This window comes from Catellatospora sp. NPDC049133 (assembly GCF_040648455.1).
GTDB classification, from domain to species: domain Bacteria; phylum Actinomycetota; class Actinomycetes; order Mycobacteriales; family Micromonosporaceae; genus Catellatospora; species Catellatospora aurea.
Genome location: NZ_JBEZDT010000018.1, coordinates 1 through 57,217, shown reverse-complemented (window position 1 = coordinate 57,217; position 57,217 = coordinate 1). Strand labels below are relative to the sequence as shown.

The 57,217-nt window shown below is 72.3% G+C and carries 51 protein-coding genes (1 of these 51 cut by a window edge); 28 read left to right on the top strand and 23 right to left on the bottom strand.

The window, feature by feature from the left end; genetic code table 11:
• The 3 genes from AB0B35_RS21215 to AB0B35_RS21205 form a co-directional block, all read right to left on the bottom strand.
• Positions 1–2,255 carry the 5' portion of a glycosyl hydrolase gene (locus AB0B35_RS21215; RefSeq protein ID WP_361048035.1) on the bottom strand. It extends 1,105 nt beyond the left edge of the window, so only the first 2,255 of its 3,360 coding nucleotides appear in the window; its start codon is at positions 2,253–2,255; its stop codon lies off the left edge, out of view.
• A 267-nt stretch (positions 2,256–2,522) separates the two neighbouring features.
• Entirely contained in the window at positions 2,523–3,257 is a 735-nt protein-coding gene (locus AB0B35_RS21210; protein WP_361048032.1) for a dienelactone hydrolase family protein, read from the bottom strand.
• Positions 3,244–4,026, bottom strand: a complete 783-nt coding sequence (locus AB0B35_RS21205; RefSeq protein WP_361048029.1) for a hypothetical protein — start codon at positions 4,024–4,026, stop codon at positions 3,244–3,246. The genes AB0B35_RS21210 and AB0B35_RS21205 overlap by 14 nt, the downstream gene beginning before the upstream one ends.
• A gap of 430 nt (positions 4,027–4,456) precedes the next feature.
• On the opposite strand from AB0B35_RS21205, the gene AB0B35_RS21200 reads away from it, so the two are divergent.
• The 11 genes from AB0B35_RS21200 (at position 4,457) to AB0B35_RS21150 (ending at position 16,078) form a co-directional block, all read left to right on the top strand.
• Positions 4,457–4,660: a hypothetical protein gene (locus AB0B35_RS21200; RefSeq protein ID WP_360535056.1), complete on the top strand. Its 204-nt coding sequence runs from the start codon at positions 4,457–4,459 to the stop codon at positions 4,658–4,660.
• Positions 4,661–4,980: 320 nt separating this feature from the next.
• The gene (locus tag AB0B35_RS21195; protein WP_361048026.1) at positions 4,981–6,375 is read left to right on the top strand and encodes a hypothetical protein; all 1,395 of its coding nucleotides are present in this window, start codon (positions 4,981–4,983) and stop codon (positions 6,373–6,375) included.
• 225 nt (positions 6,376–6,600) lie between these two features.
• Complete coding sequence (locus tag AB0B35_RS21190; protein WP_360535052.1) at positions 6,601–7,560, top strand: MurR/RpiR family transcriptional regulator; 960 nt, start codon at positions 6,601–6,603, stop codon at positions 7,558–7,560.
• A 126-nt stretch (positions 7,561–7,686) separates the two neighbouring features.
• Positions 7,687–8,421: an SIS domain-containing protein gene (locus AB0B35_RS21185; RefSeq protein WP_361048023.1), complete on the top strand. Its 735-nt coding sequence runs from the start codon at positions 7,687–7,689 to the stop codon at positions 8,419–8,421.
• 38 nt (positions 8,422–8,459) lie between these two features.
• Positions 8,460–9,851: an N-acetylglucosamine/diacetylchitobiose ABC transporter substrate-binding protein gene (gene ngcE / locus AB0B35_RS21180; RefSeq protein ID WP_361048021.1), complete on the top strand. Its 1,392-nt coding sequence runs from the start codon at positions 8,460–8,462 to the stop codon at positions 9,849–9,851.
• Positions 9,852–9,857: 6 nt separating this feature from the next.
• The gene (locus AB0B35_RS21175; protein WP_361048018.1) at positions 9,858–10,733 is read left to right on the top strand and encodes a sugar ABC transporter permease; all 876 of its coding nucleotides are present in this window, start codon (positions 9,858–9,860) and stop codon (positions 10,731–10,733) included.
• Complete coding sequence (locus tag AB0B35_RS21170; RefSeq protein WP_361048015.1) at positions 10,730–11,539, top strand: carbohydrate ABC transporter permease; 810 nt, start codon at positions 10,730–10,732, stop codon at positions 11,537–11,539. Before AB0B35_RS21175 ends, AB0B35_RS21170 begins: the two co-directional genes overlap by 4 nt.
• 190 nt (positions 11,540–11,729) lie before the next feature.
• Positions 11,730–12,956: a family 16 glycosylhydrolase gene (locus tag AB0B35_RS21165; protein WP_361048012.1), complete on the top strand. Its 1,227-nt coding sequence runs from the start codon at positions 11,730–11,732 to the stop codon at positions 12,954–12,956.
• Positions 12,957–12,998: 42 nt separating this feature from the next.
• Positions 12,999–13,910, top strand: coding sequence for a BadF/BadG/BcrA/BcrD ATPase family protein (locus AB0B35_RS21160; RefSeq protein WP_361048010.1), 912 nt, complete (start codon positions 12,999–13,001; stop codon positions 13,908–13,910).
• A gap of 294 nt (positions 13,911–14,204) precedes the next feature.
• Positions 14,205–14,801 (top strand): helix-turn-helix domain-containing protein, encoded by a 597-nt coding sequence (locus AB0B35_RS21155; RefSeq protein WP_361048007.1) that lies wholly within the window; start codon positions 14,205–14,207, stop codon positions 14,799–14,801.
• Positions 14,798–16,078 carry an MFS transporter gene (locus AB0B35_RS21150; RefSeq protein WP_361048004.1) on the top strand — a complete coding sequence of 427 codons (1,281 nt, stop codon included), beginning with the start codon at positions 14,798–14,800 and terminating at the stop codon, positions 16,076–16,078. Before AB0B35_RS21155 ends, AB0B35_RS21150 begins: the two co-directional genes overlap by 4 nt.
• A gap of 97 nt (positions 16,079–16,175) precedes the next feature.
• On the opposite strand, the gene AB0B35_RS21145 is transcribed toward AB0B35_RS21150, so the two are convergent.
• Positions 16,176–16,559: a VOC family protein gene (locus AB0B35_RS21145; protein WP_361048001.1), complete on the bottom strand. Its 384-nt coding sequence runs from the start codon at positions 16,557–16,559 to the stop codon at positions 16,176–16,178.
• A complete protein-coding gene (locus AB0B35_RS21140) occupies positions 16,556–17,374 on the bottom strand; it encodes a helix-turn-helix domain-containing protein (RefSeq protein ID WP_361047998.1) in 819 nt (272 codons plus the stop codon). The genes AB0B35_RS21145 and AB0B35_RS21140 overlap by 4 nt, the downstream gene beginning before the upstream one ends.
• 424 nt (positions 17,375–17,798) lie before the next feature.
• Between AB0B35_RS21140 and AB0B35_RS21135 the strand changes: the two genes are divergently transcribed.
• Complete coding sequence (locus AB0B35_RS21135) at positions 17,799–18,245, top strand: hypothetical protein (protein ID WP_361047995.1); 447 nt, start codon at positions 17,799–17,801, stop codon at positions 18,243–18,245.
• A gap of 49 nt (positions 18,246–18,294) precedes the next feature.
• On the opposite strand, the gene AB0B35_RS21130 is transcribed toward AB0B35_RS21135, so the two are convergent.
• Positions 18,295–20,616 carry a choice-of-anchor P family protein gene (locus tag AB0B35_RS21130; RefSeq protein WP_361047992.1) on the bottom strand — a complete coding sequence of 774 codons (2,322 nt, stop codon included), beginning with the start codon at positions 20,614–20,616 and terminating at the stop codon, positions 18,295–18,297.
• 129 nt (positions 20,617–20,745) lie between these two features.
• Complete coding sequence (locus tag AB0B35_RS21125) at positions 20,746–21,156, bottom strand: hypothetical protein (RefSeq protein ID WP_361047989.1); 411 nt, start codon at positions 21,154–21,156, stop codon at positions 20,746–20,748.
• A 49-nt stretch (positions 21,157–21,205) separates the two neighbouring features.
• Between AB0B35_RS21125 and AB0B35_RS21120 the strand changes: the two genes are divergently transcribed.
• A complete protein-coding gene (locus tag AB0B35_RS21120; protein ID WP_361047987.1) occupies positions 21,206–21,628 on the top strand; it encodes a hypothetical protein in 423 nt (140 codons plus the stop codon).
• Positions 21,629–21,689: 61 nt separating this feature from the next.
• Here AB0B35_RS21120 and AB0B35_RS21115 read toward each other — a convergent pair whose 3' ends face one another.
• The 3 genes from AB0B35_RS21115 to AB0B35_RS21105 all read right to left on the bottom strand — a co-directional run bounded on the left by AB0B35_RS21115 (position 21,690) and on the right by AB0B35_RS21105 (position 26,260).
• Positions 21,690–24,068 (bottom strand): Tex family protein, encoded by a 2,379-nt coding sequence (locus AB0B35_RS21115; RefSeq protein ID WP_361047984.1) that lies wholly within the window; start codon positions 24,066–24,068, stop codon positions 21,690–21,692.
• Between the two features lie 71 nt (positions 24,069–24,139).
• Entirely contained in the window at positions 24,140–24,964 is an 825-nt protein-coding gene (locus AB0B35_RS21110; protein WP_361047981.1) for an alpha/beta hydrolase, read from the bottom strand.
• 84 nt (positions 24,965–25,048) lie between these two features.
• Positions 25,049–26,260: an MFS transporter gene (locus tag AB0B35_RS21105; RefSeq protein WP_361047978.1), complete on the bottom strand. Its 1,212-nt coding sequence runs from the start codon at positions 26,258–26,260 to the stop codon at positions 25,049–25,051.
• A 179-nt stretch (positions 26,261–26,439) separates the two neighbouring features.
• Here AB0B35_RS21105 and AB0B35_RS21100 point away from each other — a divergent pair, with 179 nt between their 5' ends.
• Positions 26,440–27,954: a multicopper oxidase domain-containing protein gene (locus tag AB0B35_RS21100; protein WP_361047975.1), complete on the top strand. Its 1,515-nt coding sequence runs from the start codon at positions 26,440–26,442 to the stop codon at positions 27,952–27,954.
• Positions 27,955–27,999: 45 nt separating this feature from the next.
• Here AB0B35_RS21100 and AB0B35_RS21095 read toward each other — a convergent pair whose 3' ends face one another.
• Both AB0B35_RS21095 and AB0B35_RS21090 read right to left on the bottom strand, forming a co-directional pair.
• The gene (locus AB0B35_RS21095) at positions 28,000–28,521 is read right to left on the bottom strand and encodes a hypothetical protein (protein WP_361047972.1); all 522 of its coding nucleotides are present in this window, start codon (positions 28,519–28,521) and stop codon (positions 28,000–28,002) included.
• A gap of 129 nt (positions 28,522–28,650) precedes the next feature.
• On the bottom strand, positions 28,651–29,742 hold the full coding sequence (locus AB0B35_RS21090; protein ID WP_361047969.1) for a winged helix DNA-binding domain-containing protein: 1,092 nt from the start codon (positions 29,740–29,742) through the stop codon (positions 28,651–28,653).
• Positions 29,743–29,805: 63 nt separating this feature from the next.
• Here AB0B35_RS21090 and AB0B35_RS21085 point away from each other — a divergent pair, with 63 nt between their 5' ends.
• From AB0B35_RS21085 to AB0B35_RS21055, 7 genes are all read left to right on the top strand, one after another.
• Positions 29,806–30,969 (top strand): amidase family protein, encoded by a 1,164-nt coding sequence (locus tag AB0B35_RS21085; RefSeq protein ID WP_360524214.1) that lies wholly within the window; start codon positions 29,806–29,808, stop codon positions 30,967–30,969.
• On the top strand, positions 30,966–31,706 hold the full coding sequence (locus AB0B35_RS21080; RefSeq protein ID WP_361047966.1) for an EcsC family protein: 741 nt from the start codon (positions 30,966–30,968) through the stop codon (positions 31,704–31,706). Before AB0B35_RS21085 ends, AB0B35_RS21080 begins: the two co-directional genes overlap by 4 nt.
• Before the next feature lie 17 nt (positions 31,707–31,723).
• A complete protein-coding gene (locus AB0B35_RS21075; RefSeq protein ID WP_361047964.1) occupies positions 31,724–32,869 on the top strand; it encodes a substrate-binding domain-containing protein in 1,146 nt (381 codons plus the stop codon).
• Positions 32,870–33,079: 210 nt separating this feature from the next.
• Positions 33,080–34,429: a PHB depolymerase family esterase gene (locus AB0B35_RS21070; RefSeq protein WP_361047961.1), complete on the top strand. Its 1,350-nt coding sequence runs from the start codon at positions 33,080–33,082 to the stop codon at positions 34,427–34,429.
• 74 nt (positions 34,430–34,503) lie between these two features.
• Entirely contained in the window at positions 34,504–34,863 is a 360-nt protein-coding gene (gene cutA / locus AB0B35_RS21065) for a divalent-cation tolerance protein CutA (RefSeq protein ID WP_361047958.1), read from the top strand.
• A gap of 146 nt (positions 34,864–35,009) precedes the next feature.
• Positions 35,010–35,498 carry a hypothetical protein gene (locus AB0B35_RS21060; protein WP_361047956.1) on the top strand — a complete coding sequence of 163 codons (489 nt, stop codon included), beginning with the start codon at positions 35,010–35,012 and terminating at the stop codon, positions 35,496–35,498.
• Positions 35,499–35,546: 48 nt separating this feature from the next.
• Positions 35,547–37,097, top strand: a complete 1,551-nt coding sequence (locus AB0B35_RS21055) for an MFS transporter (RefSeq protein ID WP_361047954.1) — start codon at positions 35,547–35,549, stop codon at positions 37,095–37,097.
• Between the two features lie 3 nt (positions 37,098–37,100).
• Here AB0B35_RS21055 and AB0B35_RS21050 read toward each other — a convergent pair whose 3' ends face one another.
• From AB0B35_RS21050 to AB0B35_RS21040, 3 genes are all read right to left on the bottom strand, one after another.
• Positions 37,101–38,237: a sporulation protein gene (locus tag AB0B35_RS21050; RefSeq protein ID WP_361047951.1), complete on the bottom strand. Its 1,137-nt coding sequence runs from the start codon at positions 38,235–38,237 to the stop codon at positions 37,101–37,103.
• Positions 38,238–38,353: 116 nt separating this feature from the next.
• Positions 38,354–38,992: a flavin reductase family protein gene (locus AB0B35_RS21045; protein WP_361047948.1), complete on the bottom strand. Its 639-nt coding sequence runs from the start codon at positions 38,990–38,992 to the stop codon at positions 38,354–38,356.
• Positions 38,993–39,097: 105 nt separating this feature from the next.
• Positions 39,098–39,304, bottom strand: a complete 207-nt coding sequence (locus tag AB0B35_RS21040) for a DUF2277 family protein (RefSeq protein WP_361047945.1) — start codon at positions 39,302–39,304, stop codon at positions 39,098–39,100.
• A 34-nt stretch (positions 39,305–39,338) separates the two neighbouring features.
• Between AB0B35_RS21040 and AB0B35_RS21035 the strand changes: the two genes are divergently transcribed.
• Positions 39,339–40,244, top strand: coding sequence for a hypothetical protein (locus AB0B35_RS21035; RefSeq protein WP_361047942.1), 906 nt, complete (start codon positions 39,339–39,341; stop codon positions 40,242–40,244).
• Between the two features lie 21 nt (positions 40,245–40,265).
• On the opposite strand, the gene AB0B35_RS21030 is transcribed toward AB0B35_RS21035, so the two are convergent.
• Positions 40,266–41,231, bottom strand: coding sequence for a helix-turn-helix domain-containing protein (locus AB0B35_RS21030; RefSeq protein ID WP_361047939.1), 966 nt, complete (start codon positions 41,229–41,231; stop codon positions 40,266–40,268).
• 91 nt (positions 41,232–41,322) lie between these two features.
• On the opposite strand from AB0B35_RS21030, the gene AB0B35_RS21025 reads away from it, so the two are divergent.
• From AB0B35_RS21025 to AB0B35_RS21015, 3 genes are all read left to right on the top strand, one after another.
• Positions 41,323–42,594, top strand: a complete 1,272-nt coding sequence (locus tag AB0B35_RS21025) for an MFS transporter (protein WP_361047936.1) — start codon at positions 41,323–41,325, stop codon at positions 42,592–42,594.
• A 92-nt stretch (positions 42,595–42,686) separates the two neighbouring features.
• Positions 42,687–43,877, top strand: coding sequence for a glycosyltransferase family 4 protein (locus tag AB0B35_RS21020; protein WP_361047933.1), 1,191 nt, complete (start codon positions 42,687–42,689; stop codon positions 43,875–43,877).
• Positions 43,874–45,979, top strand: coding sequence for a glycogen debranching N-terminal domain-containing protein (locus tag AB0B35_RS21015; RefSeq protein ID WP_361047930.1), 2,106 nt, complete (start codon positions 43,874–43,876; stop codon positions 45,977–45,979). The genes AB0B35_RS21020 and AB0B35_RS21015 overlap by 4 nt, the downstream gene beginning before the upstream one ends.
• A gap of 120 nt (positions 45,980–46,099) precedes the next feature.
• On the opposite strand, the gene AB0B35_RS21010 is transcribed toward AB0B35_RS21015, so the two are convergent.
• Positions 46,100–46,945, bottom strand: coding sequence for a SigB/SigF/SigG family RNA polymerase sigma factor (locus AB0B35_RS21010; protein WP_361047927.1), 846 nt, complete (start codon positions 46,943–46,945; stop codon positions 46,100–46,102).
• 76 nt (positions 46,946–47,021) lie between these two features.
• Positions 47,022–47,435 carry a heavy metal-binding domain-containing protein gene (locus tag AB0B35_RS21005; RefSeq protein WP_360524260.1) on the bottom strand — a complete coding sequence of 138 codons (414 nt, stop codon included), beginning with the start codon at positions 47,433–47,435 and terminating at the stop codon, positions 47,022–47,024.
• A 139-nt stretch (positions 47,436–47,574) separates the two neighbouring features.
• Between AB0B35_RS21005 and AB0B35_RS21000 the strand changes: the two genes are divergently transcribed.
• Positions 47,575–48,060, top strand: a complete 486-nt coding sequence (locus tag AB0B35_RS21000) for an 8-oxo-dGTP diphosphatase (protein WP_361047924.1) — start codon at positions 47,575–47,577, stop codon at positions 48,058–48,060.
• Positions 48,061–48,200: 140 nt separating this feature from the next.
• On the opposite strand, the gene AB0B35_RS20995 is transcribed toward AB0B35_RS21000, so the two are convergent.
• The 4 genes from AB0B35_RS20995 to AB0B35_RS20980 form a co-directional block, all read right to left on the bottom strand.
• Positions 48,201–51,071: a BTAD domain-containing putative transcriptional regulator gene (locus AB0B35_RS20995; RefSeq protein ID WP_361047921.1), complete on the bottom strand. Its 2,871-nt coding sequence runs from the start codon at positions 51,069–51,071 to the stop codon at positions 48,201–48,203.
• A 73-nt stretch (positions 51,072–51,144) separates the two neighbouring features.
• Entirely contained in the window at positions 51,145–52,329 is a 1,185-nt protein-coding gene (locus AB0B35_RS20990; RefSeq protein WP_361047917.1) for an ABC transporter permease, read from the bottom strand.
• Positions 52,326–53,087: an ABC transporter ATP-binding protein gene (locus AB0B35_RS20985; RefSeq protein WP_361047914.1), complete on the bottom strand. Its 762-nt coding sequence runs from the start codon at positions 53,085–53,087 to the stop codon at positions 52,326–52,328. Before AB0B35_RS20985 ends, AB0B35_RS20990 begins: the two co-directional genes overlap by 4 nt.
• Positions 53,084–54,421, bottom strand: coding sequence for an efflux RND transporter periplasmic adaptor subunit (locus AB0B35_RS20980; protein ID WP_361047911.1), 1,338 nt, complete (start codon positions 54,419–54,421; stop codon positions 53,084–53,086). The genes AB0B35_RS20985 and AB0B35_RS20980 overlap by 4 nt, the downstream gene beginning before the upstream one ends.
• A 92-nt stretch (positions 54,422–54,513) precedes the next feature.
• On the opposite strand from AB0B35_RS20980, the gene AB0B35_RS20975 reads away from it, so the two are divergent.
• The gene (locus AB0B35_RS20975; RefSeq protein ID WP_361047908.1) at positions 54,514–55,632 is read left to right on the top strand and encodes an AI-2E family transporter; all 1,119 of its coding nucleotides are present in this window, start codon (positions 54,514–54,516) and stop codon (positions 55,630–55,632) included.
• A gap of 58 nt (positions 55,633–55,690) precedes the next feature.
• A complete protein-coding gene (locus AB0B35_RS20970; RefSeq protein ID WP_361047906.1) occupies positions 55,691–56,245 on the top strand; it encodes a hypothetical protein in 555 nt (184 codons plus the stop codon).
• Between the two features lie 103 nt (positions 56,246–56,348).
• On the opposite strand, the gene AB0B35_RS20965 is transcribed toward AB0B35_RS20970, so the two are convergent.
• Positions 56,349–57,217 (bottom strand): hypothetical protein (locus AB0B35_RS20965; RefSeq protein WP_361047903.1); only part of this gene is annotated, 869 nt, incomplete at its 5' end.

Below are 57,217 nucleotides of genomic sequence, written 5' to 3'. Positions count from 1 at the left end.
TTGGAGGCCACGTACGTGCGCACGCCCGACTTGTTGAACACCTTGGCCAGCGGGTGGTTCGCGGTGATCGACGTGTCGACGTTGCCCAGCGCCGCCAGGTTGCGGATCCAGTGGTAGGTGTGCGCCTTGGACTCGCCCTCCTCGGAGGTGAAGCCGCTGTTGGCGTTGAAGTTGTTCAGCGCCGTGGTGCCGTTGCCCAGGGCCAGGAACTCCCAGAGGATGTCCTGCCAGACCGTGGGCGCGCCGCCGTTGTTGGTGACCAGCTCGTTGTAGTTGGTCGACACGTACGCCGGGTTGTCGCCGAGGTAGAAGTGGCCGCCGGTGATGGGCAGCATGTTGATGCCCTGGATCATCTCCGGCTCCCCGGAGAACCACGTCGCGTACGCGCCGCCGTCGCCCCAGACCATGCCGACCGTGTTGTGCCCGAAGGCGGCCGGGAAGTTCTGGTTGCGCACGTCGAACCAGTACTCGGCGATCGCCGCGGACTGCGTGGTGTAGATGAAGATGCCCGCGTCGCGCACGGCCGCGTTGCCGGTCGCCTGGCCCCACTGGATCAGGGCGTTGGCGAAGTTCATGCCCTCCGACGAGGACTCCTGGTTGTTGCCCGCGCCGAACGCGCCGTGCCCGGCGGCCCAGTCGTGACCGGCGTAGATGTCGAAGTCACGCAGGTACGGGAAGCGGGTGTCGGTGCGGTCGTAGTTGTTGGCGTCGCGGATCAGCAGGTCCACCATGCCGCCGTACTGGCTGCTGGTCGCCCAGGTCGGGTCGAACTTGGCCAGCGTCGCCGCGGCGGCCACGTAGTAGCCGTAGTGGAAGTGGTGGTCGTTGAGCTCCTGGTCGGAGCCGTACGAGGCCGGGTAGCCGAGCAGGGTGCCCCACGCGCTGTTGTAGTAGAAGACCCGGGTGGTCTTGCCCGCCGAGGCGGTGAACCAGTCGTTGAGCCGGGTGCGGATGGTGCTCAGCGCGGTGTCGCGGATCGAGGTCAGGTTGAGCTGGTCGGCGATCTCCGCGATGCGCGCCGCCCGGCCCAGGCCCTTGCCGGTCCAGTAGGTGTCGTCGCCGCGGAAGTCGGCCGGGTTGCCCGCGACCGCGTTGAGGTAGTTGGTGATCGTGGTGAGGTCCGCGCCGGAGCTGTCGGCGACGGCGGGGATCTCCGGCAGCACGCCGGTGTACTTCATCGAGGTCGTGAACGAGCCGATCCCGGTGAGGATCTTCATCTGGCCGCGGGCGCTGGTGTACGTGTTCGCCAGCGGGGACGCGCCGGTCAGGCTGTTCCACTGGTGCGGGTACAGCGCCGCGACGGTGGCCGTCTGCGAGCCCTGCCGTGCCGTGGTGGTGAACGTGTACGTGGTGTTCAGCGTGCTGGCGGCCTGGTTGTAGCTGTAGGACACCCGGGTGCCGGTGACGTGCGCGTGGGCGTACTGGCCGTAGGTCGTGGCCAGCGCGGCCCGGTCGGCGCCGGCGGGCAGCACCGCGACCGAGAAGAAGCCCTGGCCGCCCAGCGTCGAGCTGATCGACGTGCCGCTGACGGTCCAGGTCGAGCCGGTCGGGGCGTACGCGACGTAGTCGCGCCCGTTGACGTTGAAGCCGATCTGGCCGCCGCTGTTGGACCACACGGTCGGCGTCGCGGCCGTGGTCAACAACGCGTTGCCGCCGGTGATCTGGAAGTACGCGAACGGCAGGCCGTGGCCGATGGTGGCCTTCATGGTTCGAGCGCCGTCACTCCAGTACGGCGTCACGGTCCAGTCGCTCCACCCGTCGACCTTGGTGTCGGGGGAGTTCAGCCCGGCCACGCCGACGAGCATGTCCTGCACGTACGGGTAGTGGAACTCGCCGGGACCGGTCGCGCTGCCGCTGATCGCGGCGGTGGTGTTGTAGGAGAACCCGAGGCCGCCCGCGAGCGTGTCGTAGGAGATCGGGTGGGCGTGCAGCGGCTCGCTGTAGCTGCAGTCGAACTTCTTGAACAGCAGCGAGGACCACCAGTCGTTGGTGGGCACGCCGCCGGCCGGGGCGTTGGCGGTGACGTACTGCCGCGGGTTGGTCGACAGCGACCCGCAGCCGACGGGCAGCGAGCGGCCCGCGGGCAGGCTGTCGAGGTAGCTGCCGGCGCCGACGGTGCCCGCCTGGGCGGTCTGCGCGACGGCGATGCCGAACAGGGCGGCGGACAGGACGGCGACCGCGCCGAGGACGAGGGCGCGGTGGCGCGCCCAGGAGTGGCGTCGGTGACCCGCGCGGCGTGCGACGCCTGGGGTCACGGACCGGATGGACGGTTCCATGTGCATGGCCTCCGGGGCTGGGGCTGGCATGGCGGGAGAAGCGGAGGAACGGTGTGCGGAGATCGCTGTGAGAGCGCTCTCTGCGCGCAAACTATCGGGCAACCCCTCGATACGTCAATGTTTCCGGGCCATGGCATCGGAGTTAATCCCGCGACGTGGACGGAGCGTGACGGTCGCGGGACGGCATAACGTAATACCGGCCCTGTGAGAGCGCTCTCACAGGGCCGGTATCGATGGCTCAGAGTGTCAGTGGCGGTGCCGGGTGGTGAAGGAGATGACGCGGTTCCAGGCGTCGGTGCACGCGTCGGCCCACTGCTCGAAGGAGCGGTCGAAGAACGAGTGCGGCGCGCCCTCGTAGACGTGCATCTCGGGGGCGACGCCGGCCTCCTCCAACTGCGCGGCGAACTTCTCGAACTCGCTCACCGGCGTCGAGTCCGCGCCCGCGACCAGCATCAGGATCGGCTTGTCCACCTCGTCGACGACGTCGGCGACCCGCGCCGGCTGGCCGTAGAAGCCGATCACCCCGGCCAGATCGAGGTCGCTGGCGGCCAGCCGCCACGACATGCTGCCGCCGAAGCAGAACCCGACGGTGTACACCGACGCGTCCGGCTCGGACTCGCACAGCACCGCCATCGCGGCCGCCGTGTCGGCGTACACGTGCGCGGGCGTGACCTGAGGCATGTGTTCCATGTAGGGGAAGCTCTCGTCGCGCTGGGCCACCCCGGCGGTGCGGCCGAAGTAGTCGATCGCGACCGCCTCGTACCCGGCCTCGGCCAGGCGCTGGGTCAGCCCCACGTAGAACGGGTGCAGGCCGCGCACGTCCGGCAGTACGACGATCTTCATGCCGTTCGGGGTCGCCGGGATCGCGCGGTATGCCGCGAGGGCGTTGCCGTCCTCGGCGTGCAGTTCGAGCGGGCCGTGCCCGGCGACCGCGCCTGCGTTCGGGGCCTGCGGGGCCTGGCTGTCGTCACTGTGGCACATCGGGTGCTCCTTGGCTGCGGTAGGAGTTGCCCCGCCGCCGCGCCTGTCCGGCGGCGACCAGGGCGTCCAGGTGGGACCGGGCGACGGCGGCGGTCCAGCCGTACGCCCGCGCGAGCTGCCCCGGGCTCGCCTCGACGGCGGTCTCCAGGTAGCGGCGCGCGGCCGCGGGGGCATCCTGCCCGCCGCCGACGTCGAAACGGCGGCAGGTCAGGTCCACGATGGAGGCCGGCCAGCCGGCGCGCTGCTCGCGCACGCCAGCGGACGTTAACAGCAGGCGGCGCTGCAGTTCGGTCATGGCGCGCTCGTACGCGGCCCGGTCGCCGATCAGCTCGCGCAGCGCGCGCGAGGTCAGTGGCCCGGTGAGCAGCGCCCGCGCGATCTCGTGCGCCTCGCGGGGCAGGTCGAGGTCCTCGTGGTCGTCGGGCTCGCCGGGGCCGGCGTACAGCGCCCGCAGCAGGTCGGGGGAGAGCAGGCTCGCGCGGCGGAACAGGAACTTGCCGTACCAGGCGAGCCCGGCCTCGGGCAGCGCGTCCTTCCAGGTCCAGACGGTGGACTCGGCCTCACCCATACCGTCGGCCCAGGCCACGGCGTCCTCGTCGGCGACGGTCTCGTACAGCGAGGGCGCGAGCGCGTTCGCGGCGGGGAACAGCAGCGCGCAGCCGACGCCGTCGACGAACCGGCCCGCGTCCTCGACGGTCTCCGGTCTGGTCTCGGGCAGCCATCGGTCGCCCCGGGCGCGGGCCAGGGCGAGTTCCTGATCATCGACCATGCGCCGGAGCCTAACCGCCACCTCCGACGTCCCCGACCCGCGCTGCGCCGCTCCCCGCCCGTCGTGCCGCCAGTGCCTTCCGCGCGTCTGCCGTCCTGTTCGTGGCTGCCCGGCCGATCGCGCCCAGTCCCGGCGTGTCCGTCCGCGAACACATCGCCCGGTCGCGCTGCGAAGATCGTCCGACTTGCCGGGCAGATGGGCGAATCATGAAGCCGGATACCCACATCTGCCGGGCAATTCGGATGATCTTGATGGGTTGGTCGGGCCTGATAGGGCGATTAGTCCGTTTCTTCCGGATCGGGCTTTACGCGTGGTGGCGGATGTTTCGGACCCCCGTTTGGCGGAGTCTTGTTCAGGTGAGGACGTCCGGTGCGCCGGGCGGCCCCAGGCGCCCTCAGACCCCGGGCGCCCATGGAGGAGGAGATCGACTGTGTACGTCAACTCTGATCTGGCGCTGTGTCTGGTGGACGAGGCATCTGCCGGTCGCGCCGACGACGCCGACAAGGTGTGGCGTTCCGCGATCCGTGAGGCCATCGCGTGCAATGTTCCGATCGAACATGTGGCGAGCAGGGCAAACGTCTCGATCGAGGAGATCCTCTCGATCGTGAGCGAGACCCAGGTCGTGCCGGCGTGACCCCGGCCGTCCGTACCGAGGCGATGTTCGCCTTCTCTCTGCGGGCCTCCGCAGAACCCGCGCCGGCATCGACCGCCGGCGTGGACGTGGAAACGATCAAGGCACGTGGCGGACGGGGCGTGCCGCGAAAGTCGCCCCGGAGTCCGTGGAGCACCCCGCCGTCGCGCGGGTGATCCGGGCCGGGAGCAGCGTCGCTCCCGTTGCCGTCCGCCCAGCCTGAATACCTGCTTACAGATGGCCCCGACCTCGGTCGGGGCCATCTTCGTGTGCTGACTCGTTAGCCCCTGCGGACTGCACACACGGGTGAGGAGAGGCGACACGTGAACAGGGTTCTCGTCGAGAAGCGGCCGCCCGGCACCACGTCCCCGGTCACGCCGGCTGTGCCGCGCCTGGTGGCCTGGGCAGCGCTCGCCGGAGCGGGCCTGACCGTGCTCGCCCTGGTCGCGATGCTGCTGCGGCGGCTGCCGACCGGCTCGCGCCTGGCCGGGTGGACGTACCCGTACGACCGCGCGGCGGGGGAGTGGCACGTGGTGTGGCCCGCGCTCGTGGTCGCGCCGGTCGTGCTCGGGCTGCTGTGGCTGTCGCGGCGGCTGCCCCAGCGCCTGGACGTGGCCGTGGCCGCGGGATGGTTCGTCGCGGTGATCCCGCTGCAGCTGCTGCTGCGGGTGTACGCGCTGCCCTCGCTCGGCGACGTCGTGGCCAGCGACCGGGCCAACTCGTTCTACTCCCCGTCGCAGCGCTGGGGGATCGGCGAGTTCATGGGGAATTACATGGGGCTGGTCGAGCAGCTCCCGCCGCACGCGCGCACCAACATGCCCGGCAAGACCCTGCTGTACTTCCTTCTCGACGCCATCGGCCTCGGCCCGGCCGCGATGGGCGTGGCCGTGCTGGCGCTGGCCAACGTGTCCGCCGTGCTGCTGTGGCTCATCGTGCGCGACCTGACCGGCGACCGCCGCATCGCGCTGTACACCCTGGTCCTGGGCTTGTTTCTGCCCGGCGTGCTGTACTTCGCGCCGGTGCTCAACGCTGTCTCCCCGGTGCCGATCCTGCTCGCGCTGTGGCTGCACGTGCGTTTCCTGAAGACCCGCCGGTACAGGTACGCCCTCGGGCTGGGCGGGGCGCTCTACCTGGTCGTCTTCTTCGAAGCCCTGCCGCTGGTGCTGGGCATCGTGTTCGCGGCGCTGCTTGGCGTCGCGCTGCGACAGCGCTCGCTGACCTGGCAGGACGGGTTGCGCCTGGTCGGGTTGGCGCTGGCCGGGTTCGCCGCGTGCTACGTGCTCATGCGCGGGCTGTTCGGCTACGACCTGTTCGACAACTTCGCGTACGTACTGGCCGACGCCAACGACTTCAACGCGCGCTGGCGGCCGTACGGCATGTGGGTCACCCGCAACCTGTGGTACCTGGCGTTGGCTGCCGGGATCGCGTCCTGCGTGCTGCTCGCGGCCGCGACCTGGGACGCGGTACGCAGCCGGTCGGCGCACCCGGCCGCGGTGCTGACCCTGTCCGGGATCGCCGTGCTGGTCGTGCTCGACCTGTGGGGCATCAACCGTGGCGAGACGGTCCGCCTCTGGATCTTCCTGGCCGTGTACCTCCAGATCGCCGCCGCCTGGCTCTGCGCCCGCACCGAACGCTTCTGGCCCGCCGCCGTCCTCGTCTCCGCCGCCGTCCTCCAGTCCGGCATCGGCTCCGCCATGATCGGCTTCGTCCGCATCTGACCCCGCCGGCCGCCGCCGGTCAAGATCGCCCGACTTGCCAGGCACCTGTGCGTATTCGAGTTCAAGATACGCACACCTGCCTGGCAAGTCGGGCGATCACGCGTCCTACCGGCACGGCGGTCAAAATTATTGCTGGGGTGTAACGGGTTTGGGGGTCAAAATTTTTGTTGGTTGGGATTGACACTTTGGAGTGTGGGTCGTAATTTTCTTCATCAACGGACCGCGATGAAGGGAATTGTTGTGCAGGGTGTGATCGGCCGGATGCGGATGGAGCTGCCCAACCTGCCCGACGCGTTGCAGCGGGTGGCGGAGCAGATCCTGGAAGACCCGGCCATCGCCGCGCAGGCCTCCATCGTGGACCTCGCCGAGCGGGCCGGCACGTCGACCGCGACGGTGACCCGGTTCTGCCGGGTGCTGGGGTTCAAGGGATACGCGGCGCTGCGGGTGGCCATCGCGACCGAGAGTGGGCGCGAGGCGCAGGCGCGCTGGGAGACCGACATCGACCGGGAGATCGAGCCCGGCGACCCGATGGACCGGGTGCTCGGCGTGATCGCGAGTGCGGACGCCCGTGCCATCCAGGAGACCGCGGCCCGGCTCGACCTGGCCCAGGTGGCGCGGGTCGCCGACGCGATCGCCGGGGCCAACCGGGTGGAGCTGTTCGGGCTCGGCAGCAGCGGCACCGCCGCTCGTGAGCTGGCGTTCCGGCTGGAGCGCATCCGGGTGCCCTGCTGGCACCGGGAGGACGCGCACAAGGCGCTGACCAACGCTGCGCTGCTCGGGCCGGGTGATGTCGCGATCGGACTGTCGCACAGCGGGCGCACCCGCGAGGTCATCGAGGTGCTCGCCGAAGCCGCCGACCAGGGCGCGCTGACCGTCGCGGTGACCTCGTTCGACAAGTCGCCGCTGGCCGAGGCCGTCGACGTGGTGCTGACCACGGCGGTGCACGAGACCACGTTTCGGCTCGCGGCGCTGTCGGCGCTGCACGGCCAACTGGTCGCCCTCGACCTGATCTACGTCGCGGTGGCGCAGCGCACGTACGCGCGTACCACCGAGGCTTTCGAGGTGACGGCGCGGGCGGTGCAGGCGCACCGGTTGCACGACGAGCCGACCTCGCACCGCCGCCGCGCCGCCCGGGAGGCCGCCGACCTGTCGCGGCCGGTCGTCCCGCGCAGCGCCGCGGACTGATCGCGGGGCGGACAGCCGGGACCGGGCCGCCGGGGACCGGGGCCGCCGGGGGAGAACGTCAGGCGGCCACGTGGCGGACCGGTCCCGGTGGGGCGATCGGGCAAGGCAGCACAACGAAGGAGCGAGATGAACGCGCAGACGTACCTGGAAGCCATCACCGAGCTGGTCGGCAAGGTGGGCGCCGAGCAGGCCGGCAACGTGCAGCGGGCCGCGGACCTGATCACCGACAGCCTGAACGCGGGCGGGGTGGTGCAGGCCTTCGGCAGCGGCCACTCCGAGGCCCTCGCGATGGAGATCGCGGGCCGGGCCGGCGGGCTGGTGCCGACCAACCGCATCGCGCTGCGCGACATCGTGCTGTGGGGCGGCGAGCCGGTCGAGGTGCTGGAGGACCAGCTGCTGGAGCGGCGCACCGAGGTGGCGCACCGGCTCTACGAGCTGGCCCCGATCGAGCCCGCGGACGTGTTCGTGCTGGCCTCCAACTCCGGCATCAACGGAGTGGTGGTCGAGCTGGCGCTGCTGATCAAGGAGCGCGGGCACGGGCTGATCGCGGTGACGTCGCTGGAGCACACCGCGCGTTCGGAGCCGCGGCACCCGTCCGGCAGGCGGCTGAGCGAGATCGCCGACGTGGTGCTCGACAACGGCGCCCCGTACGGCGACGTGATCCTGGACAACCAGTCCGGCGCGGTGTCGTCGGTGACCGCGGCCGTGCTGGCCCAGATGGTCGTCACCGAGGTGGTCCGGCGCCTTTCGGAGGCGGGGCAGACCCCGCCCATCTACCTGTCCGCGAACATCGCGGGCGGCTATGAGCACAACCAGCAGTTGGAAGCGCGATACGCCGGGCGCATCCGGCGTATCGCGTAACACATCAACCCCTCCTGAAGTGCATGAAGGGCGACACGATGAACCTTACAAGACGTAGCGCGCTGGCCGGAGTGGCCGCGGTCGCGGCGAGCACGGGCCTGGCGGCCTGCGCCACCGCGGGCGGCGATGACGGCGACAAGGTCAAGCAGGGCGACACCAGCGCGGAGAACCCGCTGGGCGTCTCCGGCGAGGCCGCGCTGGAGGTCGTGATCTTCAAGGGCGGGTACGGCGACCAGTACGCGATCGACGCCGGCACCAGCCTCAAGCAGAAGTTCCCGAAGGTCGCCGTCGACCACAAGGGCATCCAGGGCGTCGGCGAGGTGCTCCAGCCCCGGTTCGTCGCCGACAGCCCGCCGGACGTCGTCGACAACAGCGGCGCGGGCCGCCTCGACCTGGCCACGCTCGTCTCGGCCGGCAAGCTCACCGACCTGACGTCGCTGCTGGACGCGCCGAGCCTGGACGACCCGGCCAAGAAGGTCCGCGACACCCTGATGCCGGGTGTGATCTCCGACGGCACGTTCGACGGCAAGCCGCTGGTGCTCAACTACTCGTCGGTGCTGTGGGGCGTCTGGTACTCCAAGTCGCTGTTCGCCAAGCACGGGTGGACGTTCCCGAAGACGTGGGACGAGATGCTCACCCTCAACGACGAGATCAAGAAGGCCGGTCTGCACCCGTGGACCTGGCAGGGCAAGTACCCGGAGTACCTCAACGACCCGCTGGTGTCGCTGGCGGCCAAGGCCGGCGGCTTCGACCTCGTGAAATCGATCGACAACCTGCAGCCCGGGGCGTGGCAGAGCCCGGCGATGCTGGCCGCCGCCGAAGCCATTTACCAGCTCGCGGTGCGTGGGCACATCATGCCCGGCTCGGAGGGCCTGTCCCACACCGAGGCGCAGAACGCCTGGTGCAAGGGCCAGGTCGCGTTCATCCCGTGCGGGTCGTGGCTGGAGGGTGAGCAGCAGGCGGTCACCCCGGCCGGATTCGACATGGTGATGGGCACCGTGCCCGCGCTGACCGGCTCGGACAAGCTGCCCAACGGGGCGGTCATGGCGGCCAGCAGCGAGTCGTTCATCGTGCCCGCCAAGGCCAAGAACGTGCCCGGCGGCCTGGAGTTCCTGCGGCACCTGTTCTCGCAGAAGGTGGCGCGCGGCTTCGCCGAGAGCGCCAAGGCGCTGCCGGTGGTCACCGGCGCGACCGACGGGCTGAGCCTGAGCAGCGGTCTGGGTTCGGTCGCCGAGGCGGTCAAGGCGGCCGGTCCGAACGTGTTCAGCTACAAGTTCCGGACCTGGTACGCGCCGCTGAGCAAGGCGCTCGACGACGCCACCGGCGAGCTGGCCACCAAGCGGATCAACCCGCAGCAGTGGGCCGAGCGGGTGCAGAAGGCCGCCGACGCGGTCGCCAAGGACAGCTCCATCGTCAAGCACCAGCGGTGAGTGGCCATGCGGCACGGCAAGTACCGGTTCCTGGTCGGGGCGCTGATCGTGCCCCTGGCGCTGTACGGCGTGTTCGTGCTGTCGCCGTACCTGCAGGCGTTCCAGTTGGCGTTCACGAACTGGAACGGCGTGGACAGCGCCCCGGAGTTCACCGGGTTCGACAACTTCGGCAAGTTGTGGGATGACCCGCTGTTCCTGGCGGGGCTGCGCAACAACGGGCTGATGCTGCTTGTCGTGCCGCTGGCCGTCATCGTGCTGGCGCTGGCGCTGGCCGCCGCCACGAAGGGCACCCGGGTCTACCGGGTGGTGTACTTCTTCCCGCAACTGCTCAGTGTCGCGATCATCGCGGTGCTCTGGCAGTTCGTGTACACCCCCAACAGCGGGCTGCTCAACGGCGCGCTGTCGGCGGTGGGCCTGGGCTCCTGGCGCAAGTCCTGGCTGGCCGAGCCGGATCTGGCGCTGTGGTGCGTGATGGCCGTGATGATCTGGTCGTCGGTGGGCTTCTACGTGGTGCTGTTCTCGGCCGCGATGGAGTCGGTGCCCGACGACATCATGGAGGCCGCCGCGATCGACGGGGCCGGCCCGATGACCGTGTTCCGGCGCATCACGCTCCCGCTGATCTGGGAGAGCGTGCAGGTGGGCTGGATCTACCTGGGCATCGCGGCGCTCGACGGGTTCGCGCTGGTGCAGATCATGACGGTCGGGCCGGGCGGCCCGGACAACAGCACCGAGGTCATGGGCCTGGGGCTGTACCGGACCGCGTTCACCTTCGGCAAGTTCGGCTACGCCTCGGCGATGGGGGTGGCGATCTTCTTCCTCACCCTGTCCATCGCCGTGCTGCTGCTGCGGGTCACCAAGCGGGAGCGGGTGGAGCTGGCATGAGGACCAAACACGCCTTCCTCACCCTGTGGGCCGCGCTGGTGACGCTGCCGCTGCTGTGGGCGCTGATGTCGTCGTTCAAGACCGATGCCGAGATCTTCGACAGCCCGTGGACGCCGCCCGCGTCGCCGCGCTTCGACAACTGGTCGCGGGCCTGGGAGCAGGCCTCGATCGGGCAGTACCTGTTCAACACGCTGATCGTGGTCGGCGGCGCGCTGGCGCTGACCATGCTGCTCGGCGCGCTGACCGCGTACTGCCTGGCCCGCTACGAGTTCCCGGGCAACCGGTTCCTGTACTACACGCTGATCGCGGGCATGCTGTTCCCGGTGTTCCTGGCCCTGGTGCCGCTGTTCTTCGTCGTCGACAACCTCGGCATGCTCGGCACCTACCACGGGCTGATCCTCGTGTACGCCGCGTACGCCCTGCCGTTCACGGTGTTCTTCCTGCACGGCTTCTTCCGCTCGCTGCCCGGCGCCGTCGCCGAGGCCGCGTTCATCGACGGCGCGTCGCACGCCGGGGTGTTCTTCCGGGTCATGCTGCCGATGGCCCGCCCCGGGATGGTCAGCGTGGGCATCTTCAACTTCCTCGGCCTGTGGAACCAGTACCTGCTGCCGAAGGTGCTCAACCCGGACCCGGACCACTACGTGCTCGCCCAGGGCCTCGCCGAGCTGGCGGTCAGCCAGGGCTACCGCAGCGACTGGAGCGGCCTGTTCGCCGGGCTGATCATCGCGATCCTGCCGGTCCTGCTCGCGTACGTCTTCTTCCAACGGCAGATCCGCGCCGGGCTGACCTCCGGCGCGCTCAAGTAACACCCACAGACCGCACGGACGGGCGCTGACGCCGAACTCGGGGAGAGTCTGCTTTCGGCGTGCCCGACCGTGCCCGCAAGAAGGCACTTCCCACGGACCGCGGGGGCAGAAGGACCCCGGCGCGCCGCCTCTCACGCGGCGCGCCGGGGCTGCCCACCACCGTAGTCCGCCACCCCGAAAGGAGAGAACAATGCCCCTCCGGAAACGTCCGCTCGTCGCCGCCATCGGCGCGACCGTCACGGCGCTGGCCGCCGGAACGCTCGTCGCGCTGACCGCGGGAACCACCGCGGTCGCCTCGGCGGCCGTCTGCAACGCCCTGTTCGACGACTTCAGCTACAGCGGCCCGGCCGACCCGCTGATCAACCAGCGTGGCTGGTCGGTGCGCACCAACTCCGGCGGGCCCGGCATCCCGGGCGCGTCCTGGCCGGCGTCCAACGTCTCGTTCCCGACCGTGGACGGCGCGAAGTCCCTGCAGTTGCAGGCGTCCACCGACGGCACGGCCGGCGGCACCAGCCAGGCGGAGTTCCTGCACCAGCAGAAGTTCTTCGAGGGCACGTACGCCTCGCGGGTCAAGTTCACCGACGCGCCGGTCTCCGGCAACGACGGCGACCACCTGGTGGAGACGTTCTTCACCATCACCCCGCTGGCCGCCCCGATGGACCCGAACTACGGCGAGATCGACTTCGAGTACCTGCCCAACGGCGGGTGGGGTGAGCCGTCGAACATCATGTACGAGACCACCTGGGAGACCTACCGCCCCGACCCGTGGGAGGCCGTCAACGCCCACGGTGAGCAGCGGCAGTCCTACGCGGGCTGGCACGACCTGGTGTTCACGGTCTCGGCCGGACACGTGAAGTACTACATCGACGGGACGTTGGTCGCCGACCACAGCGGCATCTACTACCCCGAGACGAACATGTCGATCAACTTCAACCTGTGGTTCATCGACTCGGCCGCGCACACCGGCGGCATGGCCACCTACCGCCAGCAGGTCGACTACCTGCTGTACACACAGAACGAGGTGCTCACCCCGGCGCAGGCCAACGCCCGCGTCGCCTCGTACCGGGCGCAGGGCGTCAGCCACACCGACAGCGTGGGCGCGGGCGGCACCTGCCCGACCGCGTCGCCGAGCACCGGCCCGAGCACGCCGCCGTCGTCCTCGCCGTCGGCCCCGCCGAGCACCTCGCCGTCCCCGTCGGCCCCGCCGACCGGTGGCACTGGCTGCGCCAACGCTCCGCTGTGGAACATCAGCGGCGTGTACCTCGGCGGCAACCAGGTCAAGTGGGAGCGCAGCGCCAACGGCAACCCCGGCGGACCGAAGTCCGGCGACGGCGTGCACCTGTGGCGGGCCCGCTGGTGGACGCAGGGCAGCGAGCCCGGCTGGACCCAGCAGTGGGAGGACCTGGGCCGCTGCTGAGCGGGTTCCCAGGTTCGACGTGAAGTGAAAGGATCAGCGCCCGTGACACTCGTCCTCGGCCTCGACGTCGGCGGCACGTCGTCGCGGGCGCTGATCACCACGCTCGACGGCGCCCGCGTCGGCTTCGGCCGAGCGGGTGCCGGCAACCCGGTCTCGGTGCCGCTCGCCGACGCCGTGACCTCGGTCGCTTCCGCCGTGCGGGCGGCACTGTCCGGGCTGGACCCGCGTGAGGTGTGCTCGGCCGTGATGGGCATCGCCGGCACCGGCCGGTTCGCCGACCCCGTGGTGGCCGACGCGTTCTCCGCCGCCTTCACCGAACTCGGGCTGACGGTCCCGGTGCGGCCGGTCGGCGACGTCGAGGTCGCCTACGCGGCCGGGACGCTCGAACCGTGCGGCACCGTGCTCATCTCGGGGACAGGGGCCATCGCCGCCCGGATCGAGGACGGGTTCATGACCACCACCGCCGACGGCATCGGCTGGCTGCTCGGCGACCTCGGCTCCGGCTTCTGGCTCGGCCGGGAGGCCGCCGCGCTGACCGCGCGTGAGCTGTACACCCGCGTCCCGGACGGCCTGCTGACCCGCAGCGTCGCCGAGACCGTGCTCGGCACGATCCCGGCCGCCCCCTCCCGCCAGGCGGCCGACGACCTGATCGGCGCCCTGCACGCCCAACCCCCGCGACATCTCTCCCGGCTCGCCCCACTGGTCAGCGCCGCCGCCGAACACGGCGACCCGCAGGCCCTCGCACTCGCCGACCGCGCCGCCGCCCACCTGACCGACACCCTCGCCGAGGTCCACACCACCGGCCCCGTCGTCCTGGCCGGCAGCGTCCTGACCACCTCCGCCCCCGTCCGCGCCGCCGTGATCCGCCACATCACCGCCCGCCTCCCCGCCACCACCGCCGTCCTCGCCGGCCCCGGCGAACAGGGCGCCGCCCGCCTCGCCGCCCGCCTTTAACCCACCCGAACGAAGGAAGGGCACCTTCTTATCGCTATGCGTAGAGGAAGGTGCCCTTCTTAACGCCGGGCGGTCGCAGGCTGCAGTGGTGATCGCCGTTTGCGGTCAAAAAGTGGGGACTGAGCGCAGGTCTTGACCGCAAACAGCGATCATCCGGCCGGAGCCGGAGCCGGAGCCGGAGCCGGAGCCGGAGCCGGAGCCGGAGCCGGAGCCGGGTGGGGCGGGGCTCGGTTAAGCACACTTGTTGTGCACAGCTCTTGTGCACAACAAGTGTGCACAGATACTGTGCATCACATGGACGACGAGTCGAACGCTGTTCCGCACAGCGTCGTGCACCTGAACGCCCTGCAGATTCGCACCCTGGCCCACCCCCTGCGAGCCCGCCTGCTGGGCCTGCTGCGGCTCGACGGCCCGGCCACCGCCACCACACTGGCCCGCCTGCTCGACACCAACACCGGCGCGACCAGCTACCACCTGCGCCAGCTCGGCGACGTCGGCCTGGTCGTGGAGGAGGCCGAGCTGGGCACCGGCCGCCAGCGCTTCTGGCGGGCCGCCCATGACACCAGCACCTGGCGGCCGACCGACTTCGACGACGACCCCGACGCTCGGGCCGCCGCCGCATGGATCGAGCACCAGCAGCTGAAACTCATGAGCGAGCAGGCCGAACGCTGGCTGGCGGCACAGCAGACCGCCCCGCAGGAGTGGCGGGAGGCCGCGACGATCAGCGACACCGTGCTGACCCTCGCGCCGTCGCGGCTGCGCGCCCTCAACGACGAGATCTGGGAGTTGATCGTGAAGTACCGGCAGGACCCCGCGTTCGCCGAGGAGGAGGGCGCCGCACAGGTCCACGTGTTCCTGGTGGACTTCCCGCGGGCGGAGGAGCTGCGGTGAGCGGGCTGACCGTCAAGCAGGTCCGCCGCCGCTTCCTGCTGCTGCACGGCCTGCGCTGGTTGCCCTCAGGTCTCATCATCCCGGTGCTGATCCTGCTCATGCAGGAGCGCGGGCTGACCCTGCCGCAGATGGGGCTGGTCTTCACCGCGCAGGGCATCCTGGTGCTGGCCCTGGAACTGCCCACCGGTGGCCTGGCTGACGCGCTCGGCCGCAAGCCGGTGCTGGCCACCGCATGGATCATCAACCTGATCTCGCTCGGGCTGTTCGTGGTGGCCGACTCGGTCGCGCTGTTCCTCGCCGTCTGGGCGCTGCAGGGCATCCACCGGGCGCTCGACTCCGGCCCACTGGAGTCCTGGTACGTCGACGCCACCCTGGCCGCCGACCCGGAGGCGAAGTACGAGTCGGGCCTCGGGTTCGCCGGCACCGTCATCGGTGTGGCGATCTCCGCCGGGGCGCTGCTCAGCGGTGGCCTGATCGCGCTGGGCCCGGTCGGCCCGTTCAGCGCGCTCACCGTCCCGGTGGTGGCCGCCACGGCGATGCAGGTGGTGGCTCTGGTCGTGCTGCTGGCGCTGATGGTCGAGGTGCGCCCGGCACGCGGCGCGGCCGCACTGCGGGCCTCGGTGCGCAATGCGCCCCGGATGGTCGGGCAGGCGTTCGGCCTGCTCCGCCGTTCCCGGGTGCTGCTCGCACTGGTGGCCGTCGAGCTGTTCTGGGGCTTCGGCATGGTCACCTTCGAGTCGCTGCTGCCGGTGCGGCTCGCCGAGGTCGTCGGCGACGCCGACCGGGCCGCCGCGCTGCTCGGCCCGGCGAACTCGGCGGCCTGGCTCGTGTCGGCGGCCGGGGCCGCGCTGACCCCGCTGCTGCTGCGCTGGCCCGGCGCCGCGCCCGGTGCCGCCCTGCTGCGGATCCTGCAGGGCCTGACCGTGGTGGGCATGGGCCTGTTCGCCGGGCCGGTAGGCGTCCTGGTCGCGTTCCTGGCCTGCTACGCGGTGCACGGCGCGTCGAATCCGCTGCACACCGGGCTGCTGCACCGCCAGGTCGACGGCCCGTACCGGACCAGTGTGATCTCGCTGAACTCGATGATGGGCCAGCCCGCCGGCGCGCTGGGCGGGGTCGTGCTCACCGCACTCGCCGCCGCGACGAGCATCAGCACGGCGATGCTGGTCGGCGCGGCGGTGCTCGCCGTCGCCGCCCCGCTCTACCTGCCCGCCTGGCGGGAGGCCAGGCGCAGGCCGGAACCGGCGCCGAGCGCCGCCGAGCTCTCGCCGGTCGGCTGAGGCGGGGGTCAGCCCGGGGACCACGATTCGCGCGCGACGCGTCCGGGCAGCCGATCCCCGCCTCCCGTGGGCGGGGATCGGCTGCCCGGAGCGGGGCTCACGCGCCCGAGTAGGTGCCGAAGCTCCAGATGACGCCCTGCGGGTCGCGGACGCTGAAACCACGGGAGCCGTAGTCCTCGTCGCGCAGCTCGCGCAGCACGGTCGCGCCGGCGGCCAGGGCCCGCGCGAACAGCGCGTCCGGCTGGTCGGTGACCAGGTAGACCAGGCCCTGGCCGGCGGGGATGTCGTGCACGTTGTCCGGGCGCGGGCTGCCGAGCATGATCCCGCCGCCGGGCGGCCAGCGCAGCTCCGCGTGTTCGACGGTCTGCCCGTCGCCGTGCACGGCGGTGGCCTTGAACCCGAACGCCTCCTCCAGGAACGCGATGGCGGCGGGCGCGTCGGTATAGGTCAGGCAGGGCCAGACCATGGCGTTGTCACTCATACGACCAGCGTGGCCGCCTCGACGTGCTCCTGGCTTGGATGAATGGGAAGTTCCTCCGCCTGCGCCCAGTGCGACGGCGCGACGCCCGCGAACTCGCGCCACTCGCGGGCGAGATGGGCCTGGTCGTAGTACCCGCATGCGGTGGCGATCTCGGCCAGCGCCGGCCGGTGGGCGTCCCGGACCAGCCGGGTCGAGCGCCCGAAACGGACGATGCGCAGGGCATCCTTGGGCCCGACGCCGTACTCGGCGGCGAAACGGGCGCACAGGTGCCGTCTGCTCCAGCCCGTTTCGGCGGCGAGGTCGCCGACGCGCAGCGCGCCACCGGAGCGCAGGATGCGCCGCCAGGCGTAGGACAGCTCGGGCGCGGGTTCGACCGGGTCGAGGCGGCGGGTGAGCGCCGCGTCCAGCAGGGCGAACCGCTGCGGCCACGACACCGTACGCAGCCGGTCGGTCAGCGGTTCGAGCGACAGCGGAGCGACGGCCGCCGCGAGCGCCGCAGCGGGCATGCCGAACAGGGCGCGAGCGCCCGCGGGGGTGAGCGCCAGTTGCACCCCGAACTGGGTGCCGTCGTGGTGGATGAACGCAGGGGCCATGGTCAGGCCGCTGGCGAGGGCGGCGTATCCGCTCGGCGCGTGGCCCGGGGTCAGCGAGACCAGGGTCGGCTCCTCGAAGCTGATCACCACGGTCAGGTCGGGTGAGGGCAGGCCGAGGTGCACCCCGGGGGCGAAGCCGCGGTAGTGGTAGCCGAGGTACTGGTGCACGTAGGGCCGCAGGTGCGGCGCCGGGACGCCGTCGACGTGCTCCGCGATGGTCATATCGTTGCCATTTTCCCATGGCGGAGACCGTCTGTCGTGGGTCGCCGGGCGCACCCACATGTGGTCCTCAGCGCCGCAACGCCGCGATCACCGGTGCGAAGGCCTCCAGGTAGGGGTCGTGCACGGTCAGATAGCTGAAGCCGTAACGCTCGCGCTGCCGCAGCTGGGCGGGCATCTCCTCGATCGTGCCGCGCGACCAGCACCGGGAACGGGGCGGGTGCGCCCAGGCGGTCGGCGGCGAACATCGTGTCGTAGCCGAGCCGTTCGGCCGGCCGGCAGCGCCGCACGAAGGCCTCGCCCGAGGGCACCGCGAACACGTTCGACGAGAACCGGAACTCACGCATACGGTGACCCTGCCGGGTCGCGAGGCGACACGCCAGCGCACCCCCCGTGGCACTTGCGGCCGTCGCGCACAGTGAGCGCCATGACGTCTCTGCCCCCTGTCGCGCCGCAGCCGAAGAGCCCGGTACGCAAGATCCTGATCATCGTCGCGATCGTCCTCGTGCTCTGCTGCGGCGGTGCCGCCGTCGCCGGCTACTTCGCGTACCGGGGCATCGACGCGGCGACCGCACCCGCGAGGGACGCCACCAAGGCGTACGCCGACGACCTGGTCGCCGGTGACTTCGCGGGCGCGTATGCGCAGCTGTGCCATCGCACGCGGGAGCTGACCACCGAGCAGCGGTACATCGCGGAGCAGAGCGCCCGGCCCCGGATCAAGGACTACTCGGTGACCGGGGTCAGCGTGGAGCGACACAACTCGACCGTGAGCGGCGTCGTCACCCTGAAGCTGACCAGGGCGGACGACGGATCGACGTACTCGCTGGGCGTGCCGCTGCTCAAGGAGGACGGGCAGTGGCGGGTGTGCATGTAGCCGTGCCGCAGGGCGACCGGGCCGCGTGGGCCCGGCCGCCCGTCGCGGGTCAGCGGCAGTGGTGGATGTCGCTGGTGGCCGAGGCGAGCACGATGTCGGCGCTGACGCCCAGCGTCGGCGGGACGACGATGTGCACGCCGTTGACCGTCAGCCCGCCGTCGACGGGCACCTGCTCGTTGAACACGATCTTCGCGCCGGGCACGCCCGGGATCGCGACCGTGCTGTTCGGACCAGTCGTCGCGGTGACCGCGACGCCGCCGATCAGCAGCTGTCCGACGATGACCGTGCCGATGGACCCGGCGCAGTCCGTGACGGACGTGGTGCGCACGTCGCGCAACGCGATCGCGGGCAGGCCGGGCAGGCCCAACTCCGCCGAGCCGACGGTCGCGGCGGCGGTCGAGCCGCCGGAAGCGGTGCGCGTGGTGACGTTCGCGCACAGTGCCGCCGCCCGCAGGACCAGCACGTTCACCGTGGCCGTGCACGGCGTGGCGGTGGTCGACGGGTCGGCGGTCCGTATCGCGCCGGTGTCCGGTGCGGCGGGCGGCGACGCCGCGCCGACCAGGACCTTGAGCTTGCCGGAGACGCCGTACGCCCGGCCGGTCTCGTGCTGCAGGCCCACCGTCGTGGTGGCCCGGCTCGGCTCGTAGAAGGCGCTGCCGAGGTAGGCGGCCGACACGGGCAGCCTGCCGTCGGCGGCCAGCGGCTGGGCCACGTCGGTGATCACGCAGGTGGCGGTGCCGGTCGCGTCGGTGTCGGCGGTGCAGGACTGCGCCGACGGGCCGCTGCCCAGCGTCAACGTCACCGGGGCACCCGCGACGGACGTGCCGTCACCGGGCAGCGGCGGGGCCGAGCCCTCGGTGAGCCGGGCGGCCAGCCGCGCGGGCTCGTCGTTGGCGACGTTCACGTCGCCGGTGTACGCGAGCCGGGTCTGCTCCCTGGTCACCGTGAAGGTCGTGGTCGCCGCGCCGGGCAGGTGCACGTCGTCCCCGGCGTAGGCGGCCGTCGCCGGGTACGGGCCGGGCGTCTCCTGCGGCACCACCGTGCAGCTCGCGACGCCGTCGCCGCCGGTGACCGCGTCGCAGGACTCGGTCGCGTTCAGAGCCAGGGTGACCGGCTCACCGGACAGTGCCGCACCGGTGTCGGTCAGGGTCAGCTTCGCCGCGAGGGTCACCGGGTCGTGGTAGTCGCCGGTGACGTCGCCGGTCCAGGTCAGCGTGGTCGGCTTGCGCTTGACCTCGTACGAGGCGGACACGTTCGACGTGTGGCGGACGGCGTCCCCGGCGTACGAGGCGTTCAGCGCGCGGGTGGTCGCGGGAGCCTGCGGAGTGACCGTGCACGCCGCCTCGCCGGCCGGGTCGGTGACCGCGCTGCAGCCTGGCGTGCCGGCCAGCGCGAACTGGACCGTCGCACCCGGGATCGGCGCCCCGCCGGCGGTGTACGTGAGCCGGGCGCGCAGGTTGGCCGGCGCGCCCACCGGGCCCGAGGTCGCGCCGAGGTAGCTCAGGGTCGTGTCGCGTACCTGGTAGGAGATGGTGACCGAGGCGTCGTCGCCGGTCTCGGCGACGCTGACGTTGCTCGTGGCGGCCGTGGCGTGGCTCGCGCCGGAGCCGCCGTTGCCGCCGTCGAACCCGGCGATCAGCGGGACCGGGGGAGCGCCGCCGGATGAGCCGCCGCCACCGCCGTACCAGCCGCCGCCCCCACCGCCGCCGCCTCCGCCGCTGGTGCCGGGCGCGAGAGCGCCGACGCCGCCGACCGCCCCCGCGCCGGGGAAGCCGACCAGCCCGAGCGGCCCGAACGGCAGCCCGCCGTTGCCGGGGCCGCCCGCGGTGCCGTCGCCGCCGTCGCCGGACGGAGCGCAGCTCGCGGCGAAGCAACCGCCGCCCCCGCCGCCCCCGCCACCGGCGACGACCAGCCGCGATCCGGCCGAGTCGCACGCGCTGCCGAGCGAGCAGGTGCGGATATCCGAAGCGCCGCCGCCCGCGCCGCCGTTGAACGGCGCGCCCGCCCCGGCCTCGCCGCCCCCGCCGAAGCCGGGGAATCCGCCGTCGCCGCCGTCACCGCCGCGCTCGCCGACCTCGACCCACAGCTTGCCGACACCGGCCGGGATCGCCAGGTCGGCCTCGACCCGCGCGCCGGGGCGGCCGTCCTCGCCGCTGCCGTCGCCGCCCCCGCCGCGTGCGCCGATCACGACGACGTGCACGTTCGTCACGCCCGCGGGGACGTTCCAGACCTGCTCACCACCGGTGGCGGTGTACGTCGCCGTCACGTGGTGATCGGCCCAGGCGGGCGACCCGCCCGAGATCACCCCGCCGAACGCCGCGGCCACGCCCACCAGCGCCGCCAGCCCCGCCCTGCTCGCCCGTCCGCGCACGCGGATCCTCCTCGATAGACCAAACTCGACCGTTCAACGAGGTGATCGAGGCGGCTGAGGTATCGGCAAGCCGACACCGGGGCAGACTGCGTCACTGTTCGGGGCGGGTCGGCGTGGCCCGGCCGGGCGCTACCGGCGGGTGTGGACGAAGCTGCGGCGGCCGTCCGCCTCGGTGAGGTCGAACCACTGCGGCACGTCGGTCACCCGCGCCAGCCGCGCGTGCGCCTCGGCGTCCGGCATCGCCTCGGGAACGGCGACATGGCTGAGGACGACATCCTCGATGTGCGCGCGGAACCGGTACGCGAACTCCTCCTGACCGGCGTACGTCAGCGCGATGCGCCCGGTCCAGTCGATCGTGTGGCCGCCGGTCTCCTGCTTGGTGAAGACGATGTCGTGGTCGGCGACGGAGTCGTGGCCCAGCAGGTAGACGTGGAACGCGGGCGGCGCGTCGAGGTCCTCGATCGGCAGCGGGTCGGCGGTCAGCCGCTGCGGGCGCGCGTCGTAGAGCCGGAACGGGCTGCCCGGGGTCGCCGCCGGCACACCGGTCGCCTCCTCCCACCTGGTCGAGGAAAGCGTGCAGGCGTGGTAGTTGAGCCACGCGTCGGGGTGGCTGAAGTCGTCGGTGCTGGAGCGGCTGCTGGCCGACCGGCGGCTGCCACCGGGGGCGCGCGGCGAGCTGGGCCTGGTGCTCGGACGGATGCTGCGCCAGCAGGGGGAGGCCTCGCGCGGGTACGTCGAGATCGAGCGCGCGCTGCCGTACCTGCGTACGCCGCGGCGGCGCGCGCAGGCGCTCGCGGTGCTGGCGGCACCGGACACCGTGGTCGGCCGGCACGTCGACTACCACCTGACCCGGTGCGCGGAGGCCGAGGCCGCGGCGCGGGAGAGCGGCTCGTCCTCGAGTGAGCGGGGCTGCCGGTGGCCGCATGCCATGACAGCCATCCGACCCGCCCACCTGACTCACCGACACCGGCCTATCTGGTCGACTATTTCGAGATCGAAATCGACCAGATAGGCCAGTGCCTACCGAGGGCGGGGTGTCGCGCGCCGGGAGGTGGTCAGCGCGACAGGTTCGCTCAGCGGAGCTTGTCGAGCCCGGCGCGGCGCAGGGCGTCGGCCATGGCGCTGTTGCCGACCGGCTCGCTGCGCTGCTGGCGGGGCTGCCCGCCGCGCTGACCGCCACCGGAGCCGCCGCCGCGCTGGCCGCCGCCACGCTGGCCACGGTCGCCGCCACCGCCACCGCCGCCCTGGCGCGCGGAGCCGGCGGGGGCCGCCTCGTCCTCCAGGCGAAGGGTCAGCGAGATGCGCTTGCGCGGGATGTCGACGTCCAGCACCTTGACCTTGACCACGTCGCCGGACTTGACCACCTCGCGCGGGTCGCTGACGAAGGTCCGCGACATCGCCGACACGTGGACCAGGCCGTCCTGGTGCACGCCGATGTCGACGAACGCGCCGAACGCGGCCACGTTGGTGACGACGCCCTCCAGCAGCATGCCGGGCTGCAGGTCGCCGATCTTCTCGACACCGTCCTTGAAGGACGCGGTCTTGAAGGCGGGACGCGGGTCGCGGCCGGGCTTCTCCAGCTCCTTGATGATGTCGGTGACGGTCGGCAGGCCGAACGTGTCGTCGGCGTACTCCGCGGGCTTGAGGGTGCGCAGCAGCGAGCCGTTGCCGATCAGCTTGGGCATCTCGATGCCGTTGTTCTTCAGGATGCGCTGCACCACCGGGTAGGCCTCCGGGTGCACGCTGGAGGCGTCGAGCGGGTTGTCGCCGTTGGGGATGCGCAGGAAGCCCGCGCACTGCTCGAACGCCTTCGGGCCCAGCCGCGCGACCTCCTTGAGCGCGGTACGCGAGCGGAACGGGCCGTTGGCGTCGCGGTGCAGCACGATGTTCTCGGCCAGGCCGGTGCTGATGCCGGAGACCCGGGCCAGCAGCGGCGCGGAGGCGGTGTTCACGTCGACGCCGACGCCGTTCACGCAGTCCTCGACCACCGCGTCCAGCGAGCGCGACAGCTTCACCTCGGACAGGTCGTGCTGGTACTGCCCGACGCCGATGGACTTCGGGTCGATCTTCACCAGTTCGGCGAGCGGGTCCTGCAGACGGCGGGCGATGGAGACCGCGCCGCGGATCGACACGTCGAGGCTGGGCAGCTCCTGCGAGGCGTACGCCGAGGCCGAGTACACCGACGCGCCCGCCTCGGAGACGACGATCTTCGTCAGGTTCAGCTGCGGCGCGAGCTTGATCAGGTCGACGGCGAGCTTGTCGGTCTCCCGCGACGCGGTGCCGTTGCCGATCGCGATCAGCTCGACGTTGTGCGCCTGCGCCAGCTTGGCGAGCGTGGCCAGGGACTCGTTCCAGCGGTTGTGCGGCACGTGCGGGTAGATGGTGTCGTGGGCGACGACCTTGCCGGTGGCGTCGACGACGGCGACCTTCACGCCGGTGCGGTAGCCGGGGTCCAGGCCCATCGTGGCGCGGGTGCCGGCCGGGGCGGCCAGCAGCAGGTCGCGCAGGTTCATCGCGAAGACCCGGACGGCCTCCTCCTCGGCGGCGGCCCAGAGCCGGGTGCGCAGGTCCAGGCCCAGGTGCACCAGGATGCGGGTGCGCCAGGCCCAGCGCACGGTGTCGCCCAGCCACTTGTCGGCCGGGCGGCCGCGGTCGCTGATGCCGAACGCGGCGGCGATGCGCTGCTCGAAGATGCTCGGCCCGGCGGGCGCGCCCTCGGCGGCGGGCTCGTCCGGCTCCATGACCAGGTCGAGCACCTCCTCCTTCTCCCCGCGGAACATGGCCAGGATGCGGTGGCTGGGCAGCTTGGCGTACGGCTCGGAGAAGTCGAAGTAGTCGGAGAACTTCGCGCCGTCCTCGGCCTTGCCGTCGCGCATCTTCGACACGATGCGCCCGCGGGTCCACATCTGCTCGCGCAGCGCGCCGATCAGGTCGGCGTTCTCGCCGAAGCGCTCGACCAGGATCGCCCGCGCGCCCTCCAGCGCGGCGGCCGGGTCGGCGACGCCCTTGTCGGCGTCGACGAAGCCCGCGGCGGCGGTCTGCGGGTCGTGCGACGGGTCGCCGAGCAGCAGGTCGGCCAGCGGCTCCAGGCCGGCCTCGCGCGCGATCATCGCCTTGGTGCGGCGCTTGGGCTTGTACGGCAGGTAGATGTCCTCCAGCCGCGCCTTCGAGTCCGCCCCGTTGATCAGCGCTTCGAGGGCGTCGTCGAGCTTGCCCTGCGAGCGGATCGACTCCAGGATCGTCGAGCGGCGCTCCTCCAGCTCACGCAGGTAGCGCAGCCGCTCCTCGAGGGTGCGCAGCTGGGCGTCGTCCAGCTCGCCGGTGACCTCCTTGCGGTACCGGGCGATGAACGGGACGGTCGACCCGCCGTCGAGCAGCTCGACCGCCGCGTTCACCTGGTTCTGCCGTACGCCGAGTTCCTCGGCAATGCGCTGCGCAATGGACGTCGTCACGGTGAGACATTCTGCCCGCACCCCGCCGTCCTGGCACGCAGGGGGCGGGGTGGGAGCGGTGCGGTGTCAGCTCACGCGCTCGCGGTCAGGGGTGCGGTGAGGAAGTCGGCGATGGGGTCGACGAGCCGGGGCGGGGCGATGGCGATGGCGTCGTGGCGGGCCCCGGGGACGACCATCGTGCGGGCGCGGGCGATGACCCGGGCCAGCTTCGCGTGGTGCTCCTCGAAGTAGCCGGGCGCGCTGGCGCCGCACGCGAGCAGCACGTCGGCGGTCACCCCGGCGTACGCGTCGGCGGAGCCTCCGTGGGCCTGCACCTGCCGGATCTCGAACATGGTCATCGGCAGCAGGTCGCCCATCCTGCGGCCGATCGGGGTGCGCAGGAACACGCGGCAGATCGCGGTGCGCACGCTCAGCGGCCACCGCGACACTGCGGAGTGGGTGTTGACCCCGGCTGCCACGATCGCGACGGCACGGGCGGTCCTGCCCGCGCCCAGCGCCTCGTCCAGGGCGTCGAGGTATGCCCCGTCCGGCGTGCCGTCGATGTACAACGCCGCGTCGTAGAGGGCGAGCCGCTCGATCGGCAGGCGCAGCGCGGCCCGCAGGGCGACGAATCCGCCGTAGCTGTGCCCGATGACGTTGCGTGCTCCGGTGTGCTCCAGCACCGCGCCGAGGTCGTCGATCTCGTGCTCCACGGAGTACGGCTCGCGCCGGGCGGGGGCGTCGAGCCGCCCGCGCCGGTTGTAGGCGTGCACGGTGAACCGGTCGGACAGCCGGGCGATCAGCCGCCGGTACTCCTCGATGGTGACTCCGCCGCCGTGCACCAGCACGACGCCCGGCCCGGTGCCGGTCGAATGCAGGGCGATCGTCGCGCCGTCGGGCGCCGTGACGTGTTGCATGGCCGCTCCCTTCCCTAAAACAGCGAACGCTGTTCGCAGTTTAGCGGTGTGCGGCGTGCGGGCGCATCCGGGTTGTCGTTCGGCTCAGCCCGCCGACGAGGGCACCGTGGCCGGGAAGCCCTCCCGCCGCCCGTACGCCACGCCGCACACTCCGGCGCAGGTCAGCAGCGCGGCGACCAGCGGCAGCGCGCCCGGCCCCCAGCCGGCGAGCACCAGGCCGCCGACCAGCGCGCCGCCGCCGATGCCGACGTTGAACGCGGAGGCGTTCAACGCGGCGGCGGTGTCGGCGGCACCCGCCGGGGCGGCCCGCAGGATCGCCGCCTGCACCAGCGTGGCCAGCGCGTTGAGCGCCATGCCCGCGACGGCCGCCGCGGCCACGGCCAGCGCGGGGGAGTGGCCGGACATGCTCAGCACGATCAGTGCCGCGGTCAGCGTGACGGTGCCCGCCAGCATCGCGAACCGGGGCCGCTTGTCCACCAGCAGCCCGGCGGCGAGCAGGCCGACCGCGCCCGCCGCGCCGTAACCGAGCAGCGCCGGGCTCAGCGCCGCCTCGCTCAGGCCCGTGGACTGCAGGAACGGCGAGATGTAGGTGTAGAAGCCGAAGTAGCCCAGCATGGTCACCGCGGTGGTGACCACGACGATCGCGACCGACGGCGTACGCAGCACCCGCAGCAGGCTCATGCCCTGACCCGACAGCTCGCCGGGGTAGTCGGGCAACAGCCGCCAGCCGACGAAGGCCAGCAACAGCGCGATCCCGGCGAGCACGGCGAAGGTGGCCCGCCAGCCGACGGCGACGCCGAGCGCGGTGCCGGCGGGCACGCCGACCAGGATCGCGACGGTGCCGCCGGTGAACACCAGGGTCACCGCGCGGCCGACCCGGTCGGGGGTGACCATGCGGGCGACGTACCCCGCGACCATGGCCCAGAACGCGCCGTGGGTCAGTCCGCCGAGCAGTCGGGCCGCTGCCGCGAGCGGGTACACCGTGCTCAACGCCATGATCACGTTGCTGGCGGCGTAGGCGACGAGCGCGCCGACCAGCAGCCCGCGACGCGGGAAGCGGGCGGTGAGCCGCCCCAGCGGTGCGGCGAACAGCGCCACCATCAGGGCGTACCCGGTGACGAGCAGGCCCACGGTCGGCTCGGACACGTCGAGGTCCCGGCTGATCGAGCTGAGCAGACCCATCGGCAGCATCTCGGTCGTCACCGACAGGAAGGTGCCCGCGGCCACCACGAGCAGGCCCGCCATCGGCCACGGTGCGCGGGTCGTGGCGGTTTCGGCGGGGGGTGTCGCGGTCATCGTTCGACGGTAAACGCTCTCACGGGAGAACCCGTCCGGGTTTACCCGGTGAACTCGAACACAAGGCCAGGGATGACCCTGGCTCTGCCCGGGTATCGCCCTCGATCCCTCGACGCGGCCGCACCCGCCCCGGCACCCTGTCTGCGCTCACAGGGACTCGGGGAAGGGAGCTGGTCAGGGTGCGCCTCAGGAGGGTGCTGGCGGTCATCGGCGTGGTGGTGCTGCTGCTGTGCACGGTCTGCGCCGGAGCCGGTGTGTGGCTGTGGAACTCGCAGGTGATCTCGACGGCCGACGAGGTCGACTTCACCCGGCCGCTGGCGGTGCCGCCGCTGGCCCCGTCGCGGATGGAGTCCGGCCGCCGGGTGTTCGATCTCAAGGCGCAGGCGGGCACCCATGACTTCGGTCACGGGCAGACCCCGACCTGGGGTTTCAACGGCGACGTGCTCGGCCCGACGCTGCGGGCGACGCGGGGCGAGCAGGTCCAGGTCAACGTGACCAACGCGCTGGACCAGACGACCACGGTGCACTGGCACGGCATGCACCTGCCCGCCGCGGCCGACGGCGGTCCGCACCATCTGGTGGGGCCGGGCAAGTCCTGGTCGCCGACGTGGAAGGTCGACCAGCCCGCGGCGACACTGTGGTACCACCCGCACCTGCACGGCGAGACCGCCAAGCACGTGTACCGGGGACTGGCCGGGCTGTTCCTGATCGACGACCCGGCGACGTCGGTGGACGCGCTGCCGCACGAGTACGGCGTCGACGACGTGCCCGTGATCGTGCAGGACAGGAAGTTCGACGGCGGTGGCAGGCTCGACGACACCCCGGGGTTCATGAGCGGGGTCGGCGTGCTCGGCGACACCGTCGCGGTCAACGGCACCGTGGGGCCCTACCTCGACGTCACCACCGAGCGGGTGCGGCTGCGCCTGCTCAACGGGTCCAATGCCCGGGTCTACGACTTCGGGTTCGCCGACGACCGCCGTTTCGCCCTGGTCGGCACGGACGGAGGGCTGCTGTCCTCGGCGTACGACACCGACCGGATCATGCTGTCGCCCGGCGAGCGCGCGGAGATCGTGGTGACGATGAAGCCCGGCGAGCGCGCAGTGCTGCGCAGCTACCCGCAGGATCTGGGCACGGGTCCGTTCGGCCGGTTCACCGGTGGCGCGGACACCCTGGACGTGCTCCAGTTGCGCGCGGCGGGCACGCTGGCGCCGCGCCCGGCCGTGCCGAGCAAGCTCGTGGAGATCCCGCGGCTGGCCCGAGCGGACGCCGTGCAGCAGCGGCCGTTCCGGCTCAGCGGGCACGCGATCAACAGCAAGCAGATGGAGATGACCCGGATCGACTTCGCGCCGGAGCGCGACAGCGTGGAGATCTGGAAAGTCGTCAACAACGACGGCGAGCCGCACAGCCTGCACGTTCACGACGTGCAGTTCCAGGTGCTCACCCGGGACGGGGCCGCGCCGCCGCCGCAGTTGTCCGGCTGGAAGGACACGATCTACCTGCCGGGTGACGTCACCTTCGAACTGATCATGAGGTTCAGCGATTTCGCGGATCCGAACACCCCGTACATGTTCCACTGCCACGTGCTCTTCCACGAGGACGCCGGGATGATGGGCCAGTTCGTGGTGGTGCCGCCGGGCGGCAAGCCCGGGGTCATCGACCACCCCTCGCACCTGGCCCACGGCGGGCACCACTGATCGCGGTGTCGCCGGCGGGAGGGGTGGCTCCCGCCGGCGACACCGTCACCGCAGGAACCAGTCGTTGGTCGTGTAGTCGGCGCGGCCGTCGGCGGCGGTGAAGTCGTTGTTGGTCCACACCCGCAGGTAGGTCAATCCGTACCAGGCCTCGGTGCGGGCCCACACGTCCACCGTCTTGTAGCTGTAGACGTACTGCGTCCTGACCCAGCCGTCGCTCTCGCGGACCGTGTTGCGCCATCCCCAGTCGCAGGCCGGGGTGCAGGCGCCCCACGGGCGGATCCGGTAGTAGCTGGTCCCGCCGGTGCAGATGCCGGTGTCCGCGTCGCAGGTGATCACGTCGTTGCACACGAACTGCAGCTGCGTACGGACGATGGACCTGGTGGCGGGGTCGATGTTGTGCCAGTCGCCCTCCATCACCGGGGTGACGCAGAGGGCCTGCGCGGGCGTCGCCGTCACGACGTTGGCGGTGACGGAAAGGCCGAGCGCGAGCAGCGTCGCCGCGAGCAGTGTCGCGACCAGCCGGGTCGGCCGGCCGCGTCGAACAGGGCTGTGCGCGTCGATGGACATCGGAACCACTCTCCCTGAGATCGATGAGCGTGAGGTCGCTCGCCGGTCACGGTAGGTGGCGGCCGAAGGCCGGACCGTTGTCTGTCAGCTACCCAGCAGCACCGGAGCAGTACGTTAGGTGACAGTGGCTCAGGTGATCAGCACCTCGTGCGACGCCGCTTCCGGGGCGGCGAAGGCCAGCAGCCGCATGCCCTCCTCGGCCACCGCCGCACGGTCGGCGGCGCTGAACGGCGTGAACGGCTCGACGGCCAGCACGGCCCGGCCGCGTTCGCGCTCGATGCGCCACATCCCGGCGACGGACCCGCCGATCAGGACGGTCGCGCGGATGATGCCGTTGATGGTGAAGATGCGTCTGCGGTGCTCGTCGGAGATGATCCGGGTGCGGTCGGCGTGCGCCAGCAGCACGCTGTCGAACTCGCCCAGCAGCCGCACCGGCGCGGGCTCGTCCGCGTCCGGCCGGGGCGCGTCGGGCAGGTCGAACAGCTCGACGCCCTGCTCGTCGCGGAACGTCAGCAGCCGCGGCCGCAGCCGCTCGACGACCTCCTTCAGCCGGGTCATCCCCGCCCAGGCCTGCACGTCGCGCACGCTCGCCGGGCCGTACGCGGCCAGGTAGCGCAGCACCATGTCCTCGGCCGACGGCTCGGCGAGCGCGGCCGACAGCCACGACTCGGCCGAGGTGTGCGCGGCCTGCCCGCTCGATCCCCACAGCCCGCGCGGCGGCACCTGCACCAGCGGCACCCGGGTGCGCACCACCGGAGCCAGCGCACCCGCCTCGTAGCCCGGAAAGCGTTCCGCCAGCAGGGCGCCGAGTTCGGCCCAGGTGAGCGGCCGCTGCTCGACCAGCTCCCGGCCGTGCGCGGCGACCGCGTCCAGGTCCAGCCCGGCCAGCTGCTTGCCGTACCCGGCGGCCAGCCCGCGCTCCATGGACGCGGCCAGCACCGGTCGCAGCGCCAGGCAGTCCTCGGCGGTGACCAGGTGGATCGTCGAGCGCATCAGCGAGATGCGGACCACCCGCCGGTCGGTGATCAGCTGCGACAGCTCGCCCGGCGCGAAGTCGTCGAGCCGGTTCCACAGCGCGACGTACGGCGGGTTCGGCGCCTGCGCCTGCAGTCCGAACAGGTGCGCGACCGCCTCGTGCACCGGGGTCCGCGCACGTCGCAGCAGCAGTTGGCGCGACAGCAGGGCGCGGTTGAGTGTTTGACGACTGAGCACGGGGGCCATAGGCATTTAAGCTACGTGGTGCGCCCGCCGGTCCGGTCGGGCGTTCGTGGTAGGAGAGTGCCGATGACCGAGCTGCCGATCCCCGGCCCGTACGTGCCCTGGGTGAACGAGATCCCGCCGCGCCCCGAAACCGGCGGTCCGCTGCACGGCGTGCGCCTGGCCGTCAAGGACCTGTTCGACGTCGCCGGCCTGCCCACCGGCGCCGGCAACCCCACCTGGCTCGCCACCCATCCACCCGCGACCCGGGACGCCGCGGCGGTGGCCGTGCTGACCGGCGCGGGCGCGCGCATCGTCGGCAAGACGCACACCGACGAGATGGCGTACAGCCTGTTCGGCACCAACGCGCACTACGGCGCACCCGACAACCCGGCCGCACCCGGGCACATCACCGGCGGCTCGTCCAACGGCACCGCCGCCGCGGTCGCGGAGGGCTCGGCCGACCTGGGGCTGGGCACCGACACCGGCGGTTCGGTGCGCATCCCCGCCGGCTGGTGCGGCCTGTACGGCCTGCGGCCAAGCCACAGCCGGGTCAGCCGGGCCGGGGTCGTGCCGCTGTGTGGCTCGTTCGACGTGCCCGGCCTGCTCACCCGTGACCTGGCGCTGCTGCGCACGGCGACCGGTGTGCTGCTGACCGGCGGCCCCGACACCACCCCGATCCGCGGGCTCGTCGCCCCGGCCGACCTGTGGGAGCTCGCCGAACCGGCGGTGCGCCAGGCGCTGCAACCGGCCCTGGAGCGGCTCGCCGCGACACTGCCCTGCGACGAGAAGCCGCTGTGGGGCTCGGCTCCCGCCCCGGACTACCGGTTCGCGTACGCGGTCCGTACCGGCTGGGAGTTCTGGCAGCGCCACGGCGAATGGGTGCGGCAGCACGACCCGGTCTTCGGCCCCGGGGTGGGCGAGCGGGTGCGCGTGGCGGCCGAACGCACCCACCCGGAACTGATCGCCGCCGACCGGGAGATCACCGCGGTCCGCACCGCGATGGCGCAGCTGCTCGACGGCGCGGTGCTGGTCATCCCGACCGCGCCCGCGCCCGCCCCGGCGCGCGGTGCCGACACCGGCCCGCTGCGCGCCCCGATCCTCGGCCTGACCGGCATCTCCAGCGTCGTCGGCCTGCCCGCGCTCAGCGTTCCCGGGGCGGCCGTCGACGGCCTGCCCGTCGGGCTGTGCCTGGTCGGCGCACCCGGCACGGAGGAGTCCCTGCTCGACCTCGCGGAGGTACTGCGATGACCGAACCGGGCGCGCTCGCGCCGACAGACGCCGACCTGGACGTCCGCGACGCCCCGCCACCGGGGCTGTGGCAGCGGATGAAGGCCGACCCCCAGTACGCCCCGGAACACCTGGCGCTGGAGGCGGTGGCCCGGATCGGACCGCAGGCCACGGCCTGGGTCGCGCGCATGCGCATGAGGTATCCGCACATGCACCCCGACGGCCTGGCGCAGCTCGCGGTCAAGCGGTTCCGGCGGCACGCCCGGTTCACCGGCGCGGTGTCGGGCTCGGTCGGCCTGCCCGGCGCGATCGCCGACCTGGCCACCCTGGCCTGGACGCAGAGCCGCCTGGTGCTGCACCTGGCCGCCGTGTACGGCGTCGACCCGACCCACCCCGACCGGGCCACCGACCTACTGGTGCTGCAGCGGGTGCACAAGGCGACCGAGGCGGCCCGGCTGGCCCTCGGCGTCGCCCAGGGCCGCGAAGGCGTCGGGGTGGCGCTGGCCAAGGGCGTCGGCACCACCGCCGGCCGGGCCCCGGTGACCCGCGCGGTGGGCCGGCTGAGCTGGAAGCTCGCGCAGATGGCCGGAATGCGGGCGGTGCGCAAGGTCGCCGCGAAGGCGATCCCGTTCGCCGCGATCGTGTTCGGCGCATGGGCGAACGCCTCGACGGTCAACGACCTCGCCTCGCGCGCGATCAACCTGTACCGGTCGCCGAGCCTGACCGCCGTGCCGCACCAGCGCCCGGCCCCGCAGTGACCACCACCGACCCGGCCGTGACAGGCCGCGACCTGCCCGAACCGCCGGCCCCGCCCGGCGGTTCCGGGTATTCCGGCGAGGCCGTGGCGGTCCCAGCCCCAGCGCGCAGGGCCAAGGAGTTCGCCCCGGCGCGCGCCGAGAAGGGCGCGCCCGCCGCGCGGCGGGGGCGGCGGCGCGGGGAGACCACGGTCGCGGTCGTCGCGCGGCTGGCCGGGGTGTCCGCGCCGACGGTGTCCAAAGTGCTCAACGGGCATCCCGGAGTGGCCGCCGAGACCCGGGCACGGGTCGAGCAGGTGCTGCGGGAGCAGGACTACCGCCGACCGGACGCGGTCACCCAGGCGCCGATGCTGGAGGTCGCGTTCCAGGCGCTGGAGAGCCACCTGGCCATCGAGATCATGCGCGGGGTCGCGCAGGTCGCGGGCGCGCGGCAGCTCGCGGTCGGGTTCACCGAGACCGCGTCGGCGCCCGGCTGGCTCGACCAGGTGCTGCGGCGGCGGCCGGTCGCGGTCATCGCGGTGTACGGCGCGGCCATGCGCCGCGAGCACGCCCGGCTCGCGGCCAGCGGCATCCCGCTGGTGGCGCTGGACCCGACCGGCGAGCCGGTGCACAGCGTGCCCTCGGTCGGCGCGGCGAACTGGAACGGCGGCCTGACCGCCACCCGCCACCTGCTGGAACTGGGCCACCGCCGGATCGCGATGATCGGGGGCCCGCCCGGCTTCCTCGCCGCCCGCGCCCGCCTCGACGGCTTCCGGGCCGCGATGGACGCCGCGGGAGTGCCCGTCGAGCCGGCGCTGCTGCGCACGGGCTCGCTGTCCTACGAGGACGGCCTGCGCCACGGCCGCGACCTGCTGGCCCTGGCCGCCCCGCCGACGGCCGTGTTCTGCTGCAACGACCTGCTGGCCCTCGGCGTGTACGAGGCGGCCCGCCGGGCCGGCCGCCGCGTGCCCGACGACCTGAGCGTGGTCGGCTTCGACGACCTGGAGTTCGCCCGCTGGAGCGGCCCGGCGCTCACCACGATCCGCCAGCCCCTGGCCGAGATGGGCGCCGCCGCCGCCGACCTGGCCCTCACCCTCGCCGCCGCCGACACCCCGCCCCGCCTGCGCATCGAACTGGCCACCGACCTCGTCATCCGCGCCAGCACCGCCCCACCCCTGCCGCGTTGATCATGAACTTATGGCACGGCTCGACGGCGAGTCGGTGCCACAAGTTCATGATCGGCGCGAGTGGCCGACGCTCGGTGAGTGCGCCGAAACTACCGGCCGGCGGCTCCGCTTGACCCGTTTCGTATCGACGCCTATGGTTCGAGCGAATGCATTCGATTACATATTGGAAACGTTTCTCAGCGGCGCTGCCCCGCCGCGGGAGGAGACACCATGCGCAAAGGAGTCAGGACACTGCTGGCGGTCGCCGCATCGGCCCTGGCCGTCGTGGGGGGACTCGTCGTCGCCTCACCACCGGCCCAGGCGGCGACGCTCACCGAGGTCACCAACTTCGGGACCAACCCCAGCAACCTGCGGATGCACCTGTACGTGCCCGACAACATCGGCACCCGGCCCGCGGTCGTGGTCGCCGTGCACTACTGCACCGGCACCGGCCCGGCCTTCTACTCGGGAACCCAGTTCGCGCAGCTCGCCGACCAGTACAAGTTCATCGTGATCTACCCGTCGGCGACGCGCAGCGGCGCGTGCTTCGACGTGTCGTCGTCGGCGTCGCTGACCCACAACGGCGGCAGCGACTCGCTCGGCATCGTGTCGATGGTGCGCTGGGTCGTCGCCAACCGCGACGGTGACGTGAACCGCGTCTACGCCACCGGCGCCTCGTCCGGCGGCATGATGACCAACGTCCTGCTGGGGGCGTACCCGGACGTCTTCAAGGCGGGCTCGTCGTTCATGGGCGTGCCGTTCGGGTGCTTCGCCACGACCGACGGCTCGATGTGGAACAGCACCTGCGCCAACGGCCAGCTGATCAAGACGGCCCAGCAGTGGGGCGACCAGGTCCGCGCGGCCTACCCCGGCTACACCGGTCCCCGGCCGCGCATGCAGCTGTTCCACGGCACCGACGACACGACGCTGCGCTACCCGAACTTCGGCGAGGCGATCAAGCAGTGGACCAACGTGCACGGCCTGAGCCAGACCCCGACGTACACCGACACCCCGCAGTCCGGCTGGACCCGCACCCGCTACGGCGGCTCGGGCACAGGCGTCGCGGTCGAGGGCGTCAGCCTCGCCGGGGTCGGCCACAACCTGCCCCTGAGCGGCCAGGCCCTGATGGCGATCCAGTTCTTCGGCCTCACCTCCGCGCCGCCGAGCCCGTCACCCAGCACCCAGCCGTCGCCGTCCCCGAGTACGCAGCCGTCGCCCAGCGCACCGCCGTCGCCGAGCGTGTCACCGAGCCCGCAGCCGCAGGGCGCGTGCCGGATCGCGTACACGGTCAACCCGTGGAACACCGGCCTGACCGCGAACATCACCATCACGAACACCGGATCGTCCACGGTCAACGGCTGGGCGCTGGCGTTCACCCTGCCCGGCGGGCAGGCGATCACCTCCGGCTGGAACGCGACCTACTCGCCGACCAGTGGTGCGGTGACCGCACGCAACCTGAGCTACAACGGCACCCTCGCCCCGGGTGCGAGCACCACGATCGGGTTCAACGCCAACCACACCGGCAACACCGGCAAACCGTCGTCGTTCACCCTGAACGGCAGCGCCTGCGCCATCGCTTGACCCGATGACCGCGGTCTCCGGTCACACCCCGACGGGGTGCGACCGGAGACCGCGGTGGCGCTACCGTGACCGGTATGACGCAGGTGCAGCCGGGCGAAGCGGAGTACGTCCAGGTCGTCACGACTCTGGACGACCGGGACGCGGCTCTGGCACTGGCCCGTTCGGCGGTCGAGGCGCGGGTCGCGGCCTGCGCCCAGCTCGGCGGCCCGATCCGCAGCGTGTACCGCTGGCAGGGCGCGATCGAGGAGGCCGAGGAGTTCCCGCTCGTCTTCAAGACCACGGCGGCCGGCTACCCGGCGCTGGAACGGCACATCCTCGACCGGCACCCCTACGACACTCCCGAGATCGTCTGCACGCCGGTGCTCACCGGCAACCCCGCCTACCTGGACTGGGTCACCGCCGAAACCGAGCGGCCCGCTCGCCGGCCCGGCTGAGCCCCGAAGGGGCGAGGATCGCCGGACCCAGAAGACTTGTCGCTGCTCCAGCGAAAAAAGTCTTCCAGATCCGCCGAGTACGGCGTGCTGCGGCGGCGCGCAACGGTGGTTCGCGCGGCGGCGCGGCAGTGGCCTATGCTCCGCCGGTGTCTCGCACCTGGCCCTCACCTGCGAACCGCCTGCTCCGGTGCGGTGCGCTGGGGCTGCTGTTCCTCGACTTCGTCAGCCGGATCGCGCACGGCTGGAACGGAGCCGACCAGAGTGCCGTCTGGCTGATCGTGCAGGGACTGGTCGTTGCCCTCGCCGTGTTGGTCGTGCGCACCGCCTGGCGCGAGACGCTGACCCTGACCGACGACGCGATCATCGTCGAGAACTTCGCCGGTCCGCGGCACGAAGTGCCGTTGGCGCAGGTGGAGCTGGCGACCGCTCAGCTCGGCGGAATCCGGCTCCGGCTCGGCGACGGGAAGCAGACGACCGCCGCCGCGGTCATGCGGGTCGTGGTCAACCCTTGGCGGCGCGCGCCGAGGCCGAGCGAAGAAGCGGCGCGACTGATCAATGAAGCCGTACGGCGTGAGCGGCTGCGGCGGTTGCTGGCCGCGGTGTGCGCGGTGCAGCAGGGGCGATCCGGGCGGTGACGGGCGAAAGCCGACTTGCGGGCATGGTTCGCCGATAGGCTCTGACCTGTGCGTACGGGTGGCGAAGGCGACGGCTATACGCCGGACCCGCGCCGCTGGCGTGCACTGAGTGTGTGCCTGGTGGGCGGGTTCATGGCGCTGCTCGACGTCAGCATCGTCAACGTCGCGCTGCCGTCGATCCGCGAGGGCCTCGACGCCTCCGACAGCGCCCTGCAGTGGGTGGTCTCCGGATACGCCCTCGCTTTCGGACTGCTGCTGGTGCCCGCCGGGCGATTCGGTGACATGAAGGGGCGGCGCAACGCGTTCGTCGCGGGAGTCGCGCTGTTCACCCTGGCCAGCGCCGCGGCCGGGCTGGCCCAGAGCGCGTTGTGGCTGGTGATCGCGCGCATCGTGCAGGGCGCCGCGGGCGGCATCATCAACCCGCAGATCAGTGGGCTCATCCAGCAGCTGTTCCGGGGGGCCGAGCGGGGCCGGGCGTTCGGCATGCTCGGCGCGACCGTCGGCATCTCCACCGCGATCGGCCCCCTGCTCGGCGGCCTGCTGATCCAGGCCGCCGGGACGGCCGAGGGATGGCGCTGGGTCTTCTACGTCAACGTTCCGGTCGGGGCGTTGGCGATCGCGCTGGCGTACCGCTTCATTCCGAAGTTCTGTGACGACCAGCGGCGCAAGGAGAGCTTCGACCCGGTCGGGGTCGTGCTGCTGGCCGCGGGTGTGGTGCTGGTGCTGCTGCCGCTGATCCAGGAGGAGGCGTGGGTCGGGCAGAGCAAGTGGCTGCTGCTGGCGGCGGGGGTGGCGGTGCTGGCCGGCTTCGTCGCCTGGGAGCGCCGGTACGCCCGCCGCGCGCGTCCCATGGTCGACCTGAACCTGTTCCGCCGCCGCTCGTACGCCCTCGGCGCGCTGCTGGGGCTGGCCTACTTCGCCGGGTTCACCGCGATCTTCTTCATCTACACCCTCTACCTGCAGCAGGGCCTGCATTACACGGCGTTGCAGGCGGGCCTGGCGACGGTGCCGTTCGCGCTCGGCTCGGCGGCGTCGGCCAGCCTCGGCGGCCCGATCGTGACACGGGTCGGCCGCACCCTGATCGCGATCGGACTTGGACTGGTGCTGATCGGGCTGGTCGGCGTGGAGATCGCCGTCGAACTGGTGCCGGGCGGCCACGACGGCTGGGCGACGGCGTTGCCGCTGCTCGTCGCCGGTATCGGCAGCGGCCTGGTCATCGCGCCGAACCAGACGCTGACGCTGGCCGAGGTGCCCGTCGCCGGAGCGGGCAGCGCGGGGGGAGTGCTGCAGACAGGCCAGCGCATCGGCGCGGCGGTGGGCATCGCCGTTGTCGGCGCGGTCTTCTTCGCCTCGATCGCGGACAGCGGCGGCGACTTCGCGCTCGGGTTCCGGCACGGCCTGTGGGTGACCATCGGCTTCGTGGTGCTGTCGCTGGTCATCGCTCTGATCGACGTGTACGCGAGCCGCCGCGCCGCCACCGGCCGCCACGCCGCTCCGGAGGGCCCGGCCGTCACCGCCGTTCCGGACCGCCCGTCACCGCCGGCCGACCAGGCACCGCACAATCGGGCCGTGACCGGCCAGGCCTTCTACGACGCCTGACGCTCAGAAGTCGCCGAAGTCGCCGAAGCCCGAGTCGAACCCGCCCGAGTCGTAGCCGCCGGGGTCGTAGCCGCCCGCCTCGTAGCCGCCGCCGGAGTCCGCGACGCCCTGGCCCTGGTCGGCGTAGGTGTCGCCAACGTCCTGGGCGTCGGCGGCTGTGGTGTCGGCGACGTCCGGGGTGAGCGCGTCGTGGATCATGTCGCCGACGATGATTCCGCCGAGGAAGCCCAGGGCGGCGCCGCCCAGTCCCGCGCCGATCATGGTGCCAGTGCCGCGGTAGCCGCCGTAGCGGTAGCCGCCGAAGCCCTGCGCGGGGTGGGCGTACGGCTTGCGGGGCTGGCCGGGCGCGGCCGGGCCGGCCTGCACCGGCGGCCGCATGAACGATCCCGGGTCCTGGTCGGGCAGCGCCGCGACCCGGTCCAGGGCGCGGCGGACCCAGCCGTCGATCAGCTCGATCCACTGGGCGGGCTGCGCGATCAGCTGCCGGAACTCCGGCTCGCCTACCCGGTGCACCTCGCCGGGTCCGGGACGTCCGGCCAGATCGGCGACCACGGTGAGCCCTTGCGGGTCGGCGGCGAAGGTGAACGCGAGCTGCGGGATGTGCGGGCCGACCGGCTGGCCCTGCGGGACCGGTGCGTAGAAGGTGATCGCCTGGGTGACCGGCGAGCCGGGGCGCAGTTCGCTGCGTACGAAGCGGCAGCCGATCGTGCCCAGCGCGTCGAGCACCGACTGCTGGATCTCGGTCGGTTCGACGCCGAGCGGGTCGAAGTCGGTCTTCGCCGAGCCCTGGGCGACGGCGACCTCGGTGCGGACTCCGACGGCGACGCCGGGCATCGGGTGCCCGTAGACGAGCGTGACCGGCACGGCGTACGGCGTGGCCAGGTGGAACCCGAGGGCGTGGCCGGTGCCGCCGGTCAGCGGCACCCGGTCGGCTACCGGGTAGCGGGCCAGTTCCGTCTGCGTGCCGCCCGCGTCGGCGACCAGCAGCAGCCACACCGAGGTGATCTCGACATCGCCCTTGGCATGCAGGCGGACCTGCCCGGAGAACGCGCCGCCCGGCCGGGTCGCCGGGGTGGACAGCACGGTGTCGACGTCGACCCCGCCGAAGCCCAGGCTGCTGAGAATGCGCCGCAGGACCATGTCCTCCATCATGCCGCCGCGCCGCTCCCAAGATCTGCGAACTTGCCAGGCACCCGTGCGTATCTTGATCGTGCTTACGCACAGGTGCCGGGCAAGACGGACGATCTTGAGGGTGGTCAGGCGGGGGTGAGCCGGCTGCCGTGGGGCATCTGCCAGCCTTCGGCCAGGCGGGAGGGGTGCACGTTGTCGCCGCCGCCGAAGAACTCGCAGAACTTCATGATCAGCGGGTCCCAGGCGACCGGATCGACGTAGCGCGTACCGGGGATGACCAGGTCCTGCTCGACGTGGGCGCGGCGGACCTCGGCTGTGAACGCGGTCGCGAACGGGTCCGGGCCGCCGATCGGGAAGGTGCCGCTGATCTCGCATTCGAGCTGGATCGGGCACTGCGCGACCCGGTCGGGCGCGACCAGTTCCGAGGCCATCGGGCTCAGCCCGGCGGCGGCGAACTTGTCGGGCACGTGCCGGTAGCCCATCGCCAACTTGCGTGGTGAAGGCGACGGCGACCCGGTGGTCAGCGCGAGCCGGTCCACGGCGTCGACCAGCGTCGACGGCACCAGGTTGAGCACGCATTCGCGCTCGCGCCGCAGGTTGGCGGCGGTCTGCGCGCTGTCGCCCAGGCCGAGCACGCAGGTGCTGCCCAGCCACCAGGCCGACGACATCGGGGCCAGGTTCGTCGTGCCGTCGGGGTTGCGGGAACTGATGATCACTACGGGGGTGCCGAAGTACAGCACCTTGAGGTCGAGGGTCTGGTGCACTGCCGCCGTCCTGATGTCGCGTCCGCGCCCCGCGGTGCCGGGGCCGCTTCCGAGCCTGCCCGGTGGTCGGCCGCCACGCTGGCGGGGAACGGACGCGGCATCGGGCTAGCGGCGCACCTGCAGGGTCGCCAGGAGTTCGGCGGTCGCGGCGGCGACGGCGGCCACCGCCTTGTCGAAGGCCTCGGCGTTGTGCGCGGCCGGGGCGCGGAAACCGGAGATCTTCCGGACGTACTGCAGCGCGGCGGCCTGCATGTCCTCCTCGGTGACGATCTCGGCGAACGGCGGGCGAAGGGTCTTGATGCTGCGGCACATGGTTGCCATTGTGCTCCGTGGGCATGATGGACGGGTGTCCGCTGCCGCGCCGATGACCGAGAGCCGACCCGCCGCCGTACGCGTGCTGGCCGTCCTGCTCGCCCTGACCGCGCTGGCCACGGCGTCGGTCGAGTGGCTGAACTGGTACTACGCCGCCGATGGCGGCTACCCCCTGTTCGTGCGCACCGGCTGGGCGCTGCTGCGCTCGCTGCTGTTCCTGGTGCTGATCTTCCATCTGTGGCGCGGGCGGCACGGGGCCGCGCCGTTCGGGTTGATCCTGGCGGTGACGACACTGTTCTCGCTGGCCCGGCTCGTGGTGCCGAAGCAGGGCGCGCCGGCGGTGCCCGGGGTCATCGGGTTCGGCGTGGTGGCGGTGCTGTGCCTGACCGTGGTGCTGCTGCTGTACCGGTCGGCGAGCGTGCGGGAGTACCTGGCCCGGCCGAAGCTGCGCTGGTGGATCAGCCGCGACGGGCTGACCCGCAAACAGATGCCCGCGCGCCCGCAGGTGCCCGGCTGGGTGCTGACCACCCGGGTCGCCGTGTTCAGTTACAGCGCCCTGATGCTCGTCGCCTGCGTGGTCGCGGTGGGGCGCCTGTTCGACGGTGACGTGACCCTGCTGCCCGTGATCGTGGGCTGGTTCGTGTTCGCGCTGATGGTCAGCTACGTGGCGCTGTTCCTGAGCATCTTCCTGGTGAAGGGCAAGCGGTGGGTCCGGCTGCAGTTGGTGCTGCTGACACTGGTGGTGCTGCTGGTGCACCTGCCGTTGTGCCGGGCGCTGCTCGGCGTGGACGGGCTGGTTCGCGATGGCGGCCCGCTGCTGGTGGCTGCCCTGCTGGCGCTGTGGGGCCTGTGGCGAGCCGGCCGCAACGGGCACTTCGTCCCTACCGACCAGCGCTCCGCCGCCCAGCCCGACCAGGCCGCCACGACAGCAACACGCTGACCTCCGCCGCTCGGGCCCGGGTCAGGCGGGGGTGCGGAAGGTGCGGCGGTAGGCGAGGGGGGCGGTGCCGACCGTGGCGCGCAGGTGCTGGCGCAGCGAGACGGCGGTGCCGAAGCCGGCCTGCTCGGCGACCTGGTCGATGGTCAGGTCGGTGCTCTCCAGCAGGTGGCGGGCGTGCTCGACGCGCTGGCTGATGAGCCAGCGGCCCGGTGACAGCCCGGTCTCCTCCCGGAACCGCCTGGTGAAGGTGCGCACGCTCATGCGCGCGTGGCGGGCGAGCTGGTCCAGGTCGAGGGGTTCGCCGAGGCGGGCCAGCACCCATTCGCGGGTCGCGGCGGTGGAGGCGTCGCCGGGGGCGGGCAGCGGCCGTTCGATGAACTGGGACTGGCCGCCGTCGCGCCACGGGGCGACGACGCAGCGGCGGGCGGCCCGGTTGGCGACCTCGCTGCCGTGGTCGCGGCGGACGACGTGCAGACACAGGTCGAGCCCGGCGGCGACGCCGGCCGAGGTGAGCACGTCGCCGTCGTCGATGAACAGCACGTCGGCGTCGAGCTCGACCTGCGGGAAGCGGACGCGGAAGTCCTCGGCGTAGGCCCAGTGGGTGGCGGCGGGGCGGTCGTCGAGCAGGCCGGCGGTGGCCAGCACGTACGCTCCGGTGCAGATGGACATGATCCGTTTGCCGGCGGCGCGGGCGGCGCGGAGCGCGGTGACGGCCTGGACCGTGGTGGGGGCGGCCAGGCGCTCGCGGTGGACGCCGGGCACGATCACGGTGTCGGCCCAGTCGAGCAGGTCGAGGCCGTAATCGGGCTGCACGGAGAAGCCGGCGCTGGCGCGGATCGGGCCGCCGTCGGGGGTGCAGATCCGGGTCTCGTACAGCCGGTGGCCGGCGCTGTCGGTGGCGCAGCCGAACACCTGGCTGGGGATGCCGAGGTCGAGGGCCATCACCCCGTCTAGGGCGAGCACGGCTATCCGGTGGCGCGCGGTCATGGCTCGATTCTTTCACATAGTGGCGTTCAGGCCACTGTTTGCGGCGGTGTAGATCGCGCACGATGGGTGCGTGACGTTGCTGGAAAACAGGGTGAACAGGACGCGGAGCCAGAATCTCGCCTGGGCGGTCGCCGCCGTGGCGCTGGTGTCGATCGTCGGCGCGGCCGGCTTCCGGGCCACGCCCGGCGTGCTCATCGAGCCGCTGGAGCAGGCGTTCGGCTGGTCGCGCGGCACCATCTCGGCGGCTGTGTCGATCAACCTGGTGCTGTACGGGCTGACCTCGCCCTTCGCCGCGGCGCTGATGGAACGCTTCGGCATGCGCCGGGTGGTGGCCGGGGCGCTGCTGCTGGTCGCCGCGGGCAGCGGGTTGACCGTGTTCATGACCGCGAGCTGGCAGCTGATGCTGCTGTGGGGCGTGCTGGTCGGCCTGGGCACCGGCTCGATGGCGCTGGCGTTCGTGGCCACCTTCACCAGCCGCTGGTTCGTCAAGCACCGGGGCCTGGTGACCGGCGTGCTGACCGCCGGCGGCGCGGCCGGGCAGCTGGTGTTCCTGCCGCTGCTGGCGAACCTCGTGCAGGCCTACGACTGGCGGGTGGCGGCGCTGACCGTCGCCGGGTCGGCGCTGCTGGTGGTGCCGCTGGTGCTCTGGCTGCTCCGCGACGACCCCGCCGACCTGGGCATCACCGCGTACGGCGCGGATGCCGACACCCCGCCCGCCGCCCCGGTCGCGAGCACGGGAGCGGCCCGGCGGGCGCTGGGCGCGCTGCGCGACGCCGCGAAGACACGTACGTTCTGGCTGCTGGCGGGCGGCTTCGCGATCTGCGGCGCGACGACCAACGGCCTCGTGGGTACGCACTTCATTCCCGCCGCGCACGACCACGGCATGCCCACCACGACCGCGGCGAGCCTGCTGGCGCTGGTCGGCATCTTCGACATCGTCGGCACCATCGCCTCGGGCTGGCTCACCGACCGCTTCGACCCGCGCTGGCTGCTGGGGATCTACTACGCGCTGCGCGGGCTGTCGCTGATGATCCTGCCGGGGCTGTTCGCCGCCGACCCGCACCCGAGCATGCTGGTCTTCATCCTGTTCTACGGCCTGGACTGGGTGGCCACCGTGCCGCCGACGATCGCGCTGTGCCGTAAGCACTTCGGCGCGTCCGGGGCGATCGTGTTCGGCTGGGTCTTCGCCTCGCACCAGTTCGGGGCGGCCGGCATCGCGCTGGTCGCGGGCCTGGTCCGGGACAGCAGCGGCTCGTATGCCGCGGCGTTCTACGGGGCGGGGCTGCTGTCACTGGCTGCGACCGCGATGTCCCTGGCGATCGTCCGGCCGGGTGTGGTCCGGCGCTGGCGGCTGGCATCCTGACCGCTTGACCTGCCCCGACGGCATATACGGCGTTGGGGCAGGCATGAAATCCCGTCACTGCGGGTATATCAGCAGCCGTGATAACCACGCTGGTGAAGGGTGTACCCACGCCCGAACATCTCGCCAGGGTGCAGGGCACCCTGTCTGCCAACGGCACCGCCCCGTTGAAGATCGCGATGGTGGCGCCGCCCTACTTCGACGTGCCACCGGCCGCGTACGGCGGCATCGAGGCGGTGCTCGCCGACCTGTCCAACGCCCTGGTCGACCTGGGACACCAAGTCACCATGATCGGCGCAGGCAAGGACGGCACCAGGGCTAGGTTCTGGCAGGTGTGGGACCGGGCCGTGCCTGAGCGGCTGGGCGAGCCCGGGCCTGAGATCATCTACGCGACGCTGACCCGCCGGGTCATCGAGAACCTGGCCACCGCGGGCGAGGTCGACGTGGTCCACGACCACACCTTCGCGGGGCCGCTCAACGCTCCGGCGTACGAGGCGATGGGGCTGCCCACGATCGCCACCGTGCACGGCCCGGTCGACTCCGAACTGCGCGGCTACTACCAGACCCTGGACCGTGACCTGTCCCTGGTCGGCATCAGCGAACGCCAGCGCTCGCTGGCCCCGGAGCTGAACTGGGTCGGCGTCGTGCACAACGGGCTGCGCCCGGCCGACTGGCCCTTCCAGCGGGAGAAGAAGGACTACGCGCTGTTCCTGGGCCGGTTCAACGCCGACAAGGGCGCGCACACCGCCGTGCACGCCGCGCACGCGGCCGGGCTGCCGCTTATCCTGGCCGGCAAGTGCGCCGAGCCCGCGGAGAAGAAGTACTACGCCGAGCAGGTGGAGCCGCTGCTCGGGCCGAACGACCAGATGATCGGCATCGCCGACGCGACACTCAAGCGTGAGTTGCTGGCAAATGCCCGCTGTCTGCTGTTTCCTATCCAATGGGAGGAACCGTTCGGCATGGTGATGATCGAGGCGATGATCTGCGGCACGCCCGTGGTGGCGCTGCGCCGCGGCGCGGTGCCCGAGGTGGTCGAGCACGGCGTCAGCGGCTTCATCTGCGACGATCCGGCCGAGCTCCCGGCGGCGCTGCGCGCGGTGTCCGAACTCGACCCCGCGGAGTGCCGCGAGCAGGTGGTGCGCCGGTTCAGCGACGAGCGGATGGCGGTCGGCTACGTGCAGGCATACCGGGCGGCCCTGGCGGAGCGGCGCAGGCCGCGGCTGCCCGGCCGGGGCGGGCGGGCGATGGCACGCGTCGGACGGCTGACGTCGGCGGGTGAGCGGTGACAGTGCCCGCCCAGCCCTCACCGCTCAACGCAGGCGACCCGCAGCCGCTCGGCCAGGGTCAGGTCACCATCGTCGAAGGCACCACGTTCAGCATCTGCGCGCCCAACGGGGACATGGACCCGGGGGGCGCGCAGGGCCTGTTCTTCCGCGACACCCGGATCATCTCGCGCTGGCAGTTGCGCATCGACGGCCAGCAGCCACAGCCGCTGTCGGTGGCCGACACCGACACCTTCGCGTCCCGGTTCATGCTGCGCCGCGCGCCCGCCGCAGGGCATGCCGACAGCACTCTGCTGGTGGTTCGGCAGCGCATCGTCGGCGAGGGCATGCGCGAGGTCATCACGCTGACCAACGTGGGCCGCGAAGCCACCCTGGTGCACCTGGAACTGCACGTCGACGCCGACTTCGCCGACCTGTTCGCGGTCAAGGAGGGCCACGCCGCGGGCACGGCCACCCATGCCCAGGCCAGCGGGGTCAACCTGGTGTTCAGTCGGCCCGACAACTCGCGCGGGCTGCTCGTGCACGCCACCGGCGAGCCCGTCAGCAGCCACAACGGGCTGAGCTGGCAGATCGTCATCCCGGCCCGGGACGAGTGGCGCACCGAGATCATCGTGCATCCGGTGGTGGACAGCCGGCGCATCGAACCGCGCTTCCGCGAGCACCTGTCGCCCGAGGAGGCCGAGGAGCACTCGTGGCGGCGCCAGGTCACCTCGATCCGGACCCAGTACGAGCAGCTGGGGCTGGTGCTGCGGCGCAGCGTGCGGGACCTCGACGCGCTGCGCATCGCGGCGGGGGAGGACTCCGCGCACACCTTCGTGGCCGCGGGCGCGCCCTGGTTCATGACCCTGTTCGGCCGGGACAGCCTGCTGACCTCGTGGATGGCGCTGCCGCTGGACCCGTCGCTGGCCGTCGGCACCCTCTACACCCTGGCGGCGCTGCAGGGCCGCCAGGTCGACCCGTGCAACGAGGAGGAGCCGGGGCGCATCCTGCACGAGCTGCGGCTGGGCCCGCAGAGCACGTCGGCGCTGGGCGGCTCGCACTACTACGGCACCATCGACGCCAGCCCGCTGTTCGTCGCGCTGCTGGGCGAGGCGTGGAAGTGGGGCGCGGCCGAGTCGGACGTGCGGGCGCTGCTGCCGGCCGCCGACGCGGTGCTGGCCTGGATCGACGGCTTCGGCGACCGCGACGGCGACGGCTTCATCGAGTATCAGCGGGCCACCGACCGCGGCCTGTTCAACCAGGGCTGGAAGGACAGCTGGGACGGGGTCAACGACGCGGCGGGCCAGCTCGCCGAGCCGCCGGTGGCGCTGGCCGAGGTGCAGGGGTATGCGTACGCGGCCTGGCTGGCCCGCGCCGATCTGGCCGACGCGTTCGGCGAGCCGGCGCTGGCCGAGTCCTGCCGGGCGCGGGCCGACAAGCTGCGTTCGCTGTTCGCCGAGGCGTTCTGGCTGCCCGACGAGGGCTACTTCGCGATCGCGCTGGACGGGCGCAAGCGCCGCATGGACGCCATGTCCAGCAACGTCGGGCACTGCCTGTGGACCGGCATCGTCACCGACGAGCACGCCGCGCAGCTGGTCGCGCGGCTGTCCGAGCCGGACATGGACAGCGGGTACGGGCTGCGCACGCTGTCGGAGCGGATGGGCGCGTACAACCCGATGAGCTACCACAACGGGTCGGTGTGGCCGCACGACACCGCGCTGTGCGTGGCCGGGCTGATGCGTTACGCCCACATCCCGGGCGCGGTCGAGCTGGCGCACCGGCTCACCGACGGGCTGCTGCGGGCCGCGATGTCGTTCGGCGGGCGGCTGCCCGAGCTGTTCTGCGGGTTCTCGGCCGACCGCTTCCGCCCGCCGGTGCCGTACCCGACGTCGTGCTCGCCGCAGGCGTGGGCCAGCGGCGCGCCGCTGCTGATCGTGCGGGCCTTCCTCGGCCTGGACCTGGACGTGCCCAAGCGCAGCCTGGTGCTGCGGCCGCGGCTGCCGCAGGAGTGGGGCACCGTGACGGTCGACCGGCTGCCGTTCGCCGGCTCGCTGCTGAAGATCACCGCATCAGGTAGCGACGCCAAGGTCCACGGTCTGCCGGAACCGTCCACGGTCTTCAGCTGAGCTCGGTCCGGCCGTCGACCGCACCCTACAGGCGCGGAAGTCGCGAAGCGACGAGCGACCGGAGGATAGGGGAGGCCTCCGAGGCCGGACCGCGCGTCCGCGGAGGCGGACGCCAGCAGCTCAGCTCAGTCCCTGAGCGGCCAGGGACTGGCGCAGGTGCTGCAGGCAGCGGGTGAGCAGGCGGGACACGTGCATCTGGGACAGGCCGAGCCGCTGGGCGATCTCGGCCTGGGTGAGGTCGGCGGCGAAGCGCAGCGCGAGGATGTGCCGGTCGCGCTGCGACAGCCCGGCCACGGCTCGGCCGATGGCGTGGCGGTCGGGCAGCGACTCCAGCCGCCGGTCGTTCTCGCCGAGCAGTTCGCCCAGCTCGGCGAAGCCGTTGCCGCTGCGCACGACGCTGTTGAGGGAGCCGATGGCGTACGCGTGCGCGCACTCCAGTCCGTCGCGGATGTCGCCCTCGTCGCGGCCCAGGTGTGCGGCCAGGTCGCGGATGTCGGGGGTCCGTTGCAGGGTCTGCGACAACTGCGGCACCGCCCGGCTGATCTCCAGATGCAGTTCCTGCAGCCGGCGGTGCACGCGCAGCGCCCAGCCCCGGTCGCGGAAGTGTCGGCGCAGCTCGCCGAGCATGGTGGGCCCGGCGAAGTGCTCGAACCGCACACCGTGGCTGCTGTCGTAGCGGTCCACCGACTTGATCAGGCCCAGCAGCGCGACCTGGACCAGGTCGTCGGGGTCCTCGCCGCGGAAGCTGAACCGCCGGGCGAGCCGCCGGGCCAGCGGCATGCCGGCGTGGATCACCGCGGCGCGGGCGCGTTCCCGGGCCGGGTCGTCCGGCGCCAGCCGGTGCAGGCGGGCCAGGGCCACGGACACGCGCCGGTCGCGCTCGGCGTTCCACACCTCACCCGCGGGCTCCGGAGAGCCCGCGTTCAGCACAGCATCGATCCTCAACGCGTCCGCATGGGTGCTCATCGCCGCCATCCGCTGGTCCTGCCGGTCGCGCCGCCCTACGCGGCATCGGGTCACCGGCCTTCAGCAGTCAGACTCACTAAGCGGATTTTAACGACATGTCAGCTTCGGTGGCCGGGGTTGCCGGCTTTCTAGGGCGCGGCAACCGTGCCACCTCCGCCTGCACCGCCGTCCCGTACGCGCAGATCTCGATCCACGACTCGGTGATCGGCCGGTGGTCGAAGCGCATCGCCAGCACGGCGTTCGCGCCCATCCGCGCGGCGACGCGCGCCATGCGGTCGACGGCCTCCAGGCGGCACTCGGTCAGCATGTGGATGCGCTCGGCCATGCTGACCCCGCTGCCGTCCATCGCCGACTTGAAGCCCTCGGTGTACGCGCTGAGCGTCCGCGCGGACAGCCCCAGCACCTCGCCGTAGACGGCCCGGACCACGTGGCCCGGCAGCTGGTCGGTGGTCACCACCAGCACGCCCCCGCGGTTGACGACATCACGCATGGACACCACCTCCTGAACGTCCGATAAGAGTGGTATGTCCATCGTGAATGAAAACGTAATCATTCGGTACTCATTTACCACCTTTTTGTGTTAATGGGGCAGACGGGGCACCGGCCGCCGGGCGTGCGACCATCGCCTGATGCCGCTCACGCCGATCATCGCCACCCTCGCCTACGTGCTGTCGCCCGACGGCGGCAGCGTGCTGCTGCTGCACCGCGACAAGCGGCCCGACGACATCCACTTCGGCAAGCACATCGGACTCGGCGGGCGGGTCGAGCGCGACGAGGACGTGCTCACCGGCGTCAAACGCGAGGTCGAGGAGGAGTCGGGGCTGATCGCCCGGCGGCTGTCGCTGCGCGGCACGGTGTCCTGGCCCGGCTTCGGCCGCCGCGGCGAGGACTGGTTCGGCTTCGTGTTCCGCGTCGACGAGTTCGACGGCGAGCCGCACCAGGGCAACCACGAGGGCACCCTGGGCTGGGTGCCGCGCGAGCGGCTGTACGAGGTGCCGATGTGGGCCAGTGACCGCGAGTGGCTGCCGATGGTGTTCGACGACGACCCGCGCCCGTTCCACGGCGTCATGCCCTACCGCGACGGCGAGATGGTGAGCTGGAGCTACGCGCGTTGATCAGCATGAATGCAATCGCATCGTTCAATATATCGGCCGCTGTATGCGGCGCTGCCTACAGTGTGCTCACCGCGTCCGGGACGGGGTGCGGTCGCGGGAAGCGGTGATGGTCCGGCCATCCCACGCTGGCAGTCAGCTGCCTACGGAGGGTGCGGGAGGGCCGGGCCATCACTGGCGAGGAACGCCTCGACGACGTGCTCCTGTGACCTGCCGTATGTGGCGAACAGCCGGGACGCCTCAGCCCGGCAGCGCGCCGCCTCAGCCCGGTCGCCGACGGCCTGAGCCACCTTGGCGACCTGCCTCAGCGCCGCGGCCTGCCGGCCGTAGTCGTCGAGGTCGCGGGCGCGGCGCAAGGCCGTCTGCGTGTCAGCCCGGGCCAGGTCGGGCCGCCGGACGCGTAGATGAATCTCCGAGCGGACCAGGGCCATGTCCACGAAGTAGGCCACATCGCCCTGTGCGTCGGCGATCACCATGCTGCGCCGGCAGTAGCTCAGCGCCTGGCGGAAGCCGCGGGCCTTGCCGTGCAGCACGGCAAGCAGGCCCAGCGCCATCATGGTGTGGCTGGCCGGCCGGTCGCTGCGGACAAGATCGAAGCTGCGGTGCACGGCGGCGATGGCCTCGTCGACCCGATCCTGCGCAGTGAGCATCTCGCCGACGTTGAGCAGCACCAGCGCCCGCAGGGTCGTCGCGCCGATCAGTGCGAGCGCGTCCTGGCTGGCCTGGAACTGTCGCAGCGCCTCGTCCAGGTCACCCGTCCGGCTGGCCAGGATGCCCAGGCTGTTGGCGACCATGGCGATGCCGTCAGGGTCGTCGTGCGCCCGCCAGAACGCCGACGCCTGCTCCAGCGCCGCCCGCGACTCGGCGTAGTGACCCCGGTAGTAGTAGGACTGCCCGCGCATGTTGTAGGCGATGCCGGCCGAGTGCGGGTCATCCGGGGCGTGCAGGCGCAGCGCCAGCGAGGCGAGCCGTTCCACCTCGTCGGGAGCCCGGCGCAGCAGGTAGTTGTTCATCGCGCGCAGCAGCTGCGCCGGATACCGCCGGTCCACCGGGGTGGCCTCGCCCGCCTGCGCAGCGACCGCCAGGGCGGCCGGCAGTTCGGCGTCGAGCCAGCTGTTCGCCTCGGCCAGGTTCCCGATCGGCACGAGGTCGGTGCCCTCCGGGCCCTGTAGCGCGTCGTCGATCGGCCGCCGCACGCCGACCACCAGTTGCAAGGCCCGATATGCGGTGCCGACGTAGTACACGAACAGTCGGTGCAGCGCCTCGGCCCGTTCCTGCGGCGGATCGTAGTGCAGCGCGCACTCGGCCGCGTAGAGGCGCAGTAGGTCGTGCAGTTGGACGCGGCCCGCGGACATGTCCACCAGCCGCGCCTCGACGAGCCGGTCCAGCGTGGAGGCGGCGTGGCCGCGGCTTTCGCCCAGCAGCGCCGCCATCGCGGTCACGCTCAGGTGCGGCGCGCGGGCCAGGCCTGCCATGCGGAACGCCCGTGCCGCCGCCTCGCTCAGGGCCCGGTAGCTGGTCTGGAAGCAGGAACGCACGGCCATGTCGTCGGTGTGCAACTCGTCGAGGCGGCTGCGTTCGTCGACCAGCCGCTCGACGAGGTCCGCGGCCGACCAGTCCGGTCGCGCGTCGAGCCGCGCCGCGGCGATACGCAGCGCCAGCGGTAGCCGCCCACACAGCGCCGCCAGCTGGTGCGCCGCCTGCGCGTCGGCGCGACTGCCGAGCAGCCGCAGCGCGTCGGCCTCGTCGAGCACGTCCAGCGGCAGCAGTGCGACGGAGTCGAGGGAGGTCAGCGCGCGGCGGCTGGTGACCAGCACCAGGCAGTCGGTGGTGGCGGGCAGCAGCGGCCGCACCTGGGCTGCGTCCACGGCGTTGTCGAGCAGCACCAGCAGGCGCCGCCCGGCCAGCAGGGTGCGGAACAGCCCGGCCGACTCGGCGGTGTCGGCGGGGATGTCGCTGTCAGAGGTGCCCAGCGCGCGCAGGAATCGGTGGAGCACGTCGCCGGGGTCCACCGGGGTGAGCCGGGGATTGGAGCCCTGCAGGTCGATGTACAGCTGCCCGTCGGGGTAATCGTCGGCGAGGGCATGGGCGAGCCGGATCGCCAGCGCCGATTTGCCCACCCCGCCGGGCCCGTGGATGTTGCGCACCCGGGCGGTGACCGTGCTCAGCTCGGCGAGCTGGCGCTCGCGTCCCACCAGGACGGTCGCGTCGGGTGGCAGCTGCCGTGGTCGCACCTCGACCTGACCGCGCCCCGGTGCGAGCGCCGCGTCGCGGCGCAGGATCGCGGCCTGGACCTCGCGCAGCCCGTCGCCGGGTTCCATCCCCAGTTCGTCGGCGATCGCCTGCCGGGCCTGCTGGTAGACGTCGAGTGCGGCGGCGGCGTCGCCTGCGCCGTACAGCACCCGCATGAGCTGGCCGTAGGCGCGCTCGCGGGTGGGGTGCGCGGCGATGTGCTCGCGCAGCGGCGTGACCAGCGAGATGCCTTCGCCTGCCAGCAGGCGTGCTTCGAACAGGTGCTCGGTGTGGGCGGTGCGCAGTTCGTCGAGCGCGGTGGCCCGTGCCGCCAGCGCCGGGCCGACCGGGACGTCGGCCAGCGCAGGGCCCGTCCAGCAGGCCAGTGCCTTGCCGAGGCGGGACACGGCATCCCGGATTCGGCCCTCGGCCAGCGCCGCGGTCCCCTCCGCGGCCAGTTGCTCCCAGACGGGCACGTCGCACTCGCCGGGGGCGATGTGAAGGCGGTAGCCGCCCGGTGTGGTGACCAGGCGGTCGGGGTCGATGCCCGCCGCGGCCAGGGCACGGCGCAGGGCGAGGGCGTACGAGCGCAGGTTGGCCACGGCCGAACGCGGCGGACGGTCGCCCCACAGTTCGTCGGTGAGACGTTCCAGGCTGACCACCCGGTCGGCGTCGAGCAGCAGCACCGCCAGCATGCATCGGACCTTGGGCACGGTGACCGCGCCGGGATTCCCGCTCCGGCCGAGGGCCACCGGCCCCAGCAGCCGAAACAAGATCGACACGTTGCCTCCCCCGTGAACGTGAGCCGACGCTCAGACTACGAGGCCGGTCACCGAGGCTTCACTCATGTTCCCGTCACTCGGAACGCAGCGCGACGACCGGATCGAGGCGGCCCGCCCGCTGCGCGGGCACCACGCCGAACACGATGCCGACGGCGCAGCTGACCCCGAACGCCAGCGCGATGGACCACCAGGTCAGCGCGGCAGGCACCGGGCTCAGCGCGGCCGTGGCCAGCGACGCCCCGACGCCGAACGCGATGCCGAGCAGGCCGCCGATGGTCGTCAGCAGCACCGCCTCCAGCAGGAACTGCAGCCCGATGTCACGCGGCCGCGCGCCCAGCGCCATGCGCAGTCCGATCTCGCGGGTGCGCTCGCGCACCGAGACCAGCATGATGTTGGACACGCCGACGCCGCCGACCAGCAGCGAGATGCCCGCGATCGCGGCCAGCACGGCGGTCAGCACGCCCAGGATGTCGCCGAGCACACCGAGGATCTGCTCCTGCGTGACGGCGCTGAACTCCTCGTCGGGGTGGCGGCGGTGCAGTTCGGCGACGATGTCGCGGCCGAGCCGGTCGATGGTCTCGGCGTCGGGGGCCTTGACCGCGAACGCGTCCACCCGCTTGGTCGCCAGCAGCCGCTGCGCCGTGGACAGCGGCACGTGCACCTCGTTGTCGCGGTCCACGCCCAGGCTCTGCCCCAGCGGCGCGAACACCCCGATCACCCGGAACCGCACGCCCGCGATGGTGACCTGCTGCCCGATCGGGTCGCGTTCGCCGAACAGTGTCCTGGCCACGGAGCTGCCGAGCACCGCGACCCGGCGTCCGGTCTCCACGTCGGTGCGGGTCAGGTACGCCCCGGCGCGCACGTCGCGCAGGAACACCTTCGGGGTCGTCTCCAGCACGCCGAGCAGGCTGGTGAACACCTGCTCCTTGCCCGCGCGCACGTTCTCGCCCGAGGTCAGCGACACGGCGACCCGGTCCCGGTCGCCCGCGATGCGGATCACGGCATCCAGATCGGACTGGTCGAGCCGCGACACCGCCGGGGCGGCGTTGAGGCTGACCTGGCCGGGGACCACCAGCAGCAGGTTCGAGCCCAGCCCTTCGACCTGGGCCTGCACCTCGTTCTTTGTCCCGGTGCCCAGCGCGACCAGGATGACCACCGCGCCGACGCCGATCACCATGCCCAGCATGGTCAGCCCGCTGCGCAGCCGGTTGGCCCGCAGCGCGTCCAGTGCGACGCGCCATGCCTCCGCGAGCCTCATCGCCCGGCCTCCCCGTCGTGGGCCGGGCCGTCGGACCCGGTGTCGTCGGCCCGCTGCGTGCTCGCGTCGGCGGCGGTGTCGGAGACCACGCGACCGTCGCGCATGGTGATCTGGCGGCGGGCCCTGGCGGCGACCTCCCGGTCGTGCGTCACCAGCACGACCGCCACGCCCTCGGCGGTGTTGAGCTGCTCCAGCAGTTCCAGCACCGCCTGGCCGGTGGCCTGGTCGAGGTTGCCCGTCGGTTCGTCGGCCAGCAGCACGGCCGGTTCGGTGACCAGCGCCCGCGCGATCGCCACGCGCTGCTGCTCTCCGCCGGAGAGCTGGTTGGGCCGGTGCCCGATGCGGTGCGACAGTCCGACGCGCTCCAGCATGCGAGCGGCCCGCTCGCGGCGTTCGCGTGCGCCCAGCCCGCGGTAGACCAGCGGCAGCGCCACGTTGTCCAGCGCGCTGGTGCGTGACAGCAGGTGGAACGACTGGAAGACGAAGCCGATGGTGGCGTTGCGCAGGTGCGCCATCTCGGCCGCGGTCAGCCCGGCCACGTCGCGCCCGCCGATGCGCAGCCGGCCCGACGTCGGCTGGTCCAGCCCGCCGAGCAGGTGCATCAGTGTCGACTTGCCCGAGCCCGACGGCCCGACCACGGCGGTGTACTCGCCGTGCTCCACGGTCAGCGTCACCCCGCGCAGCGCCGGCACGCTCACCCCGTCCAGGGCGTACGTGCGCGCCACGTCGATCGCCTCGATCGCGGCGTCGCCGGTCATGGCAGGTCCGTTCCCTCGGTGACCCGGTCCACGCCGCGTACCACGATGCGCTCGCCCTCGGCCAGCCCGTCGGTGATCTGCAGGGTGTCCATCCCGGACGCGCCGACGACGACGAAGCGCCGCTGCGCCTTGCCGTCCGGGCCGCGTACCCAGACGCAGTCGCGGCCCTCGCCGGTGAACACGGCCGCGGCGGGCACCGCGATCACGTCGGCGGCCTCGCGCACCTTGAGCCGGGCCACCGCGCTCATGCCGGGCCGCGGCGTCGGCGCGTCCGCGGGCGTCTCCAGGGTCAGGTGCACCCGGTAGGCGACCGCGCCGCGGCTGTTCGGGGTCGGCAGCACGTCGATCGCGCCGACCCGGGCCGGGTACTGCACGCCCGGTGCGGCGTCCAGCTCCACCTCGGCGCTGATCCCGGTGCGCACCAGCAGGATGTCGGTCTCGTCGACGTCGGCGACGATGCCGAGCACGCTCGTGTCGACCACGGTGACGATCGCGGTGCCCGCGCTGACCGGAGCGCCGACAGCCGGCGCGGAGGCGACCCCGGCGGGCGCCGCGACCGGGCCCGACACCCCGGTCGGCGCACCCGCCCCCAGACCGCCGAGCAGGCTGCTCAGATCGGGGCCCGCCGACGCGGACGAGGTGCCGCCCAGCTGCACGACCCCGGCGATGGGGGCGCGCAGGGTCAGTGCGTCCACGGCGGCCTTCGCCAGGTCGTACGCCTGCTGGGCCTGCAGCCGCTGCGCGGATCCGAGCGCCTGCATCGCCGAACCGAGGCTCGCCACACCGCGCTGGACCGCGTCGGCGGCAGCAGCCACGCCCGCCGAAGCCTGCCGGTAGCCCGCCTCCGCCGCGGTGATGTGCGCCAGCAGCGCGTCCCTGGTCGACGGATCGGCGACCTGCTCGGCGGCGTCCCGCGCGTGGCCGAACGCCTCCTTCGCGGAACGGTCCAGCTTGCTCCGCGCGGCGGACAGATCCACCCGCACCCCGCCGCCGCCCGAGCGCTTCGACGCGTCCAGCGCCTGCTTGGCCTGGCGTAGCCGGGCGCGGGTGGCGGGGGAGTCGACCACGGCCAGCAGCTGGCCCTTGGCGACCTGCTGGCCGGGGGTGACGGCGAGCCGGGCCAGGGTGCCCTCGGCGGGTGCGGTCAGGGTCGCGGCGGCACGCGCGGTGACCGAGGCGGGGGCGTCGACGACCTCGCTGACCGACGACCGGCCGACCTCGGCCACGGTCACGTCGAGGCTGTCCTCACAGGACGCCGCGGTCAGCGAGGTGAGCAGGAGCACCGTGCCGAGGGCGAGCGCGGGCCGGGAAGTGCTGCGAAGAGGGGTGCGCACCTGCCGGAGCCTATCCACGACGGTCCACCCGTGGCCATCCGGGCGCTGCGGCGACGCCCGCCGGTGTGGCAGTCTCTTCGCGGAGGTGCGCGATGAGCGAGCAGGACACGGCGCAGGACACGGCGCAGCAGCCACCGGCCCAGCGGCGGCCGGAGGTGGATCCGGACACCCCGGACGCGCAGGCCGCACGCCGCAACCGGCACGTGTTCGTCGTCGGTTTCCTGGGCGGGCTCGGCCTGATGTGCGCCATCATCCTCACCTGGGCGGTGCGCGAGACGCTGTCGGTGCTGCTGCTGATGTTCGCGGCCCTGTTCCTGGCGATCGGCCTGCACCCGGCCGTGGCCTGGCTGCAGCGGCGCGGGCTGCCGCGCGGCCTCGCGGTGACGGTCGTCGCGTTCGGGGTGGTGCTGGTCGCGTGCGGCGGCCTGGGCGCGCTGGCCCCGCCGCTGATCACGCAGACCGGCGAGCTGATCACGAACCTGCCCGGCTACCTCGACGAGCTGAACCGCAACCCGCAGGTCGCCGACTTCAACCAGCGCTTCGACGTGATCGACCGGTTGAAGGACGCCGCCACCAACGAGAACATCACCAAGGCGCTCGGCGGCGCGCTGGGCGGGGTGCAGGCCGTCTTCGGCGTCATCTTCAACGTGCTCACCGTGTTCATCCTCACCATCTACTTCCTGGCCGCCTGGACCCGGCTCAAGGAGGGCTTCTACCGGCTGTTCCCGGCCTCGCGCCGCGACACCGCCCGGGAGATCGGCGACGAGATCTTCGAGAAGATCGGCGCGTACCTGCTCGGCTCGCTGGCGATCGCCTTCGTCGCCGGGGTGAGCACGTTCGTGTTCCTGCTCATCCTCGGGGTGTCGTACGCGTTCGCGCTGGCCATGGTGGTGGCCGTGTGCGACCTGATCCCGCAGATCGGGGCGACGCTGGGCGCGGTCGTGGTGGTCATCGCCGGGTTCGCGCACTCGCCCGAGGCGGGCATCGCCTGCGTGATCTTCTTCATCCTGTATCAGCAGCTGGAGAACTGGGTCATCGCACCGCGCGTGCTGCGGCGTTCGGTCGACGTCTCCGACCTGGCCGTGATCCTGTCCGCGCTGATCGGGGCGGTGCTGCTGGGCGCGCTCGGCGCATTGATCGCGATCCCGGTCGTGGCCGGGGTGCAGCTGACCATGCGGAAGATCGCGATGCCGCACCTGGACCGCATCTGAGCGCGGCGACGGAAGGCCGACACACCACCACCTCCGTGTATGCGGTATGACTGTCGGCATGCAACCCGACGGCATCCTCCCCTCCGCCGTGTCCACAGCCGACAGTGCCGACCCGCTGGCCAAGCTGGTTGACTCGGCGCGCGGCTGGCACGGCGTACAACTCGGCGTGCTCGGTTTCATCGGCTTCTGCGGCGTGCTGAAGATGGGCGCGGAAGCGCCCGGCCCCGACTGGCTGCAGTGGCTGGCCACCGGCGGCTCGGTGGGCGCGTTCGTCATGGCCCTGTGGTCGATCGTCATGGTCGGCAGGGTGGCCTGGCCGGTCGGCGACCCGACCGCGCCCGCGGACCCCGCCGAGATGAGCGGTCAGCTGCGCTCCGGCATCCGCACCACCATCGTCTCGGTGGCGCTGATGGCGTTCGCGGGCCTGTCCGCGTGGTGGCCCACCGAGGCCGCCCCGTCGGTCGAGGTCAGCCTCGGCAACGGCGGCAAGGCCTGCGGCCAGGTCGCCGAGGGCGCCCCCGCCGGCGCCATGTGGATCAACACGACGGCCGGCGAGACCCTGGAGGTCCACCTCACCACCGTCGCCAACATCCGCCCCGTCACCTCCTGCTGACCCGCCACGCTCCGCCCCACCTGGCGCAACTCTTAAAGACCTGTGCCCTCGGCCGCCTGCCGAGGGCACAGGTTTTCAAGAGTTGCCGCAGGGGTGTGACGCGTCAGACCTGCCAGACGTCGACGCAGGTGGTGTCGGCGGTGGACCAGCGGGCCAGCAGGTGGTGGCCGTCGGCGCTGAACGCGGTGCGCACCGAGCGCGCGGCGGTGATGTCGGCGCGGAACACCTCCTCGTCGGTGCCCGACTCGTGCAGCCACACCGCGTTGCCCGCGGCCCCGGCCCGCAGCCGCCCGTCGGGGCTGTCGCACTGCGGCGCGAAACCGTCGTACGGGCTGTGCTCGGTGTAGCCGTCGTAGCGGCGGTGCAGGTCCTCGCCGACCATCTCCTCGACGACCCGGCCCGTGCCCAGGTCCCACATCGTCGCCACGTCACGCACGTACCGTCCGACGTGGACCTTGCGGTCGGCCTCGGCGATCAGCCGCCACTGGCCCTCGTGCACCAGCACCTTCACCGGCTTGTTGTTCGACGCCGCTTTGAAACTGCTGGTCAGGTGCCCGCTGGCGACGTCCCAGACGGAGAACTGCCCGTCGGGATTCCAGGCGACCAGCGCCAGCCGGCCCCCGGGGCCGACGAACACCTTGCCCGTGCCGTCGCCGACGTGCTGCTTCGGGCGCACCTCGTTGACGACCGCGCCGGTGGCGATGGAGCGCATCCGCACGTACGCGCCGGAGCGCTCGCACTCCACGAGCAGCTCGTGGTCGGGGGTGAGCAGCCAGTCCCCGGCGACGCGCATCTGATGCCGCTTGGCGGCGCGGTCGCCGCTGATCAGCTTCGCCGAGCGGGCCACCGCCGCCACGGTGTCCGAGGTCAGGAAGTCCCCGGCCGCGACGCGGTGCTCCAGGAGGATGCCTTCGCGCTGCGCGGTCAGGTCGTACACCCGGTCGTCGGCGGTGCGCACCTGGGCCAGCGCCG

Coding starts and splice junctions, on each gene's coding strand:
- AB0B35_RS21210 (WP_361048032.1), bottom strand. CDS start 3,257: ATGTGCCACAGTGACGACAGCCAGGCCCCGCAGGCCCCGAACGCAGGC.
- AB0B35_RS21205 (WP_361048029.1), bottom strand. CDS start 4,026: ATGGTCGATGATCAGGAACTCGCCCTGGCCCGCGCCCGGGGCGACCGA.
- AB0B35_RS21190 (WP_360535052.1), top strand. CDS start 6,601: ATGAAGGGAATTGTTGTGCAGGGTGTGATCGGCCGGATGCGGATGGAG.
- AB0B35_RS21185 (WP_361048023.1), top strand. CDS start 7,687: ATGAACGCGCAGACGTACCTGGAAGCCATCACCGAGCTGGTCGGCAAG.
- ngcE (WP_361048021.1), top strand. CDS start 8,460: ATGAACCTTACAAGACGTAGCGCGCTGGCCGGAGTGGCCGCGGTCGCG.
- AB0B35_RS21175 (WP_361048018.1), top strand. CDS start 9,858: ATGCGGCACGGCAAGTACCGGTTCCTGGTCGGGGCGCTGATCGTGCCC.
- AB0B35_RS21170 (WP_361048015.1), top strand. CDS start 10,730: ATGAGGACCAAACACGCCTTCCTCACCCTGTGGGCCGCGCTGGTGACG.
- AB0B35_RS21165 (WP_361048012.1), top strand. CDS start 11,730: ATGCCCCTCCGGAAACGTCCGCTCGTCGCCGCCATCGGCGCGACCGTC.
- AB0B35_RS21155 (WP_361048007.1), top strand. CDS start 14,205: ATGGACGACGAGTCGAACGCTGTTCCGCACAGCGTCGTGCACCTGAAC.
- AB0B35_RS21145 (WP_361048001.1), bottom strand. CDS start 16,559: ATGAGTGACAACGCCATGGTCTGGCCCTGCCTGACCTATACCGACGCG.
- AB0B35_RS21140 (WP_361047998.1), bottom strand. CDS start 17,374: ATGACCATCGCGGAGCACGTCGACGGCGTCCCGGCGCCGCACCTGCGG.
- AB0B35_RS21135 (WP_361047995.1), top strand. CDS start 17,799: ATGACGTCTCTGCCCCCTGTCGCGCCGCAGCCGAAGAGCCCGGTACGC.
- AB0B35_RS21110 (WP_361047981.1), bottom strand. CDS start 24,964: ATGCAACACGTCACGGCGCCCGACGGCGCGACGATCGCCCTGCATTCG.
- AB0B35_RS21105 (WP_361047978.1), bottom strand. CDS start 26,260: ATGACCGCGACACCCCCCGCCGAAACCGCCACGACCCGCGCACCGTGG.
- AB0B35_RS21095 (WP_361047972.1), bottom strand. CDS start 28,521: ATGTCCATCGACGCGCACAGCCCTGTTCGACGCGGCCGGCCGACCCGG.
- AB0B35_RS21090 (WP_361047969.1), bottom strand. CDS start 29,742: ATGGCCCCCGTGCTCAGTCGTCAAACACTCAACCGCGCCCTGCTGTCG.
- AB0B35_RS21085 (WP_360524214.1), top strand. CDS start 29,806: ATGACCGAGCTGCCGATCCCCGGCCCGTACGTGCCCTGGGTGAACGAG.
- AB0B35_RS21080 (WP_361047966.1), top strand. CDS start 30,966: ATGACCGAACCGGGCGCGCTCGCGCCGACAGACGCCGACCTGGACGTC.
- AB0B35_RS21070 (WP_361047961.1), top strand. CDS start 33,080: ATGCGCAAAGGAGTCAGGACACTGCTGGCGGTCGCCGCATCGGCCCTG.
- cutA (WP_361047958.1), top strand. CDS start 34,504: ATGACGCAGGTGCAGCCGGGCGAAGCGGAGTACGTCCAGGTCGTCACG.
- AB0B35_RS21050 (WP_361047951.1), bottom strand. CDS start 38,237: ATGGTCCTGCGGCGCATTCTCAGCAGCCTGGGCTTCGGCGGGGTCGAC.
- AB0B35_RS21040 (WP_361047945.1), bottom strand. CDS start 39,304: ATGTGCCGCAGCATCAAGACCCTTCGCCCGCCGTTCGCCGAGATCGTC.
- AB0B35_RS21030 (WP_361047939.1), bottom strand. CDS start 41,231: ATGACCGCGCGCCACCGGATAGCCGTGCTCGCCCTAGACGGGGTGATG.
- AB0B35_RS21010 (WP_361047927.1), bottom strand. CDS start 46,945: ATGAGCACCCATGCGGACGCGTTGAGGATCGATGCTGTGCTGAACGCG.
- AB0B35_RS21005 (WP_360524260.1), bottom strand. CDS start 47,435: ATGCGTGATGTCGTCAACCGCGGGGGCGTGCTGGTGGTGACCACCGAC.
- AB0B35_RS21000 (WP_361047924.1), top strand. CDS start 47,575: ATGCCGCTCACGCCGATCATCGCCACCCTCGCCTACGTGCTGTCGCCC.
- AB0B35_RS20990 (WP_361047917.1), bottom strand. CDS start 52,329: ATGAGGCTCGCGGAGGCATGGCGCGTCGCACTGGACGCGCTGCGGGCC.
- AB0B35_RS20985 (WP_361047914.1), bottom strand. CDS start 53,087: ATGACCGGCGACGCCGCGATCGAGGCGATCGACGTGGCGCGCACGTAC.
- AB0B35_RS20975 (WP_361047908.1), top strand. CDS start 54,514: ATGAGCGAGCAGGACACGGCGCAGGACACGGCGCAGCAGCCACCGGCC.
- AB0B35_RS20970 (WP_361047906.1), top strand. CDS start 55,691: ATGCAACCCGACGGCATCCTCCCCTCCGCCGTGTCCACAGCCGACAGT.